Source organism: Planomonospora corallina (genome assembly GCF_042650625.1).
Lineage (GTDB): Bacteria > Actinomycetota > Actinomycetes > Streptosporangiales > Streptosporangiaceae > Planomonospora_B > Planomonospora_B corallina.
This window is the reverse complement of record NZ_JBHSBM010000034.1, coordinates 1-49,452: the sequence shown is the minus strand read 5'-3', so window position 1 is coordinate 49,452 and position 49,452 is coordinate 1. Positions and strand designations below refer to the sequence as shown.

The 49,452-nt window shown below is 72.7% G+C and carries 40 protein-coding genes; 22 read left to right on the top strand and 18 right to left on the bottom strand.

Annotated features, from left to right (window positions below; genetic code table 11):
* Positions 1–92: 92 nt before the first annotated feature.
* Complete coding sequence (locus ACFOWE_RS25640) at positions 93–428, top strand: ArsR/SmtB family transcription factor (protein WP_377292123.1); 336 nt, start codon at positions 93–95, stop codon at positions 426–428.
* Between the two features lie 34 nt (positions 429–462).
* Here ACFOWE_RS25640 and ACFOWE_RS25635 read toward each other — a convergent pair whose 3' ends face one another.
* Together ACFOWE_RS25635 and ACFOWE_RS25630 are read right to left on the bottom strand one after the other, a co-directional pair.
* Entirely contained in the window at positions 463–1,032 is a 570-nt protein-coding gene (locus ACFOWE_RS25635) for a sigma-70 family RNA polymerase sigma factor (protein ID WP_377292121.1), read from the bottom strand.
* A 60-nt stretch (positions 1,033–1,092) separates the two neighbouring features.
* Complete coding sequence (locus ACFOWE_RS25630; RefSeq protein ID WP_377292119.1) at positions 1,093–1,284, bottom strand: hypothetical protein; 192 nt, start codon at positions 1,282–1,284, stop codon at positions 1,093–1,095.
* A 169-nt stretch (positions 1,285–1,453) separates the two neighbouring features.
* Between ACFOWE_RS25630 and ACFOWE_RS25625 the strand changes: the two genes are divergently transcribed.
* The 5 genes from ACFOWE_RS25625 to ACFOWE_RS25605 all read left to right on the top strand — a co-directional run bounded on the left by ACFOWE_RS25625 (position 1,454) and on the right by ACFOWE_RS25605 (position 5,376).
* Positions 1,454–1,600, top strand: a complete 147-nt coding sequence (locus ACFOWE_RS25625) for a hypothetical protein (protein ID WP_377292117.1) — start codon at positions 1,454–1,456, stop codon at positions 1,598–1,600.
* A 32-nt stretch (positions 1,601–1,632) separates the two neighbouring features.
* Positions 1,633–3,093 (top strand): FAD-dependent oxidoreductase, encoded by a 1,461-nt coding sequence (locus tag ACFOWE_RS25620; protein ID WP_377292115.1) that lies wholly within the window; start codon positions 1,633–1,635, stop codon positions 3,091–3,093.
* Between the two features lie 36 nt (positions 3,094–3,129).
* Positions 3,130–4,404, top strand: coding sequence for an MFS transporter (locus ACFOWE_RS25615; protein WP_377292113.1), 1,275 nt, complete (start codon positions 3,130–3,132; stop codon positions 4,402–4,404).
* An 11-nt stretch (positions 4,405–4,415) separates the two neighbouring features.
* Positions 4,416–4,763, top strand: coding sequence for an ArsR/SmtB family transcription factor (locus ACFOWE_RS25610; protein ID WP_377292111.1), 348 nt, complete (start codon positions 4,416–4,418; stop codon positions 4,761–4,763).
* A gap of 286 nt (positions 4,764–5,049) precedes the next feature.
* Positions 5,050–5,376, top strand: coding sequence for a PadR family transcriptional regulator (locus ACFOWE_RS25605; protein ID WP_377292109.1), 327 nt, complete (start codon positions 5,050–5,052; stop codon positions 5,374–5,376).
* A gap of 63 nt (positions 5,377–5,439) precedes the next feature.
* On the opposite strand, the gene ACFOWE_RS25600 is transcribed toward ACFOWE_RS25605, so the two are convergent.
* From ACFOWE_RS25600 to ACFOWE_RS25590, 3 genes are all read right to left on the bottom strand, one after another.
* Entirely contained in the window at positions 5,440–6,708 is a 1,269-nt protein-coding gene (locus tag ACFOWE_RS25600) for an APC family permease (RefSeq protein ID WP_377292107.1), read from the bottom strand.
* A gap of 136 nt (positions 6,709–6,844) precedes the next feature.
* Positions 6,845–7,249: an arsenate reductase ArsC gene (locus ACFOWE_RS25595; protein ID WP_377292105.1), complete on the bottom strand. Its 405-nt coding sequence runs from the start codon at positions 7,247–7,249 to the stop codon at positions 6,845–6,847.
* 121 nt (positions 7,250–7,370) lie between these two features.
* Positions 7,371–8,933, bottom strand: a complete 1,563-nt coding sequence (locus ACFOWE_RS25590; protein ID WP_377292103.1) for a glycoside hydrolase family 10 protein — start codon at positions 8,931–8,933, stop codon at positions 7,371–7,373.
* A gap of 184 nt (positions 8,934–9,117) precedes the next feature.
* On the opposite strand from ACFOWE_RS25590, the gene ACFOWE_RS25585 reads away from it, so the two are divergent.
* A complete protein-coding gene (locus tag ACFOWE_RS25585; RefSeq protein WP_377292101.1) occupies positions 9,118–10,011 on the top strand; it encodes a MurR/RpiR family transcriptional regulator in 894 nt (297 codons plus the stop codon).
* Between the two features lie 113 nt (positions 10,012–10,124).
* On the opposite strand, the gene murQ is transcribed toward ACFOWE_RS25585, so the two are convergent.
* The gene (gene murQ, locus ACFOWE_RS25580) at positions 10,125–11,030 is read right to left on the bottom strand and encodes an N-acetylmuramic acid 6-phosphate etherase (protein ID WP_377292099.1); all 906 of its coding nucleotides are present in this window, start codon (positions 11,028–11,030) and stop codon (positions 10,125–10,127) included.
* Between the two features lie 188 nt (positions 11,031–11,218).
* On the opposite strand from murQ, the gene ACFOWE_RS25575 reads away from it, so the two are divergent.
* The 4 genes from ACFOWE_RS25575 to ACFOWE_RS25560 all read left to right on the top strand — a co-directional run bounded on the left by ACFOWE_RS25575 (position 11,219) and on the right by ACFOWE_RS25560 (position 14,840).
* Entirely contained in the window at positions 11,219–11,776 is a 558-nt protein-coding gene (locus tag ACFOWE_RS25575) for a TspO/MBR family protein (protein WP_377292097.1), read from the top strand.
* Positions 11,777–11,892: 116 nt separating this feature from the next.
* The gene (locus tag ACFOWE_RS25570; protein ID WP_377292095.1) at positions 11,893–13,017 is read left to right on the top strand and encodes a cellulose binding domain-containing protein; all 1,125 of its coding nucleotides are present in this window, start codon (positions 11,893–11,895) and stop codon (positions 13,015–13,017) included.
* A gap of 134 nt (positions 13,018–13,151) precedes the next feature.
* On the top strand, positions 13,152–13,625 hold the full coding sequence (locus ACFOWE_RS25565; protein ID WP_377292093.1) for a low molecular weight protein-tyrosine-phosphatase: 474 nt from the start codon (positions 13,152–13,154) through the stop codon (positions 13,623–13,625).
* A gap of 60 nt (positions 13,626–13,685) precedes the next feature.
* Entirely contained in the window at positions 13,686–14,840 is a 1,155-nt protein-coding gene (locus ACFOWE_RS25560; RefSeq protein WP_377292091.1) for an AI-2E family transporter, read from the top strand.
* 144 nt (positions 14,841–14,984) lie between these two features.
* Here ACFOWE_RS25560 and ACFOWE_RS25555 read toward each other — a convergent pair whose 3' ends face one another.
* Complete coding sequence (locus tag ACFOWE_RS25555; protein ID WP_377292089.1) at positions 14,985–16,292, bottom strand: PP2C family protein-serine/threonine phosphatase; 1,308 nt, start codon at positions 16,290–16,292, stop codon at positions 14,985–14,987.
* 759 nt (positions 16,293–17,051) lie between these two features.
* On the opposite strand from ACFOWE_RS25555, the gene ACFOWE_RS25550 reads away from it, so the two are divergent.
* From ACFOWE_RS25550 to ACFOWE_RS25540, 3 genes are all read left to right on the top strand, one after another.
* Positions 17,052–18,341 (top strand): erythromycin esterase family protein, encoded by a 1,290-nt coding sequence (locus ACFOWE_RS25550; RefSeq protein WP_377292087.1) that lies wholly within the window; start codon positions 17,052–17,054, stop codon positions 18,339–18,341.
* Positions 18,342–18,598: 257 nt separating this feature from the next.
* Positions 18,599–20,011 carry a dihydrolipoyl dehydrogenase family protein gene (locus tag ACFOWE_RS25545; protein ID WP_377292085.1) on the top strand — a complete coding sequence of 471 codons (1,413 nt, stop codon included), beginning with the start codon at positions 18,599–18,601 and terminating at the stop codon, positions 20,009–20,011.
* A gap of 170 nt (positions 20,012–20,181) precedes the next feature.
* A complete protein-coding gene (locus tag ACFOWE_RS25540; RefSeq protein WP_377292223.1) occupies positions 20,182–21,846 on the top strand; it encodes an MFS transporter in 1,665 nt (554 codons plus the stop codon).
* On the opposite strand, the gene ACFOWE_RS25535 is transcribed toward ACFOWE_RS25540, so the two are convergent.
* Positions 21,847–23,829 (bottom strand): nSTAND1 domain-containing NTPase, encoded by a 1,983-nt coding sequence (locus ACFOWE_RS25535; RefSeq protein ID WP_377292083.1) that lies wholly within the window; start codon positions 23,827–23,829, stop codon positions 21,847–21,849.
* Positions 23,826–24,527 (bottom strand): SIR2 family NAD-dependent protein deacylase, encoded by a 702-nt coding sequence (locus tag ACFOWE_RS25530; protein WP_377292081.1) that lies wholly within the window; start codon positions 24,525–24,527, stop codon positions 23,826–23,828. The genes ACFOWE_RS25535 and ACFOWE_RS25530 overlap by 4 nt, the downstream gene beginning before the upstream one ends.
* 722 nt (positions 24,528–25,249) lie before the next feature.
* Here ACFOWE_RS25530 and fxsT (ACFOWE_RS25525) point away from each other — a divergent pair.
* Positions 25,250–27,805, top strand: coding sequence for an FxSxx-COOH system tetratricopeptide repeat protein (gene fxsT / locus ACFOWE_RS25525; RefSeq protein WP_377292079.1), 2,556 nt, complete (start codon positions 25,250–25,252; stop codon positions 27,803–27,805).
* A 14-nt stretch (positions 27,806–27,819) separates the two neighbouring features.
* On the opposite strand, the gene ACFOWE_RS25520 is transcribed toward fxsT (ACFOWE_RS25525), so the two are convergent.
* The 3 genes from ACFOWE_RS25520 to fxsT (ACFOWE_RS25510) all read right to left on the bottom strand — a co-directional run bounded on the left by ACFOWE_RS25520 (position 27,820) and on the right by fxsT (ACFOWE_RS25510) (position 32,999).
* The gene (locus ACFOWE_RS25520) at positions 27,820–29,121 is read right to left on the bottom strand and encodes an HEXXH motif domain-containing protein (protein ID WP_377292077.1); all 1,302 of its coding nucleotides are present in this window, start codon (positions 29,119–29,121) and stop codon (positions 27,820–27,822) included.
* On the bottom strand, positions 29,118–30,299 hold the full coding sequence (locus tag ACFOWE_RS25515; protein ID WP_377292075.1) for an FxsB family cyclophane-forming radical SAM/SPASM peptide maturase: 1,182 nt from the start codon (positions 30,297–30,299) through the stop codon (positions 29,118–29,120). The genes ACFOWE_RS25520 and ACFOWE_RS25515 overlap by 4 nt, the downstream gene beginning before the upstream one ends.
* Before the next feature lie 240 nt (positions 30,300–30,539).
* Positions 30,540–32,999: an FxSxx-COOH system tetratricopeptide repeat protein gene (fxsT, locus tag ACFOWE_RS25510; protein WP_449301228.1), complete on the bottom strand. Its 2,460-nt coding sequence runs from the start codon at positions 32,997–32,999 to the stop codon at positions 30,540–30,542.
* 301 nt (positions 33,000–33,300) lie between these two features.
* Here fxsT (ACFOWE_RS25510) and fxsA point away from each other — a divergent pair, with 301 nt between their 5' ends.
* The 4 genes from fxsA (at position 33,301) to ACFOWE_RS25490 (ending at position 37,206) form a co-directional block, all read left to right on the top strand.
* Positions 33,301–33,477 (top strand): FxSxx-COOH cyclophane-containing RiPP peptide, encoded by a 177-nt coding sequence (gene fxsA / locus ACFOWE_RS25505; protein ID WP_377292073.1) that lies wholly within the window; start codon positions 33,301–33,303, stop codon positions 33,475–33,477.
* A gap of 75 nt (positions 33,478–33,552) precedes the next feature.
* Positions 33,553–34,425 (top strand): SIR2 family NAD-dependent protein deacylase, encoded by an 873-nt coding sequence (locus tag ACFOWE_RS25500; protein ID WP_377292071.1) that lies wholly within the window; start codon positions 33,553–33,555, stop codon positions 34,423–34,425.
* Between the two features lie 32 nt (positions 34,426–34,457).
* The gene (locus ACFOWE_RS25495; RefSeq protein ID WP_377292069.1) at positions 34,458–36,389 is read left to right on the top strand and encodes a tetratricopeptide repeat protein; all 1,932 of its coding nucleotides are present in this window, start codon (positions 34,458–34,460) and stop codon (positions 36,387–36,389) included.
* An 85-nt stretch (positions 36,390–36,474) separates the two neighbouring features.
* Positions 36,475–37,206 carry a hypothetical protein gene (locus ACFOWE_RS25490; protein WP_377292067.1) on the top strand — a complete coding sequence of 244 codons (732 nt, stop codon included), beginning with the start codon at positions 36,475–36,477 and terminating at the stop codon, positions 37,204–37,206.
* A gap of 34 nt (positions 37,207–37,240) precedes the next feature.
* On the opposite strand, the gene ACFOWE_RS25485 is transcribed toward ACFOWE_RS25490, so the two are convergent.
* Together ACFOWE_RS25485 and ACFOWE_RS25480 are read right to left on the bottom strand one after the other, a co-directional pair.
* Positions 37,241–38,698, bottom strand: a complete 1,458-nt coding sequence (locus ACFOWE_RS25485) for a carboxylesterase/lipase family protein (RefSeq protein ID WP_377292065.1) — start codon at positions 38,696–38,698, stop codon at positions 37,241–37,243.
* A gap of 50 nt (positions 38,699–38,748) precedes the next feature.
* On the bottom strand, positions 38,749–39,816 hold the full coding sequence (locus tag ACFOWE_RS25480) for an ATP-grasp domain-containing protein (RefSeq protein ID WP_377292063.1): 1,068 nt from the start codon (positions 39,814–39,816) through the stop codon (positions 38,749–38,751).
* Between the two features lie 267 nt (positions 39,817–40,083).
* Here ACFOWE_RS25480 and ACFOWE_RS25475 point away from each other — a divergent pair, with 267 nt between their 5' ends.
* The 3 genes from ACFOWE_RS25475 (at position 40,084) to ACFOWE_RS25465 (ending at position 45,033) form a co-directional block, all read left to right on the top strand.
* A complete protein-coding gene (locus ACFOWE_RS25475) occupies positions 40,084–41,874 on the top strand; it encodes an ABC transporter ATP-binding protein (RefSeq protein WP_377292061.1) in 1,791 nt (596 codons plus the stop codon).
* Positions 41,875–42,008: 134 nt separating this feature from the next.
* Positions 42,009–43,823, top strand: coding sequence for an ABC transporter ATP-binding protein (locus tag ACFOWE_RS25470; protein WP_377292059.1), 1,815 nt, complete (start codon positions 42,009–42,011; stop codon positions 43,821–43,823).
* A gap of 193 nt (positions 43,824–44,016) precedes the next feature.
* The gene (locus ACFOWE_RS25465; protein ID WP_377292057.1) at positions 44,017–45,033 is read left to right on the top strand and encodes a LacI family DNA-binding transcriptional regulator; all 1,017 of its coding nucleotides are present in this window, start codon (positions 44,017–44,019) and stop codon (positions 45,031–45,033) included.
* Positions 45,034–45,069: 36 nt separating this feature from the next.
* Here ACFOWE_RS25465 and ACFOWE_RS25460 read toward each other — a convergent pair whose 3' ends face one another.
* From ACFOWE_RS25460 to ACFOWE_RS25445, 4 genes are all read right to left on the bottom strand, one after another.
* Positions 45,070–45,732, bottom strand: coding sequence for a poly-gamma-glutamate hydrolase family protein (locus ACFOWE_RS25460; RefSeq protein WP_377292055.1), 663 nt, complete (start codon positions 45,730–45,732; stop codon positions 45,070–45,072).
* A 282-nt stretch (positions 45,733–46,014) separates the two neighbouring features.
* Positions 46,015–46,980 (bottom strand): TIGR03557 family F420-dependent LLM class oxidoreductase, encoded by a 966-nt coding sequence (locus tag ACFOWE_RS25455; RefSeq protein ID WP_377292053.1) that lies wholly within the window; start codon positions 46,978–46,980, stop codon positions 46,015–46,017.
* 67 nt (positions 46,981–47,047) lie between these two features.
* Complete coding sequence (araA, locus tag ACFOWE_RS25450; protein ID WP_377292051.1) at positions 47,048–48,601, bottom strand: L-arabinose isomerase; 1,554 nt, start codon at positions 48,599–48,601, stop codon at positions 47,048–47,050.
* Positions 48,602–48,624: 23 nt separating this feature from the next.
* Positions 48,625–49,320 (bottom strand): L-ribulose-5-phosphate 4-epimerase, encoded by a 696-nt coding sequence (locus ACFOWE_RS25445; RefSeq protein ID WP_377292049.1) that lies wholly within the window; start codon positions 49,318–49,320, stop codon positions 48,625–48,627.
* Positions 49,321–49,452 lie beyond the last annotated feature (132 nt).

The window sequence follows — 49,452 nt, the reverse complement described above, 5'->3', positions numbered from 1 at the left end:
CCCCCACGACGGCGACATCGAAGGAAGAGGTCATGACGCCGCATCATATTCTCAAATCCAGAAATGACAATACGATGCGGTAGAATCGGACCATGGCCATGAACGACGGGATCGAGTTGACCGAAGCGGCGCGCGGGCTGCTCAAGGCGCTGGCCAGTGACACCCGCCAGCAGATCCTGATGCTGTTCGCGGCCGGGGCCGAGCTGACCGTGGGCCAGGTCGCCGAGCGCCTGAACCTGGCCCAGTCGGCGGCTTCCACCCACCTGGCCACGCTGCGCGACGGCGGAGTGCTGGCCTCCCGGCGGGAATGGAAGACCGTTCACTACCGGGCTGATGCGCAGCGCATCGGCCAGGCACTGGTGGATCTGCAGGCATGCCTGCGCGCCTGTTGCCCGCCGGACGACCGCTCGCCGGAGACGTGCACGTGAGGCCGGGGCGCTCCACGCCCGGGGCGCCGTCCGGTCAACCGTCGCACGGGCACGCTCCCGCGGGCCGTACCTCGCTCACCTGTCCCCGGGCGTCGACGGCGACCTGGCAGCAGGCCAGCAGCAGCGTGCGCAGCCGGGCCCGGGCCCGCTGGATGCGGGACTTCATCCCCGGAACCGAGAGTCCGAGCCGCCGGGCGGCCTCGGCCTGGGTCAGCCCTTCGTAGTCGACGAGCGTGATGGCCTGGCGGTCGCGTTCCGCCAGCCGCTCCAGCATCGGTGCCAGGCATCCGGCCAGTGCGCTCAGGGCGCCGGGGCCGGCCGTCTCGCCGATCAGGCTGCGGTCGAAGGCGGTTCGGGCCTGGGCCTGCCCGGCTCGGGCGACCGCGCGGTGGTGGTCGGTGATCGCGTTGCGGGTGATCTGGTAGACCCATGCCTCCAGCCGCCCGGTCTCGCGCGGGCCGGCGGCGGTTCGGCTGATGCGCATCAGCACCTCCTGGACGATGTCCTCGGCGTCGGCGGGCCGGTCGATGCGGGCGGCGACGAAGGCGACCAGCCGGGAGCGCATCTGCGCGACCGCCGTCGCGGAGCCGGTACGTGGTGCCACGGTCCTGGTCCTCCTGTGTGCCCGGGACCGGGCCGACCGGCCCCGGGTCTGGTGCGGGTGTTACCGGCAGCCGCAACTGCCGGGCGCCTGGGCCGGGGCGTCGGTGGCGATGCCTGCCAGGGTGCCGCAGCAGGCGCCCTTGTCCTCGGGCGCGCAGCAGGTCTGCAGCGCAGAAGTCGAGCAGCATGCCTCGGCGGATGCCTGAACCTCGGTGCCCGCAGCGGTCGCGCTGGTGGTGCCGGTCGTGGTCATGGTGGATCCTCCGTCTCAAAGGGGCGACTCACTGAGGTAGACGGTGGATCCGGGAAAAGGATGCACCTGTCGCACCCGCCCGCTCAGGTCACCACCTAATTTGACATCCCTCTAATCAGAGTGGCAGGCTGAGCACTGCTTAGACAAATTTCGAAACAAGAGGTGTGAGATGCGCTTCCTGCTGCGCCGCCGTCCGGCTCCCGCGACGCCCGCGACCGTCTCCTTCGACGAGGCCACCGGCACCGTCTGCGACCGCGTCTGCCGGGCCGACGCCGTGCTGGAGCGCGCCCGCGCCGCCGCCTGGCTCGCCCGCTGAACCCCGACCACCCGAACCCAGGAGGAATCATCATGAGCAGTGGATGCTGCGGCCCGGCCGCCCCGGCCGAGCAGAGCGCGCAGGCCGTACCCCCCCAGACGACCGCGGCCTGGCAGGTCGTGCTCTCACCTCAGCTGGGCCACCTGCCGGTCGTGGTGATCGGCGCCGGGCCGGTCGGCCTGGCCGCCGCCGCGCACCTGGCCGAGCGCGGCCTGGACTTCCTCGTCCTGGAGGCCGGATCCCGGGTGGGCGCCTCGATCGCCCAGTGGGGGCACGTGCGGACCTTCAGCCCGTGGAAGTACGACATCGACACTGCCGCCCGCCGCCTGCTGGACGCCCACGGCTGGGCGGCTCCGGATCCGGACTGGCTGCCCACCGGCGCCGAGCTCGTCGAGCAGTATCTCGCTCCGCTGGCCGCCCACCCGGTGATCGCGCCGCACCTGCGGCTGAACGCGCGGGTGACCGGGATCAGCCGCGCCGGCTTCGACCGGGTCCGCACCACCGGCCGCGACGCCGCTCCGTTCCTCATCCGCCTGGCCGACGGCACCGAGATCACCGCCCGCGCGGTCATCGACGCCTCCGGCACCTGGCGGACTCCGAACGTGCTGGGCGCCTCCGGCCTGCCCGCGCACGGCGAGCACGAGGCGGCGGCGTTCGTCGACCACGCCCTGCCGGATGTGCTCGGAGCGGACCGCGACGCCTACGCCGGCAAGCACACCCTGGTGGTGGGCGCCGGCCACTCGGCCGCCACCACCCTGCTGGCCCTGGCGCAGCTGGCCGGGGAGGTCCCCGGTACCCGGATCACCTGGGCCATCCGCGCCGGATCGGCGGCCCGTACCTACGGCGGCGGCGCGGCCGACGCCCTGCCGGCCCGCGGTGCGCTCGGCACCCGCCTGCGCGCCCTGGTGGAGTCCGGTCGCATCACGCTGCTGACCGCCTTCTTCACCCACGAGGCGACCGTGGACGGCGAGGCGGTGACGGTGATCAGCCGCGACCCGTCGGGCGTCGAGCGGAGGATCGTCGCGGACCGGATCGTGGCCGCCACCGGCTACCGCCCCGACCACTCCATCGCGAGCGAGCTGCGCCTGGACCTGGACGCCATCCTCGGCTCCACCCGCGCCCTGGCGCCGCTGATCGACCCCAACCATCACTCCTGCGGCACCGTGCCCGCGCACGGCGTCGATGAGCTGGCCCATCCCGAGCCCGGTTACTACGTCGTGGGGGTCAAGAGCTACGGTCGCGCCCCGACGTTCCTGATGGCCACCGGCTACGAGCAGGTCCGCTCGGTCGTGGCCGCGCTGGCCGGGGACTGGCAGGCCGCCCGCGACGTGCAGCTGGAGCTGCCGGAGACGGGCGTGTGCTCCTCTAACCTGGCCGAAGCCCAGGAGACGCGGGTCGGTCTGGCCACCGGCATCAGCGGCGGCCTATCGGCCACCCCGCTCCCGCCGGCCTCGGTGAGCGCCACCGCTGATGGCGGCGGCTGCTGCGGCTGACGACGCCCCGCCGTACCACCGCCAGGAGAGGATCGCGTGCGCGAGGTGAGCCCGCCGGCCGGTTCCGCTGCCGCCGTCCCGGCCGATGACGCCGGCAGGGACGGCGGCAGCCGGGGCCGGTACGGCACGCGGCTGGTCCCGGCGCTGGCGATCACCCAGACCGCCGGGTACGGCGTGCTGTACTACGCCTTCGCCGTCCTGCTCACCCCCATGAGCCGCGACCTGCGTGCCGGCACCGGCCAGATCGCCGGGGCGCTGACCGTCGCGGTGCTGACCACGGCGCTGGCCGCCCCGTGGGTCGGCCGGCTGCTGGACGCCCGTGGCGGCCGGGCCCCGATGACCACCGGCGCCGTGCTCGGCGCGGCCGCGGTGCTGGCCTGGTCGCAGGTCACCACCCTGCTCCAGCTGTACGCGGCACTGGCGCTCGTCGGCCTGGCCTCGGCGCTGGTGCTGTACGAGGCGGCCTTCACCGTCGTCATCGCCGTCTCCACCCCCGCCCGCCGGGCGAGGGCGCTGCTGGCGGTCACGATCGTGGCCGGGTTCGCCTCCAGTGTGTTCTTCCCGCTGACCGGGTTCCTGGTCGCCGAATCCGGCTGGCGCACCGCCCTGGTCGTCCTCGGCATCGCCTACGGCGTCCTGGCCGTGCCGCTGCACGCGCTGGTCCTGCCCGGCCGCGACCATGCCCGCAGCCGGACCGGCCCATCGGCCGCACCCCGCCGATCCGGACCGGTACGCAGCGCCCTGCGCGGGCGGGCGTTCTGGCTGCTGGCCGCCGCGTTCCCGGCCCAGACCGGCGCGGTCGCCGTGGTGGCGGTGCTGCTGGTCTCCTACCTCGTCGCCCTCGGCCACCCACCGGTCTTCGCCGCGAGCGTGGCCGGGCTGCTGGGCGTGCTGTCGGTCACCGGCCGCCTGGCCTCCACCGCCCTGTCGGCCCGCCTGCCCGTCGCCCCGGTCACCGCCGCGATCTTCGCCCTGCAGGGCGCCGCCGCCCTCGCACTGCCGGTCGTCGGCGGCCACCCGGCCGGGGCGATCGCGGCGGTGACGCTGTTCGGGCTCGGTTTCGGGGTGGCGACCATCGCCCGGCCCGCCCTGCTGGCCGAGCGCTACGGCACCGTTGCCTACGGCGGCATCAGCGGCACACTGGCCCTGCCGGTGACGGCGGCCAAGGCCGGTGCGCCGCTGGCCGCCGCCGCGCTGGTCCCGGTCGCCGGGTACGGCGCGGTCATGGCCGCGGTGGCGGCCTGCTGCGGCCTGGCGGCGGTCGCGCTGACCGCCTACCAGCGCATACCATTTAGACCAGCGTCGAAATAAGGAGTCCCCTCATGAGCGCCCCCACCACCGCCTGCTGCGCGCCGATCGCCCGCGAGCCGCTGGGCGAGGCCGAGGCCGCCGAGCTGGCGGCGCTGCTCAAGGCGGTCGCCGACCCGGTCCGACTGCGCCTGCTGTCGATGATCGGCTCCCACGCGGGCGGCGAGGCGTGCGTGTGCGACCTGACCGACGCCTTCGACCTGACCGCCCCGACCATCTCCCACCATCTGAAAGTCCTCCGGACGGCGGGACTGATCGACTGCGAGCGGCGCGGCACCTGGGTCTACTACTGGATCATTCCCGAGACGGTGAACAAGCTGGGCGCGCTTTTCGCGCCGCTGGCCGAGCCCACCGCCGGCTGACGGCTCGTCTCCCGTGCGGACCGGTGCGCCGCCTGCGCCCGATCCGGTCCCGCGCCCTTTCAGGGCCAGGGGATGTTCGTCGCGGGGGACGACGCCGGCCTCGGCTGCTGCCCGATGGCTTCGACGACCGAGTGCGGCGACGGCCATGCGACGCCGCGTTCGCCGCCCGCGAGACGGCACCGTCTGTCGAAGGACGATCGGATGGCCGGCGGGTGAACACCCGGTGTCGCCGGTAGCATCGGAAGCCGATATCGGGCTCGTCACTTCGGGCGTCGTCGGAGGGGGCATGCGGGAGTTCCTGCGCGGGGCGGTGCGGCTGCACATCCTGCACCACGCGGCCGAGCAGGACGTCCATGGCGCGTGGATGACCGAGGAGCTCAAGCGGCACGGGTACGCGATCAGCCCGGGCACGCTGTATCCGACGCTGCACCGCCTGGAGGCCGACGGGCTGCTGGTCTCCCGCCAGGAGGTGGCCGGGGGCCGGGTGCGGCGGGTCTACACCGCGACCGAGGCCGGCCGGGCCGCGCTGGCCGAGGACCGCGCCGCATTGGCCGAGCTGGCCCGCGAGGTCCTCGGCGCCGATGCGCCGCAGACGGGGGCCGGGCCGTCCTGAACCGCGGCGGCCGCGCCACCGCGGTCCCCGGCGGAGCGGCCCCCGCGTCCCACGTGCCGGTTGTCACCGACGGCGGGTGCTCCACCGGCGGGCGGCGTACCAGGCGGCGCCCGCGGCCAGCACGGCCGAGCCGGTCAGCACCGAGGAGACCGGCAGGGCGAAGGCCAGCGCCAGGCAGCCGAGCAGGCCGAGTGTGGGAATGACGCGCGGCGGGCGCCCCTCGGTGCGGGTCAGCGTCCAGGCCGAGGCGTTGGCGACGGCGTAGTAGACCAGCACCCCGAAGGAGGAGAACCCGATAGCCCCCCTCAGGTCCGCCGTGGCCGCCAGTACCGCCACGACGGCACCGACGGCCAGCTCGGCGTGGTGCGGCACGCCGAAGCGGGGGTGGACGGCGGCCAGCGTGCGCGGCAGGTGCCGGTCGCGGGCCATGGCCAGCGTGGTGCGCGAGACGCCGAGGATCAGCGCCAGCAGCGAGCCGAGCGCGGCAGCCGCGGCGCCCGCCCGCACCACCGGCGCCAGGCCGGGCGCTCCGGCGGCCTCGGCCGCCTCCACCAGCGGCGCACCCGCCGCGGCCAGGACGTCAGCGCCCAGCACGGCCAGCGCCGCGAGGGCGACCGCCGCGTACACCACCAGCGTGATGGCCAGTGCCGTGGGGACGGCGCGCGGGATGGTGCGCCGCGGGTCGCGGACCTCCTCGCCCAGGGTGGCGATGCGGGCGTAGCCGGCGAAGGCGAAGAACAGCAGCCCGGCCGCCTGCAGCACGCCGGCGAAGGAGGTGTCGGAGCCGATGTCCAGCCGCATCGCCTCGGCCCGGCCGGACGACAGGACGACGGTGACCACCGCGGCCAGCACCGCCAGCACCGCGGCCACGATCACCCGGGTGAGGCGGGCGGACTTGTGCACCCCGGCGTAGTTGACCGCGGTCAGCGCCACCACCGCGGCCACCGCCACCGCGTGCGACTGCTCGGGCCAGGCGTAGGACCCGACGGTCAGCGCCATCGCCGCGCACGAGGCGGTCTTGCCGACCACGAAGGCCCATCCGGCCAGGTAGCCCCAGAACGGGCCCAGCCGCTCCCGGCCGTAGACGTAGGTGCCGCCCGAGGCGGGGTAGCGGGCGGCCAGCCGCGCCGAGGACGTCGCGTTGCAGTAGGCGACCGCCGCGGCCAGCGCCAGGCCGAGCAGCAGCCCGGATCCGGCCGCCCGGGCCGCCGGGCCCAGCGCGGCGAAGATCCCCGCGCCGATCATCGACCCCAGGCCGATCACCACCGCGTCGGACGTCCCCAGCCGCCGCCGCAGCTCCTGCGGCGGACCTGCGGCCGGACGGTCGGTCATGGTGCGCTCCCCCTGCCTTCGGGTCCTTATCGTGACGAATGCCGATATCGGATCACGATATCGGTAGCCATGGGGCATCCTCGGCTCTCCGCCCGACGTACGGCCAGGAGCACGGAGCGCCCGTGCCGAGGGGGTCTCAGGCGGGCGGCAGCTCGGCGATGAGCCTCTCCACTCGGGCGCGGATCTCGTCACGGATCGGGCGGACGGCCTCGATGCCCTGACCGGCCGGGTCGTCCAGCTTCCAGTCCTCATAGCGTCTGCCGGGGAAGAACGGGCAGGCGTCACCGCAGCCCATGGTGACCACGACGTCGGATTCCTGTACGGCCTCGGCGGTCAGCACCTTCGGCGTCGCACCGGTGATGTCGATGCCGACCTCGCGCATCGCCTCGACCGCGACGGGATTGACGCTCTCAGCGGGTGCCGAGCCCGCCGAGCGGACCTCGATACGGCCGCCCGCCAGGTGGGTCAGCCAGCCGGCGGCCATCTGGGAGCGGCCGGCGTTGTGCACGCACACGAACAGCACACTGGGCTTGTCGGACATGGATCGGCTCCTCGGACGGAAGGGTGTCCCCGTTCTCTCGTGGGAAATCGTTTCAGATGAGAGCCGGGACGCCCGGCGGCCCTGCCGGCCGCGTCGGCAGGACGCGCAACCGGACCGCGGTTCAGCGCACGCGGTGGCCGCGGCTCGGCTCGCTCTGCCGGGCGGCCCGGTCCACGGCCGTCACGTGGTACCAGGCGCCGGCCGCGGGATCCGGGTCCGTCCAGCGGGTGCGCCGGGCCGCGGGCACGACGGCGACCAGGTGGCGGGCGTCGGCGAGGTCGCCGGGGCGGGCCGGCCGACCGAGCCGGAAGACCGCGTACTGGAACGGCACGTCCCGGCCGGTGGCCACGATGTCCAGCTCCACTCCCCCGGCCGTCCGGCGGGCCCGGGCGATCACCGGGGCGCGCGGCGGCCGGCCTCCGGCGAGCCGGGGCAGCAGCGGTGGGAGCGCGGGCCGCGTGTAGTGCTCGGCGACGACGGCGCTGACCGAGCCGAGCCGGTCGGCGCGCACGTCGCCGGAGTTGTACCAGATGTCACCGCCGACCTCTGGATGGTCCCGGTTGAGCGTCAGGTGCCGGGTCAGCTCGTCCGGCCGGAACCACGGCTCCGGCTGCCCGGCCGTCCCGGCCTTGTAGGCCGCCTGGCCGATCCAGAGCTGCACGCCGGTGCCCGCCGCCACGTCGGACCACCAGGGGACCAGTTCGGCGTAGTCGGCGTTCGACTGGCCGATGTACCAGTACAGCTGCGGGGCGATGTAGTCCAGCCAGCCCTTCTTCACCCAGCCCCGGGTGTCGGCGTGCAGGTTGTCGTAGGACTGGCTCCCCGCCGTGTCCGAGCCGAGGGGGTCGGCCGAGCGGTTCCGCCAGATCCCGGACGGGCTGATGCCCCAGGCCACCTCCGGCTTGGCCCGCCGTACCCGCTGCTGCATCTCGCGCACGAGCAGGTCCACGTTGCCGCGCCGCCAGGAGGCGAGGTCGGGGAAGTCTCCGCCGTGCTCCGCGAAGGCCGCGGAGTCGTCGAAGGCGGGGGTGTTGACCGGGTAGAAGTAGTCGTCGAAGTGCAGGCCGTCGATGTCGTAGCGGAGGACCGCGTCCATCATCGCGTCCTGCACGAACGTGCGGACCTCCGGCATGCCGGGGTTGTAGTAGAGCCGCCCGCCGTAGGCGACGATCCAGTCGGGGTGCCTGCGGCCCGGGTGGCCGGGGTGCAGGGCCGCGGGGTCGCCCTGCATCGACACCCGGTAGGGGTTGAACCAGGCGTGGAAGGCCAGGCCGCGCCGGTGCGTCTCCTCCACCGCGAAGGCCAGCGGGTCGTAGCCGGGATCCCGCCCCTGCGTGCCGGTCAGATACTGCGACCACGGCTCGTACGGCGAGGGCCAGAAGGCGTCCGCCGTCGGCCGGATCTGCACGAACACCGCGTTGAGGCGGCGGGCGACGGCCAGCTCCAGCCAGCCGATGTACTCCGTCTGCTGCTCCTCGGGCGTCAGACCGGGCTTCGAGGGCCAGTTGATGTTGAGCACCGAGGCGATCCACATGCCGCGCATCTGGCGCAGCGGCGGCGTGGTGGCGGGGCCGCTGAGGGGGGCCGCCGATCCGGTGGAGGCGAGGGCGGGGAGGGGGACGGCGGTCGCGGCGGCGGCGAGGGCCAGACCGCGCAGGACGGCGCGCCGGTCGGGTGCTGTCATGCGGACTCCCGGGGGGACGGAGCTGACGGCACCGACGCTGACAGAAATCTACTTTCATATCAATGGCAATGAAGGAAAATATCATCAGCGGGCGTCTCCCGCCGCCGGCCCGGACCCCGCACGTCACGGCATCCGGTGACCGGCCACCGAGGAATAAGCTGACCTCCGCGGAGAGAGGATGATCATGACTGAGCACGACGGCCCCAGCCCGGCCGGCCTGGTGGCGGCGGTGAGGGCGGTCCTGCCCTCGCTCACCCCGGCGGCCCAGGCCATCGCCCGTCTCATCCTCGACGACCCCGGCACGGTGGCCCGCAGCACCATCACCGAGCTCAGCGCGGCCTCCGGGACCAGCGAGGCCACGATCGTGCGCACCGCCCGCACGCTCGGCTTCGCCGGCTACTCGCAGCTGCGCCTGGCCCTGGCCGCCGCGGTCGCCAGCCGGCCCTCCGAGCGGCTGGTCCCCGGCGACCTGGCCCCCGACGACCCGCTCACCGACGTGATCGCCAAGGTGACCCGGGCCGAGTCCGAGGCGCTGGCCGACACCGCCGCACAGCTCTCCCCCGCCGTGCTGGACGCCGTGGTGGAGGCCGTGGCCGGCGCACGGCGGGTGAACGTCCACGGCGTCGGCGCCTCCGGCCTGGTCGCGGCGGACATGGCGCAGAAGCTGCTGCGGATCGGCCTGTCCGCCCACGCCTTCACCGACGCCCACCTGGCGCTCACCGGCGCGGCGCTGGCGAGGACCGGCGACGTCGCCTTCGGGATCAGCTGCACCGGCGAGACCCCCGACGTGCTGAGCCCGATGCTCGTCGCCCGCAAGGGCGGGGCCGTCACGGTGGCGATCACCAACAACCCGCGCTCCTCACTGGCCGGGCTGGCCGACCACGTCCTGGTCTCGGCGGGCCGGGAGACGGCGTTCCGGCCCGGGGCGCTGGCCAGCCGCATCAGCCAGCTGCTCCTGGTGGACTGCGTCTTCGTCGGCGTCGCCCAGCGCACGTTCGCCACCTCGGACGCGGCGCTGCGGGCCACCCGGGAGGCGCTGGAGGAGTATCTCGGCGAGACCCACCGCCGGAACCGGTGACCGCGCCGCCTCGGCCGGACCCGCCCGGACGTGACTTCCCGCGGCGATGACCGCCCGGGGCGGTGACCGTCCAACGCGATGACCTCCCGCGGCGGTGACCGCCCGGGACCGGGTCAGGGGGCGGCGGCCAGGGCCGCCTCCAGGCTGTCCCCGCAGGCTGCCAGGAGCGCGCGGGCCCCGTCGGCGTCGAGGCCGCGCCGGACCATCAGCACCGCGACCTTCACCTGCCAGTCCGCCTCCTCCAGGGCCGCGCGGGCGGCGCCGGGATCGGCACCGGCGATGTCGCCGACCATGCGGACGGCCCGGCCGGCGAGCTTGCCGTTCATCGCCGACATCTCGATCATGTTGTTGCCGTAGGTCCGGCCCAGACCGATCATCGTGACCGTCGAGATCATGTTGAGGACCATCTTCTGCGCGGTCCCGGCCTTGAGCCGGGTCGAGCCGGTCAGCACCTCCGGGCCGACGACGACCTCGATCGCGTGCCGCGCCGCCGCCGAGACCGGGGTGCCGGCATTGCAGGACAGGCCGATCGTCAGCGCGCCCCGGCGCTCCGCCTCCACCAGCGCGCCGACCACGAACGGCGCCCGGCCGCCGGCGGAGATCCCCACCACGGAGTCGAGCTCGCCCACCTCCCGTCCGGCCACCGCCGCGGCGCCCGCCCCGGCGTCGTCCTCGGCGCCCTCGACGGAGCGGGTCAGGGCGGGCGGGCCGCCGGCGATCACTCCCTGCACCAGCCCGGGGTCGGTGCCGAAGGTCGGCGGGCACTCGGAGGCGTCCAGTACGGCCAGGCGGCCCGAGGTCCCGGCCCCCACGTAGACGAGGCGCCCGCCTCTCTTCATCCGGTCGACGATCGCGTCGATCGCGGCGGAGATCGCCGGGATCGCCTCGGCCACCGCCGCGGGCACGGTGGCGTCGGCGGCGTTCATCAGCCGCACCGCCTCCTCGGTCGGGAGCCGGTCGATCTCCCTGTAGCGCGGATCGCTCCGCTCGGTGGCCAGACCGGCGAGCGGGTCACTCATGACGCCTCATGTCGCTGATTTTCACTTGATCATTCATCGGTGCAAATTATCTTCCAGGAACGGCGCCGTGTCACCCGCGACCTGCCGGGCGCCGGGGAGACCCGCACCGGCTCCATCATTCCCCTCCCGCGCCGGGCCCACGTCCCGAGGCGAGGGCATATCTCCATGGTGCGGGGTAGGGAGCCGCCATGAAGACGACACCCACCATCTCCCCGGTCCCCGAGACCGACGTGCGCTCCTCGGCGGAGACCGGCGTGCCCGGCCGCCTGGGAACCCGCGGCAGCACCCTGGCCAGGGCCCTGCTCGCGGTGAGCGCGGCCGCCGCCGTGGGGAGCATCGCCACCAAGCCGGCGTCCCTGTGGTACCGGCGGTTGCGCAAGCCGTCCTGGCAGCCGCCGTCGGAGGCGTTCGGGCTGATCTGGACGCCGCTGTACGGACTGATCGCCATTGGGGCGGCCCGTGTCCTGGACCGCCGGCAGGGAGCGGACCGTACGGCGTTCGCCGCCCGCTTCGCCGCCAACCTCGTCCTCAACGCCGGGTGGAGCCTGGCCTTCTTCCGCGGCCGCTCGCCCCGGCTCGCCCTCGCCGAGATCTCCGCGCTCAACGCCTCGAACGTGGACCTGGTCAGGCAGGCGTGGGCGACCGACCGGACCGCCGGAGCCGTGCTGCTGCCCTACACCGCGTGGACGCTGTTCGCCACCGCGCTCAACACCTCGATCGTCCGCCTCAACCCGGGCGAGAGCTGAAAGTTACATCCCCTCTCCGCTGACGCCGCAGGTCGGCGCGGTGCCGCGCCCCGGGCGCTTCCCGCCTCCGCCGCGGCTGCCTAGCATCGGGCGCCGGACGACGGCGGGAGAGGACGATGCGGACAGGAAGGACGGCCGCGGCGCTGCTGGCGGCCCTGGTGGCGGCTGCGGGATTCGTGCTGGCGGGTACGGCCGGCACCGCGCTCTCGGCCCGGGCCGAGCCGGTCAGGATCATGGCGCTCGGCGACTCGATCACCGGGTCGCCCGGTTGCTGGCGGGCCCTGCTCTGGCAGCGGCTCCAGCAGGCCGGGCACACCGACGTGGACTTCGTCGGGACGCTGCCCGCCCAGGGCTGCAGCTTCGCCTACGACGGCGAGAACGAGGGGCACGGCGGCTTCCTGGTGACGGGCGTCGCCGACCAGGACCAGCTCCCGGCCTGGCTGGCGGCGACCAGGCCCGACGTCGTGATGATGCACTTCGGCACCAACGACGTGTGGAGCAACCGCTCCCCCTCGGCCATCCTGGCCGCCTACGGCAAGCTGGTCGACCAGATGCGGGCGAGCAACCCCGGCATGAGGATCCTGGTCGCCCAGATCATCCCGATGAACCCGGCCTCGTGCGGCGGGTGCGCCGAGCGAGTGAGGGCGCTCAACGCGGCGATCCCCGGCTGGGCCGCGGGCGTGACGACCGCGCGCTCGCCCGTCGTGGTCGTCGACCAGTGGACGGGCTTCGACACCGCTGCCGACACCGGTGACGGGGTGCACCCCAACGCGGCGGGCGACCGGAAGATCGCCGACCGGTGGTTCCCCGCGCTGACCGCCCTGCTCGAGACCGGCCCGACCGCCACCCCCACGGTCACTCCCACGGCGACCCCGACGGTGACGCCCACGGTCACCCCGACGGTGACGCCCACGGTGACGCCGACCGTCACCCCCACCACCGGCGGTGACGGCTGCACGGCCTCCCACCGGGTCGTCAACCAGTGGCCGGGCGGTTTCCAGGGCGAGGTGACCGTCAGGAACACGGGGAGCTCGCCGATCACCGGCTGGACCGCGACCTGGACCACCGGCGGCGAGCGGGTGAGCCAGGCGTGGAGTGCCACGATCGCCCAGAGCGGCTCCACCGTGACCGCGCGGAACGCCTCCTGGAACGGCTCGCTGGCGGCTGGGGCGAGCACCTCCTTCGGCTTCATCGCCTCCGGCGCCCCCGGCGCGCCCTCCGTCGCCTGCACGGCCGGTTGACCTGCTCCCCGCTCCGGGAACAGGCCCCGCCGTCGCACCGGGGCGTGCCCGGGCGTCGTCCGCGGGTCGTCGCCCGCGGGTCCCGGGGCGGCGGCGGTTCCCGGTGGAAGCAGGACAGACGGCAGAATGCAGACATGACCTATCGCGTCTGCGTGGTGTGCCTGGGAAACATCTGCCGCTCCCCCATGGCCGAGGTCGTGCTGAGGAGAACCCTCGCCGACCACGGCCTGGACGGGCTCGTCACGGTCGAGAGCGCCGGCACCGGGGGCTGGCACCAGGGCCGTGCGATGGACGAGCGCGCCGCCGCCGCACTGGCGGGGCGCGGCTACGACGGCTCCGCGCACCGCGCCCGGCAGTTCCTGCGGGAGTGGTTCGACCGGGCCGACCTCGTGCTGGCCATGGACCGGGAGAACCTCCGCGCGCTGCGCCGCCTGGCCCCGGAGGGCGCCGACGTGCGGCTGTTCCGCTCCTTCGATCCGGCCGCGCCCCAGGGTTCGGAGGTGCCCGACCCCTACTACGGCGGTCAGGAGGGGTTCACCGAGGTGCTGGAGATGGTCGAGGCCGCCGCCAAGGGGCTGGCCGAGGAGCTGGCCGGCCGCCTCCGGTGATTCCGCGGTCGGCAGTTCGTTTGAGGGTGATTCATCCCTGGGTAGCTTCGGATGACCATGATGAGCGAACACAGTCGGCCGCCCGACCCGAGCGGCTGGCGCGCGACGCCCGGCGCGCTGCGCACCGCCGCCGTGGCGGGCGCCTGCCTGCTCGTCCTGACCGCCGTGGTGGCGCTCGTCGCGTGGCTGCTCATCCTGCTCGCGCCGCTGACGCTCGCGGTCGTGGCCGCGCTGCTGCTCACCGCCCTGCTGGGCCCGGTGGCCGCCCTGCTGCGCCGGCTGCGCGCGCCGGCGTGGCTGAGCGCGCTCGGCACGGTGCTGTTCCTGCTGTTCGTCGTGGCCGGGCCGCTGACACTGGTGGCGAACCAGGCCATCGCGCAGCTCGGTGACCTGGAGAACCAGCTCCTGACGGGCCTGGAACGGCTGCGCGGCCTCCTCACCTCGGGGCCGCTGAGCCAGAAGCAGCTGGACGCCGCGATCGCGGAGATCACACAGAGCCTGCAGCGGGCCGCCCCCAGCCCGCTGGCGGGGGCCATGACCGCCCTGCAGACGCTGGCGTCCATCGTCGTCGCCCTGGTCCTGCTGTTCTTCCTGCTCCGCGACGGGGCCGGCATGTGGCGGTGGATCGTGGGCCAGGTCCCCGGCCACCGCCGGCGCCAGGTGGACGTCTCGGCCCGCGCCGGCTGGGAGACCCTGGTCTCCTACATCCGGGGGATCGTGGTGGTCGCCGCGATCGACGCCGTCGGGATCGGCGTCGCGCTGCTCGTCCTGGACGTGCCGCTCGCCCTCACCCTCGCCTTCCTGACCTTCCTGTTCGCGTTCATCCCCATCGCCGGGGCCTTCATGGCCGGGGCCGTCGCGGTGCTCGTGGCGCTGGTCAGCAACGGCCTGACCAACGCGCTGCTGGTCCTGGCGGCGGTGGTCATCGTGCAGCAGGTGGAGGGCAACTTCCTGGAGCCGTTCATCATCGGCAGGGCGCTCCGCCTCCACCCGGCGGTGGTCCTGGTGGCCGTCACCGGCGGCACGCTCGTGGGCGGGATCGCGGGCGCGGTCGTGGCCGTGCCGCTCGTCGCGGTCACCTACCGGATCGCCGACCGCGCCCGCGCCTACTCCGAGGAGGAGCGGGCACGGCCGGTTCCGGCGGGCGGGCGGCCCGGGCCCGCCCCAGGCGGCGGCGGGCCGGGACCCGCCCCGCCCGCGGCGGCGGAGGGCTGAGGGCCCGCACCGGGACACCCACGGCCGGATGCCCCGGCGGAGCGGCGGACGCCCCCGGCGTGCGCGGTCCCGGCACGGCGGGCCGTGCGCGGTGGTCGCGCCGGAGCCGTCACAACCGCCCCAGGAGCCGCCGAGGCAGGCTGGTCACAGCAGGCCCTGCGCGGCGGGCACGCGCAACGCGATCAACGCGATGTCGTCGTCGGACTCGCCCAGCCCGGCGAGGACGCCGTCGCAGAAGTCCTCCACGGACTCCCGGGCCAGCGCCGCCGCGTGCTGGCGGAGCCGGATCATGCCGTGGGTCAGGTGCTCGTCGGGCCGCTCGACCAGTCCGTCGGTGTAGAGCAGCAGCGTGGATCCGGTCGGCAGCTCCTCGTAGGCGCCCGTCCGCGACACCCCCGGGTCCACGCCGAGCAGCAGCCCCGCGCCGCCCTCCAGGTAGCGGGTCTCCCCGCCGGCGGTGACCAGCAGCGGCGGCGGGTGCCCGGCGCTGGAGTGGTGGAAGCCCCACGGCCCGCTCTCCCCTCCGGTGATCAGGCCGTACAGGCAGGTGGCCGTGCGCGTGCCGTACAGGATCTCGTTGACGGTGTCCAGCCGGCGCAGGATCTCCCCCGGCGGCTCCTGCCGGTCGCAGGCCAGGGTGCGCAGCATGTTGCGCAGCTGGCTCATGACCACCGCGGCGGGCAGGTCGTGGCCGGTCACGTCGCCGATGATCAGTGCGATGTCCCCCTTGGGCATGACGAAGGCGTCGTACCAGTCGCCGCCCACCTCCGCGGTCTCGTGGGCCGGGCTGTAGCGGGCGGCGAGCCGGAGCGCGCCGACCTCGGGCAGCCGGTCCGGCAGGAGCGAGCGCTGCAGCCGCTCGGCGATGTGCTGCGCCGCCCGGTACAGGCGCCCGTTGTCGACGGCCAGGGCGACCCGGTGCGCGAGGTCCTCGACGACGGCCTGGTCCTCGACCGTCAGCGGCCGGGCGGGGTCGGTGCGGACGACCGTCAGCGCGCCCAGGACCTGCCGGCGGACCCGCAGCGGCGCGATGATCGCGCTGTCTGCCGCCAGCCGGCGCAGCAGCCCCTCCTGCGCGGCGTGCGACGGATCATCCGGCTCCTCCCCCGACGGCGCCGGGCTCAGCAGCAGCGGACCGCCCCCGCGCAGGATCTGGCCCAGCGGGCCGGGCGCGTCCTGGCAGACCAGCGGCGGTCCCGCGAAGCAGCCGCCGGACCGTTCGGGGTCCCGGTGCGCCGCCGCCACCCGGTGCGGCTGCCCGTGGTCGTCGAGCAGGTCCACCACGCACCAGTCGGCCAGTTGCGGCACCAGGATCCGGCAGAGCCGGCGCACCGCCTCCTCGGTCGCCAGGGTGCTGGACAGGGCCGATGTCACGTCGCTGAGCAGCGTCAACCGCGCCAGTGCCTGCTGGAGCACCTCGTCGGTCTCGTGCCTGTCCGGCCTGCCGCCCATCACGACCTCTTCCCCGCCGTTCCGTGAGCACGGCGACGACGACCCGCTTCCTGGACTGTGCTGCTCATCAACGGTCTCTCTCCCCACACGCGTACGGCCCCGGCAGGCGCCTTCCGCTGCCACCGGCCCGCCGCACCGTTCCGACCGGTGAGGCCACCCTGCCCACAAGAGCGCAAACAGGTCGATAGTGTGCGGCGGACACGGCCGGACCGGCGAAGCTTTTCTCTTCCGGCTGCCCTCTCATTGCCCTGGTCGGGGCGGCGTCAGCGACCGCCCTCGGAAGGCCGTGCCGCGCGACGCCGTCAGAAGGGCCGCCGGAGAGAGCCCGTGAGAGTGCCGCGGTACGGGGACCGCACCGGCGGGCGCGGGGCGCGTCACGTCACCCCTCCACGGCCGGTAGAGCCGCGGACGGGCATGGGGCGTCCCCCGGACGGGGATCCGCCCGCCGGGTCGAGGGTCGGGGGGAGACATCCGGCGCGCGGGCGTTCGGTCCGGTGTGAACGGCCATGGACGGTACCTCCGCCCGAGTCGGTACCCGGGGGGCTCCGGCGGCAAACGCCCTGCGCAGAGGGGGTGCGCCCACCGGCGGCATGACCCCCGGCAGGCCGGGTAGCGGGCGGGGGACCCGCTCGGCGCGGCGCCTCCCCCGCACAAGGGGCACGGACCGCGTGGCGAGGAGGCCCCCGCACAAGGGGCACGGACGGCGAAACCGGGAGGCCCCCGCATGAGAGGCACGGACCGCGTGGTGAGGAGGCGGAGATGGGCCCTGACGAGATCCGGCGGTCGGCGCTGCCACTGGACGGTCCCACCGGCCTCGGCCCGCTGCTGGAGCGGATCGGCGACGCGCGCCACGTCCTGATCGGCGAGGCCAGCCACGGCACGCACGACTTCTACGCCTGGCGTGCCGCGCTGACCCGCCGGCTGATCGAGGAGAAGGACTTCCGGTTCGTCGGCGTCGAGGGCGACTGGCCCGACTGCGACCGGGTCCACCGCGCGGTCACCGCCACCGGCGACGTCTCCCCCGACGAGGCCCTGTACGCCTTCGACCGCTGGCCGACGTTCATGTGGGCCAACGAGGAGGTCCTGGAGTTCTGCCGGTGGCTGCGCGCCTGGAACGACACCCGGCCGCCGGGACGGCGCTGCGGCTTCCACGGCCTGGACGTCTACAGCCTGTGGGACTCGCTGCGGGCCGTGCGCGGCTACGCGCTGCGGCACCTGCCCGAGCAGGCCGAGGCCGTACTGCACGCGCTGCGCTGCTTCGAGGCCTACGGGCACGACCCCCAGCGGTACGGCCTGGCCACCCGGCTGCTCCCCGGCTCCTGCGAGGAGGAGGTCGTCGGCATGCTCGCGGCGGTCGAGCAGGCGGCTCCGGCCGGCGAGGCGGGCTTCGCCGTACGGCAGAACGCCGAGGTGGTGGCCGGGGCCGAGGAGTACTACCGCGCCATGGTGCGCGGCGGACCCGACTCGTGGAACCTGCGCGACACCCACATGGCCGACACCCTCGACCGGCTGACCGGTTTCTACGGCGACGGCGCGAAGGCGGTCGTGTGGGCCCACAACACCCATGTCGGCGACGCCCGTGCCACCGGCATGGCCGCCGCCGGGATGACCAGCCTCGGGCAGTTGGTCCGGGAGCGGCACGGCGAGGACGGCGGGAACGGCGCGGTGGTCCTGGTCGGTTTCGGCACCCACCGGGGCACGGTGGTCGCGGGCGAGGCGTGGGACGCCCCGGCCGAGGTCATGCCGGTGCCGCCCGCCCGGGAGGGGTCGCTGGAGGCGCTGATGCACTCCTCCGCTCCGGAGCGCGCGCTGTTCGTCGTGCCGCCCGAGGGCGCGGACCGTCCCGGATGGTACGACCGGCCGATCGGTCACCGGGCCGTCGGCGTGGTCTACGACCCCGATCTCGACCACCTGCGCAACTACGTGCGGACCGTGCCCGGCCGCCGCTACGACGCGTTCGTCTGGCTGGACGAGACCTGCGCGCTGCGTCCGCTGCACGACGAGCCACCGGGCGAGGAGGAGCCGGAGGCCTTCCCCAGCGGGCTGTGAGCGGACGCCCGGGACGCGCCGCCCGGTGGACTCCCGGGGACCCGCGCCTGGCGGGCTCCGGGGAAGGGCCCGCGCCTGGCGCCGGACGGCGCGGCACGTCCGGACACCCCCGAGCTCCGGACGGCACGACCGAACACCCCTCGAACATCCGTTGAACACCGTTGTGCCGCCCTCGCTCCGTGGGGAACATACGGGCGGCGGGCACGGCGCGGCGGCACGAGGCCTCCGGTGCGTGATCCCGCGAGGAGGAGGCTGCGGTGGCGGACGAGTTCGACGTGATCGTGATCGGGGCCGGTCCGGCCGGGGAGAACGCGGCGGACCGCGCCGTGCGGGGCGGGCTGAGCGCCGCGGTCGTGGAGGCCGAGCTGGCGGGCGGCGAGTGCTCCTACTGGGCGTGCGTGCCCAGCAAGGCCCTGCTCCGCCCGGTCGAGCTGGCCGCCGAGGTCCGCCGGGCGCCCGGCCTGACCGCCGGCCCGGTCGACGCCGCCGCGGTGCTGGCCCGCCGCGACGAGGCCGTCTCCCACTTCGACGACTCCGGTCAGGTGGAGTGGATCGGGAGCGTGCCCGCGGAGTTCGTCCGGGGCCGGGGCCGGCTGGACGGCCCGAAGCGGGTCCTGGTGGACCTGCCCGGCGGCGGAACCCGGACGCTGACCGCCCGGCACGCGGTCGTGCTGGCCACCGGGAGCCGGGCGGTCCTGCCACCGGTCCCGGGCCTGGCCGAGGCCGTACCGTGGACCAGCCGCGAGGTCACCGCGGCCAAGTCGGTGCCCGGGCGGCTGGCCGTGCTCGGGGGCGGCGTGGTGGCCTGCGAGATGGCCCAGGCCATGCACGGGCTCGGTGCGCGCGAGACCACCGTGCTGGTCCGCGGTGACCGGCTGCTGGGCCGGATGGAACCGTTCGCCTCCGCCCTGGTGGCCGAGTCGTTCGCCGCCGCCGGCATCGAGGTGCGCACCGGTGTGGAGGCGGTCCGGGTGGAGCGGCCCGAGCCCGGCGGCCCGGTAACCGTCCACCTCTCCTCGGGCCCGCCGGTCGAGGCCGACGAGCTGCTGGTGGCCACCGGCCGCCGCGCGGCCACGGACGGCCTGGGCCTGGAGACCGTCGGGCTGCCCGGTGACCGGCCGGTGGCGGTGGACGACAGCATGCGCGCCACCGGCGTCGGCGGCGGCTGGCTGTACGCCGTGGGCGACGTCAACGGCCGCGACCTGCTCACCCACATGGGCAAGTACCAGGCGCGCGTCTGCGGCGACGTCATCGCCGCCCGGGCCGGGGGCGGCCCCGACGACCTGCCCGCGCTGCGCGCCACCGCCGGCGGGTACGGCGCGCCGCAGGTGGTCTTCACCGACCCGCAGGTCTGCTCGGTCGGCCGGACGGAGGAGCGGGCCCGGGCGGAGGGCTTCCCGGTGCGCGCGGTCGAGTACGACCTGGGTTCGGTGACCGGCGCCTACCTGCTCGGCGACGGCTACCGGGGCCGGGCCAAGGCCGTGGTGGACGACGAGCGCCGGGTGCTGCTGGGCGTGACCTTCGCCGGTCCGGGCGCGGCCGAGCTGCTGCACGCCGCCACGATCGCGGTGACGGCGGAGGTGCCGCTGGAGCGGCTCTGGCACGCGGTGCCGTCCTTCCCGACGGTGAGCGAGGTGTGGCTGCGGCTGCTGGAGGCGTACGGGTTGTGATTCGTCCGGCACGGATATCCGAATCGGCGAACCTCCTGGAGCTTGGTCGATCGTTACGCGAACCATCCCGGTAAGGCGCCACAAGCAACTACATAAAAGTCGCAAAACGAAGATCCCTCACTTGATCAGGCGTGCGCCACTATGCTGCTGCCGCACGACGACCCGGACAGATGCCGGCCCTCCGGCGCCAGGAGGGGCGAATCCTGGGCGTTTCCCCCCAAAACAGTAAGAACACTCTCTTGCTTTCCTACAAGGGACAGAGTCGCTCTGGCCATCAGCGTCTCTTCCACCGTTTGCTGTCTCCAGGCACTTTCGGAGAGGACAACGGACGAGCGGACCGGGAAAGCAGGTTCCCAGCAGTGGGGACGCCCCCATCCGGGTCGCAGGGCGAGGGGCGGGGCGTGGTGGAGCATGATGCCGCCCAGGCGGACCGGCCCGAGCACTTCGCCCCGAGGAGGTGCGAAGCCACCGCGTCTGCAGACCGGCGCGGGATCCGTCTCCGGGTGAGGACGGAATGGACGCTCCTCCGCATCTGGGCAGGGCTCGCCTCTTCCGCGGTGGGCTCGCGGACCCTCAGCATCGTCTATCCGCTGCTGGCCCTGTCGGTGACCGGTTCACCGGTGCATGCGGGGTGGGCCGGGTTCGCGCTGACCCTGCCCACCCTGCTCTTCTACATCCCGGCAGGTGTCGTGGTGGACCGACTGAATCCGCGCTCGCTCATCCTGGTCACCGAGACCGTGCGTGGGCTGGCCGCGGTCAGCGTGGCCATTGCGGCCCTTCTCGGCCTGGTGACGCTCCCCCACATCATGACGGCCGCCTTCGTCGAGGGCTCGCTGTGGGTACTCCACTCGCTCGGGGAGACGGCACTGATCCGCTCCCTCGTCCCCCGGGGCAATCTGAGCGGCATGCTGGCCACAAGTGAGACGAGCACTCACCTCGCAGTGCTGACCGCCAGGCCGCTGGGGGGTTTCTTGATCGGAGTGGGGACGGCCACGCCGTTCCTGGTGACCACAGCGCTGTTCCTCATATCGCTCCTCTCCGTGCCGTTCCTGAGAGTCTCCGTGCTGAGCCTGAGGCTCTCCGTGCTGAGCCTGAGGCTCTCCGTGCTGAGCCGGAGACTCGCCGCACTGGAGCGGGAAGGCAGCCGGTCCTCCCCGGGTGCGACCGGTCGCGCGGAGCGCCGTACGCGGCGTCCCTTCCTCCACGAGGTGATCGACGGCGTCAGGGAGTTGGGCGGGCATCCCTTCCTCCGCCACGCCATGGCGCTCACCACGGTCACGAACCTGATGGCCAACGCGCTCATCATGATCTTCATAGCGGGCTCGGCGGCCCTTCCGCCGTTCCAGGTCGGGCTGGTACTGGCCGCCAGCGGCCTGGGGGGAGCGCTGGCGGCGGCTCTGCTCCCCGCCATCCGGCGTCTGCGGCCGGTGGTCCTCCTGTCCTCGGGGAACACCGTGTTGTTCGCTCAGATGTGGATCTGGGCGGTGGCGCTCGGCATCGCCTTCTTCGGCGGGCATACCCTGTTCTTCGGCCTCGCGACCCTGCTGATCGGATGCACGGGGGCGCTCAGCAATGTGGCCATCCGGACGTACGAGCTCAGAACCGTCGACAGGTTCAAGCTCGCACGGGTGGTGAGCCTGCACCGCCTCACGGCGCACGGTGCCGTGTGCCTCGCGGCGCCACTCGGTGCACTGCTGGTGTCCACACTCGGGAGAGCGGGCTCGGTGATGGGACTGTTCGGCGTGATGCTCGCCCTCGCCCTCACGGTGACGGTGGCGTACGTCCTGCGGATCTGCTTGCCGCGCAGGAACATCCAGGAGACCGCCGGGACCTGATCAGGCCTGCGACGCCAGCCTGTCGGCCTCCGCCTTCAGGTGCTCCGGCAGTCCGGGGGCACGGGCGGCTCCCGCCCGCCGGGCCAGTTCCGCCGCCCGTCCGGCGTCTCCGGCCGCCTCACTGATCCTGGCCGCGTACAGCAGCGCGGGACCGTGGTCCCCCGCTTCGACGAGGACCGCCGTCATCTCCCGATCCGCCTCTGACAAGTGCCCTTCAGACGCAAGCGCGAGGGCGTACGCCGCCCGGGTGGAGGGCCACTGCAGCGGCCGGACCCGGTCGAGATCCCGCAGGGCCTCTGCCCCCCTGCCTCGCTCCGCCAAGATCTCCCCTCGCGCCCGCAGGGCTTCGACGGTGTCCCCCTCCCGGGCGAGGACACCGTCGAGGACGTCCACGGCCGCGTCGGAATGCCCGCCGTACCACAGCGCCCAGGCCAGTTCGGTCTGGACGGCCATGTCGTCGGGGACGCGGTCGACCGCGGAGTTCAGTTCCCGAACCGCTGCCGAGGGCCGCCCCTGGGCCAGCCGCAGCTTGCCGATGCCTGCGAGCAGCCGGCCGACCTCGGCGGTAGCGCCCAGTGTCTCGAAGAGGCGCGCCGCCGCGCGGTAGTGCGCCACTGCCTTCTCGGTGTCCTCACGCCGGTGCGCGACGTTGCCGAGGAAGGATTCGACCGCGGCGCGGAGCCAGTCGTCGTCGCCGCACCGGTTCAGCGCCTCCTCCGCCTGCTTCGCCGCCAGCGTCAGCTCACCGTCGCGAAAGGCGATCTCCGCGGCGCGTAGATAGTCCTCCGGCCGCCCCTCGTTCCTGACCGGCCCGGCGGAGCGGTCACTCCGCAGGATCGGCGGGACGAGCCGGTCGTGCGCGAGCTTGCACAGACGCGCACCCGCCCTGACCTCCTCGCGGAGGATGTGCCGTCCCACAAGGGCTTTGACCATGTGGTTCGGCTCTCCTGCCGTGGACGTCTCCCCCTGGTACACGTCCCTGCGTTGCCCCTGCTCGGTGATGAAGGTGCGCCGCAGCCACCTCCGCAGCCGGTCCGCGTCACCGTCGAGGAAGTCACGGGCCACCTCGGTGATCATCTGCTCGGCGAAGTCGGCGAGCGCCCGGTCGACGTCGGCGAACCGGCTCACGTGCTCGACGGTGATGATCCGCACGTCGGCGGAGAGGGCGCGCCACATGGCGGAGCAGACCACCTGGAGCTGGACCGGCTGAACCTCCTTCGCCTCTCCCGCCCCGGTCCTGCACAGGTCCGTCACCAGTGCCCTGGCCGCTCCGGGGGCGAACGAGCGGCCGGTCCCCGTCAGCGGACCCTCGGCCGCCTGAACCGCGGCATCCGTGCCGAGGGCCGCCAGAGGAAAGCGCCCTCTGGTCATGCCGGCCAGTTTGGGCTCGTGGGGCAGGAGCGCCGGCAGGTGGTCTTCCCGGATCGAGACGAGCAGACGCAGGTTCGGGTCTCCGTCCAGAGCCTCGACGAGCTGTTCCATGAACCACTCGCGGTACGGCCAGCGCTGGTCGAGGGCGCTGAACAGCTCCTCCGCCTGGTCGATCGCGGCCAGCGTCAGAGCCGGGTCACCGTACAGGTCATAACGCCTCGGTCGGCTCCGCAGGAACCCGCGGAGCGTCTGACCGGCCAGCCGGGTGGGTGTCTCCTCCGGACACCAGGAGGACAGCAGGGCGAAGACGTGCGGATTGTGCCGCGAGAGCGTGGCCAGTGGGAAACGGACGCTGTGCGAGACACGGCCGATCGGCAGGACGTCGGTCATGGTCCGGTCCAGCAGCGGCAGCACACCGGCCCGGATCAGCGACGTCTTGCCCACCCCGGACGGACCGTGCAGAATGGTCAGGCGGTTGGCCTGCCACAGGTCCGCGACCTCGTGTGACTCCCTGGCCCGGCCGAAGAACCGGTGACCGTCATCTTCACGGAACGCCCGCGGCCCGACGTACGGCTCCGCCGTCGGCGCCGGACGAGCGTCACGCGGGCTCACGAGACCGCCCCCATCCTCCGCCGGAGTTCCTTGCAGAACTCCTCGGCGCTCCCCCAGAAGATGGAGATCCGCCAGTCCTCGTAGTAGCGGGCCAGCTGCCGCTGCACCTCCCGCACGTCCGCCCTGGTGGTATCGAACGACGGAGCGAGCTGCACGCTGACATGCCTGCGCCGGTGGATTCCCGGAACCGCTCTCAGCAGTCCCCGGAACAGGACGCGGAATGTCCAGTCTTGCAGGCTGTAGCCGATGAACAGCAGAGGGCGCCTGGTCAGTGCCGCGAGGATGGACGGCGGGAGCATCCGCTGGCCGGTCCCGACGCCCTCGGTGGCGAGGCTGGTCACGAACTCCAGGTAGTCGTCCTCGGCCAGCACGATGGATCTCGGGTCCGCCAGGTTTCCGTGCAGGTGGTAGACGAGCGGCCTGTCCGGCTGGGGATTCCAGCCTTCCTCGCTGCCGAACAACTCCTCGGCGTAGGGGATGTCCCTGTTCCAGGGGCAGACGGCCACGTTGGGCTGCTTCCCCGCAGCCTTCAGCGATCGGGCGATGAAGTCGTCGTAATTGGTGGTGAGGTAGACCGGGAGCGGGAATTCCGCGAGCAGCCCGTGCGGTTCAAGCGGATCGCGGAAATCCGGAGGGCCCGCCGCGCCCAGCTCGTCGCAGATGATCCTCTTGACGTGCAGGGCATCGCCGTATTTCATTGACGCGAATTGCGTCACCCGTGGAAGGTCGTGGTCGTCACCGTAGGGGTAGCCCCATTTACGGCCCATATCCCGGCTGAGCGCCCGCCCCGTGGGAAGGGTTCCCACGCAGGCTCCCGACCCCAGGAACGGCGTGCAGTCCCCGCTTCTCAGTTGATAGAGAAGACGCTCCCACTCCGCGTCGTCCATGTCGTTCACGTACGGCATCACCTCGCCGATCACAGACTCCGAGGGCTCGCGGGTCCGGTGCCGTACGACTCCGCCGCGGTCGATCCCTGTGCGGAATCCCGGCATCGCCCACCTCGCCGGCGACAGGGCGGATGGACGTCCTCTCATGTCCTCCCACCCGTCGCCCCGCCCGATCCAGCGTGACGACGAGAGACGGAAAGAACACTCAGAGCGAACTCTGGAATCCTGCCAATGGTTCTCTTTCGTCCCGCAGGATCCACTCCAGAAATGCCCGCCGTTTCGACTCGGAGATGGTCTGCGTAGACCCCAGCGTGAGACCAGCCTCACGTTCCGGTTCACCGAAACTCATACCGCCCCTCCCACCTTCCCCCGGGCTCCTCATTACGGTCAGCCCACAAAGCCTCGCGACGCATCCTTTTCACCACAACGACCCGGAATACTTCCCGGCCTTTCAATCATGAGATATACCGTCCGGTGAATCAACATCTAAAATAATCGCAGGATCGTTCTCGGTTCACGCGCGGAGGTCCCAGATGACGGAGCTTGCACGTGCGGCGCACGTGACACCGGGACGGCAGCCCGACGTCTGGGAGAAGGTGCCACCCCGCAACAGGAACTTCACCGGTCGCGACGAGCTCCTCGCCAGGCTCCGCAAGGGCATGAGCACCGTGACCGCGGTCGTCCCGCAGCCTCAGGCGTTGCAGGGGCTGGGCGGCGTCGGGAAGACCCACCTGGCCATCGAGTACGCCTGGCGTTACCGGTCCCACTACGACCTGGTCTGGTGGATCCCCGCCGACCAGCGGGTCCTGGTCCCCTCGGCGCTGGCCATGATGGCTCCCCGCCTCGGCCTGCCCAGTGCCACCACCGCCGGCGCGGAGGAGACCGCCGAGGCGGTGCGCCGGGCGCTGCAGAGTGGCGACCCCTACCACAACTGGCTGCTGATCTTCGACAACGCCGAGGACCCGGCCAGGATCGAGGAGTTCATCCCGCGCGGCCCCGGGCACGTACTGATCACCTCGCGTAACCCGGACTGGGAGAACCACTTCGAGACCCTGCAGGTCGACGTGTTCGAGCGCGCGGAGAGCGTGGAGTTCCTCCGCAAACGCCTGCGCAGGGACATCTCAGACGAGGAGGCCTCCCTGCTCGCGGAGAAACTCGGCGACCTCCCGCTCGCGCTGGAGCAGGCCGGAGCGCTCCAGCACGAGACCGGAATGTCCGTCGAGGAGTACATCGAGCAGTTGGACGAGCAGGCCGCCCGGCTGCTCGGCGTGAACAGAGCCCGGGGATACCCGCTCTCGATGACGGCCGCGTGGCGGGTCTCCGTGTCCATGCTGGAGGACCGCCTTCCCGAGGCGCTCCGGATCCTGCGGTGCTGCGCGTTCTTCGCCCCCGAGCCCATCCCCCGCGACGTCTTCCGCCGCGGAAGCAGAACCCTCGCGCGCCACGGCAAGGACACCGACCCGCGGTTGAACGCGATCCTGTCCGACCCCATTCTGCTGACCACGACCCTGAGCGAGCTGCGGCGCTTCGCCCTGGCCAGGATCGAACCGGAGACCCGCACGATCCAGGTCCACCGCCTCGTCCAGATGCTCCTGCGGGACGGCCTGTCTCCGGAGCAGCAGGCCCGGTCACGCCACGAGGTCCACCTGCTGCTGGCCGGATCGGCCCCCGACGACCCGGACGACAGCACGCAGTGGCAGCGGTTCGAGGAACTGGTGGGTCATGTCGCGCCCTCGGAGCTGGCCGAGAGCACCGAGCCCGTGGTGCGCAGGTTCGCCCTCAACGTCGTCCGCTACCTGTACCAGGTCGGCAACTACCAGTCGGCCCGCTCCTTCGCGGAGGACTTCATCGTGAGGTGGAGCAAGGCGGACGGGTCGCGGCATCCGGACGTGCTGATCGCCCGCAGGCATCTGAGCAACATCCTGCGCGGGCTGGGCCGGTACGCCGACGACTACGAACTCATCCGCAGGACACTGGACGAGATGCGCGAGGTCCTCGGAGAGGAGCACTCCGAGACGCTCTCCGCCACCAACAACTTCGCCGCTGCGCTGCGTGCCCGGGGAGAATTCCTGAAGGCCCGCGATCTGGACGCGGAGTCCCTGGAGGCGCACCGGAGGGTCTTCGGGGAGACCCACCCCTCCACCCTGCGCGTCATGAACAACCTGGCCGTCGACCACGGCCTAACCAGCGATTACATGCGGGCGCGGGCCCTGCATCTGGAGGCCTACCAGGAGCAGAGCGACGCGGCACGCGGGGTCGGCAAGGCGTCCGTGCTCAGCTCGTGGCACAACCTGTCGCGTGCCATTCGGCTCTGCGGGGACTACGCCGAGGCCCGTGACCTCGGCGAGGACGCCCACACCTACGGTGTGCGGGAACTGGGCCCCGACCACCCCGTCACCCTGCTCGCGGCCAAGGACCTGTCCATCGCCCTGCGCCGCTCCGGCGACCTCGTCCAGGCACTGGAGCTGGCCCGCGACACGCACACCCGCTTCCGGCGGCTCTTCGCGGACGAGCACCCCGACACGATGGCCGCCGCGATCAACCTGGCCAACGCCCTGCGGGCGGCCGGCGCGCTCGACGAGGCGTTCGCCCTGACCGATCAGGCCGTGAGCCGCTATCCCCTGGTGTACGGCGAGGCACACCCCTACACCCACGCGTGCCGGAGCAATCTCGCGATTCTGCACCGGCTGCTCGGGGACGCCGGGAAGGCCAGGGCCATCAGCGAGGCGGCCCTGCGAGCGCTGACCGCCAAGGTCGGCCGGACGCACGACTACTCACTCGCCTGCGCGGTCAACCTCGCCTCAGACCTGGCGGCGCTGGGCGAGCACACCCAGGCACGTGACCTGGGCGAGGACGCCCTCGAGCGACTCCACCGGCTCTTCGACGACAAGCACTATCTCTCGCTGCTGTGCGCCGCCAACCTCTCACTCGATCTGCGGGCAACGGGCGCGGAGGAGGAGGCCGAGCGGCTCCGGGCCGACACGCTGGAGCGTTACGCGCGCAGCCCGCTGGTCTCGGTCCAGCCCGACGCCCTCGCCGCGGCCGAAGGCCTGCGCATCGACTCCGACTTCGACCCACCGCCGATCTGACCGGCCGGGCGCGGTCAGACGTTCCGTCCGATCCACTCCTCGCGGTGCCGGTCGGCCTCGCGGCGCGCCTGCGCGTGCGCCGCGGCGTCCACCGGTTCGGTCAGCCCTCGCTCCAGCGTGGCCCTCATCTTCGTGACGAACTCCTGCCCGCGTCCGGTCAGCCCGCCGCTCTCCAGAAGTGTCCCCGTGACCAGATAGGCGCCCTCCCGCCAGCGGGCGAACTCCACCTGCGCACGGAAGCCCGTCTCTCCCGTCTCGAACCACCGCCGGCGCCGCCAGAACTCGGTCACGCCCAGATAGGCGTACGCGCCCTGGAGCAATCCGTAGAGCGGACGTGGATCGGGTCGCCACGGCGCGTAGAAACGCCGTCCGCCGTCCGGCAGGGTCAGGTCCACCAGATCGGTGAGCGCCGTCAGCTTCATGTGCTGGACCTCGTGGGCGAAGGTCTCCGCGAACCCAAGGCCGTGCCGGGGCTCCGAGAGCGCCAGGGTTCCGAACGTCTCCCGGGAACTCGCGCTGTTCTGGCCGACCTCGGGCGGCCGGGTCGGCGTGAGAACGGAGATCCCCTCCGCAACCTCCTCCGCGACGACCGGATGGCATTCCGTCAGGATGCGCCATGCATCCCGCAGGCACGACTCCCACCAGTGGCGTCGTCCCGGGCTCAGCCGCCCCTCGACGGCGTCCTCCGCCGCCCACCGGTACGGGTCGAGGTCGTCGACGATCAGGCTGAGCTCCGGTGTCACCGCCAGCCGGTGCAGCGCCTGCCAACCGGGACCGTCCAGAAAGGGGCCGACCCGGACCGTGAAGGAGCCGACACCGAGCTCGGCTCCGTGTTCGTCCGGCCGCACGACGACGTCGGCCACCGGCTCCACCCCGGCGGGCAGGGTGAGCAGCCCCAGGGACGGCAGTATGACGCTCCGCCCGGTGACGGGCAGCCGGACCGCGCACGCGGTCCGCGAGCCGACCGCGGCGGCCACGGCCAGCGCGCCCAGCCTCCCGGGATCCTCCTGCCCGTCTTTCCAACGCAGGGATCGGTAAGTCCGCCACGCCCAGGCGCCCACCGACGGGTACGTCAGCACGCGGGCGACCTCGTCCGCCGCCCGGCCCTCCATCTCCACCAGCAGGCCGTACGCGGCGGTCGACAGGTCGGCATGGGGATGACCGGTCGTCTCCGCCTCCTCCACGACCCCGCGGAGCAGCAGCATGTGCTTCACCCGCTGCGTCGCGCGCAGTGCCCTCACGGCGGCGGCCCCTCCCCCGCCCTCGGCCAGCTCGGTGAAGATCTCGTCGGGGATGGCGCGTTCGAGGAGCTTCATCGGCGTCCTTTCAGCAAGGCGGCGTCCCGCTCGAGTGCTGCGCGGATGTGGGCGATGAGCCGGTAGAGGTCGGGGCAGTAGACCGAGGGGGCACGGAAGCCGGTGACGGCGTTGTAGCGGTGGGCGTAGAGACCGCCGCCGCAGACGTTGACCAGATCGCACTCGCGGCAGGCCTCCGCCAGTGCCGCCTCCCCGATCTGCCGTGCCGCGATGGCCGGGTGCGTGAGCACCGCGTCGAAGGAGTCCCGTAGCACGTGCATGCGGGTCGCGGCGGCTCCGTGGTAGCTCGACTTGAGGATGTCCGACTGCTCGATACTGCCGTCCGTCTCGATGACGGCCATGCGCACGGGGGACAGCCCGACGGCCTCCGTTCGCGACGCCCGGCCGGTCAGCAGGCGCATGATCTCGGTGAACAGCCGCACCTCCGTGGCGGCAGCCGTGCCGTACCAGCGGTCGAAGACGGGGATCAGCCAGTCGGCGTACGGCGTGGCGGGCGAGCCCGGCTCCCGGAAGGGCGGGGGCGTGGACCAGTTGCCGTGCGGCAGGAGGAAGTCGACGGCGGGCGGGTCGAAGGCCAGGAGCGCCTCGTAGGTCGCCACCGGGTCGTTGCGGACGTCGATCGTGCAGAGCAGTCCGCTGAAGAGGTGGTGGAAGCGGCCGGAGGCCAGCTTGCGCAGCGCGGCGGTGACGGCCGCGTGGCTGCCCTTCCCGTTGGCGAAGCGCCGGTGCCGGTCCTGCCCCTCCTCGTCCCCGTCGAGACTGACTCCCACCCGGATCTCCAGGTTCTCGAAGAGCCGTAGGAAGGTCTCGTCGAGGCGCACACCGTTCGTCTGCACCGCGACGCGCACGCGTGTGCCGACGTCGGCAGCGGCGGCTCTGACCGTGCGCACGGCATGGGAGACGAAGTCAGGACCGGCCAGCAGCGGCTCGCCCCCGTGAAGTATCGCCTCCACCTCGGCCAGGCTGTGGGTGAGCGCGTGTTCGGCGATCCGCATCGCCGTACGATCGATGATCACCTCGGACATGCGGCGCGGCTGCGACCTCCAGGATTGGTCGGCCATCTCGTACATGTAGCAGTACGCGCAGGAGAGGTCGCAGCGGCTGTGGATCTTCAGGATGAACTGCTGGAATGCCGATGGCTGCCATCCCGATGCCAGCAATCCGTCCACATCGAGCATTGCCGGAAACATATTTTCGGGTGGCAGGTTTTCGGTTTTAGGGTTTTTTATCAACCGCGGCACACCTCTCTTGCGCCATTTTCCATTTCGCCCGACTTCGCATGGATAGTCAAGATTTCAGGCGCGAATGGCGGAAGCGTCGCGGGAGGTGTCCAGTCGTGCCGCACGCACCGTCCTCACCGGAGACCGCGGCGCCCTTCGAGACGGGCCCGACGGCCGGTTCTCTGGCGCTGCACCCGGTCAGATGGCGGGCGGGTCGAAATCGAAGTCGAGCCGCCCGCCCGCCCTCGCGACCTGTGCGTCGGGATGCGCCTTGCCCAGCACGGTCCGGTACCGGTCGAACGTGGCCGCCGCCAGGGTGTCGGCTTCTTCTCCGGCACCCGTGGCGCGCAGGTCCACCACCAGGTTGGCCGCCGCGGCCAGCGTCAGCGGATGGTTCTCACCCAGCTCTCTCCGCAGGCTCTCCAGGGTCTCCTCGCCCCTCCGCCTCGCCTGCGCGCTGTCCCCCAAGGTGGCCAGGTTGATGGCACAGGTCAGCGAGTAGTGGTGGTCCCTGCCGAGCCGGCCTTCGAGCCCTTCGAGGGACGCACGGTCGAGCCGGCGGGCTCCTTCGGCGTCGCCGTTGACCCGGAGTAGAAGAGCGACGTTCATGTCACAGCCGTACCGGAAGGGATGATCCTCACCGAAGATCCGCTGATAGCGCCCGGCGGTGTCCTGCAACAGGTCCAGCGCGGCCGCGGTCTCCCCCGCCGTGCGCAGGGCGTTGGCCAGGCAGAGGGCGGCCGCGAGCGTGTCGGGGTGGTCACGGCCGAAGATCCGCTCCACCCGCTCGGACGTCCGCTCGGCGATCTCCAGCGCCTCCTGGATCATCCCGGCCCGGCGCTTGGCGATCGACAGGTCCTTGGCGGTGCGCAGGGTCCACGGATGGTCGGCGCCCAACGCCTGGACGCCGAACTCGTAGGCGTCGTCCCCGAGGTCGCAGGCCCTGCGGTATTCACCGCGGAGCCGTACGATCCGGGCCAGGCCGTTCCTCGAGCTGAGTTTCTCCACTTCGTTCGACTTCGGGTTGCGCTGCTGCTCGGTGTAGGCCTCGCGTTGCAGTTCGAGGGCGCGGTCGTAGTCGCCGGCCAGCAGGTGGTCGATCGCGAGGTTGTTCACGGTCCGCAGCGTCTCGGGCGTCGCCGGGCCGAGCACGTTCCGATGGAACCGGAGCGACTCCTCGTCGTGTTCGAGCGCGGCGGTGAAGTCACCCCGTGTGCGGAAGTCGGCGCCATGGCTGTTGGTGAGCAGAACGGTCTCCCGGTGTTCCGGGCCGAGGACCGCCCGCATCCGTTCGAGGGTCGTCCGGTTGAGCTCGAAGGCCGCCTCGTACTCACCGAGCTCGCGCAGGACGATGCCGAGATGGCGCTGTATGGGGAAGAGAGACGGGTCGTCCTCGCCGTCGGCCCGCCACTCGGCGAGGAACTCCTCCGCGAGGGCACGGGCGGACGGGTAGTCGCCCGAGGAGTAGAGATAGCGCACGGTGTTGACGGCGAAGCGCCGCACCTCGGGCTCCTTGGACGTCTTCACCCGTGCGGGGGCCATGTGGCCGAGCAGATCCGCGTAGAGGGACCAGTTCTCGGCGTCGCCGGGCCGGCCGGGTGCCGCCGCGGCGAGCAGGAGGTGCACCTCGTCCCGGTAACCCTGGCGGTCCTTCTCGTTCACGTCTTCGCGCAGGAGCGCCTGGACCAGCCGGTGCACCTGGATGGTCCGGCTCTCGGAGTCGATGCGCGCCAGGGCGTAGCGCCCCGGCTCTCGTATGGCCTCGCTCAGAAGGATCGGGTCGGTCAGGAGCCCGCCGAGACGCGACCGGCTCGCCTGCTCCTCCGTGAGCTTCTCGAAGACGTCCCGTGGGATGGGCTCGGGCCCGAAGAAGGCACAGCACCTCAGCAGCTCCACCGCCTCGTGCAGTTTCTCCTCCAGCTGCGAGACCGACAGCGCCCAGGCCGCGGTCATGGAGTGCGGATAGTCGGTCGGTTTGCCGGCGCCCAGCAACCGGGTCGTCCGCTCCCGCAGCAGCCGGAGGTACTCGTCCACCACCATGCCCGTCTCCGCGTGCAGGGCGCCGGCCTGCTCCAGTGCCAGGGGCAGGTCACCGAGCTCGTCCGCCAGCCGGTCCGCGTCCCGGGCGCTGATCCCCCTGACCCTCTTGCACAGGAAGTCGATGCTCTCCTGCCTGCTGAAGACGTCGACGGGAACGGTGTCGACGATCCCCTGCCAGGCGTGGTTGCGTGAGGTGATCAGAACGTGTCCCGGTCCGCGCGGGACCACGTCGTTGATCTCCCCAGGCTGCTCGGCGTTGTCGAAGACGAGCAGCCACCCGGAGTAGGGCTCGCCGCAGCGCAGCGCGTCCAGCACCGCCGTCGCCGTGTCGTCGATGCCCGCGGCGCTGGAGGGCGGCAGTCCGAGATACGGCGCCAGGCCTGCCAGCGAGGAGCGCACCAGCATCGGCTGATCTGCCGGAATCCACCAGATCAGCTCGTACTCATGCCGGTAGCGCCAGGCGTACTCGATCGCGACGTGGGTCTTCCCGACTCCGCCGAATCCGTGCAGGGCGTGTGGGACCACCGCCGTGACCTGGGAGGTCATCCCCTCGTGCAGTTTCTCCAGGAGGTCATCGCGCCCGGTGAAGTTCTTGTTGCGCTGAGGGACCTTCCCCAGACCTCAGGCTGGCGTCCCGGCTCCCGGATCGCTCCTGAAGATTGCGAAATCGCCACGCGATCGCCTCCCCTTACCGGATTCCGCCTCAGCCTAGATTCCGAAGTCTTCTTGAAGGGTGGACACGGAAGCACGATTCAAACAACTTTTACAAGTTCACACAACAGACAATCCATCCGATTGACCATATAGCACGATATATGGGAAAACGGGTAGAAGCCTGGTGTCATCCGGAGCCTCATCACTCCATGACCTTCAAAGGAAGGTGGATGTGCGGCCAGTCCCGACACGCAAGGAGATCTTCGTGGGCGAGGAAGTCATCGAAGCGGCCATCGAGCACAGCGGTGCGCTGATCGATGTAGGCGACGTCCCCCTGAGCACCCTCGCCCAATTGAGCGGATCTGTTCTGGATCTCGCCCTGCGACGCGTTCTCGGCGAGGAAAACACCGGCCCAGTGGCAGGGTTTCAGTCGTCCATATAGGATATCTTGACTTCAATGCCACATTGTGCGACATAAGTGTCGCAGGGAGATTTTCCCAACATTCAAGGTGGCGCGGTGGACGACGCGGACTGGGAACGACTGATCAACCAGCTCCGCAGAGGCGACTGCACGCCTTTCCTCGGCGCGGGTGCCTGCCGGCCCCTTCCCAAGGGGGCAGAACTGAGCCTTCGTTACGCCCACCGGTACGGCTATCCCTTCGCCGACGTGCACAACCTCGCCCGGGTGATGCAGTACGCCGAGGCGGTGGTGCGGGACCCGGTGGATCTCAAGGACGGTGTCTGCCGGCTCCTCCGGACGTATCCACCGCCCGCGCCCGACGATCCCACAGATCCGCACGCGCTGCTGGCCTCGTTCCCTCTCCGGGTCTTCCTCACCACGAACTACGACGACTTCCTCGCCCGCGCCCTGCGAGCCGCGGGCAAGGACGTCGTCACCGACTTCTCCAGATGGTGGGACACCGACCCCACGGCGCCCGTCCTGCCCGAACCCACCACCGGCAGGCCCCTCGTCTACCACCTGCACGGGACGTGGGCGCACCCCCGGTCGATGGTGCTGACCGAAGGCGACTACCTGTCCTACCTCGTCAACATCGTCGAGTCCTCGGCGATCGACTGGAGGCACCCGCTCCCCTCCCCGGTCCTCGACGCGATGGCCAACCGGCCACTGTTGTTCATCGGCTACAGCCTGCAGGACTGGACGTTCCGCGTGCTCTTCCACGGCCTGGCCCGCAGCACCCCGCGCAGCAACCGGCGTCGGCACGTGAGCGTGCAGCTGATGCCGGAGGTGAACGACTCGGCGAGCGACGCGGTCGACAAGGCCAAGCGCTATCTCGTCCACTACCTCAACGGCTGGAACATCTCGATCTTCCTGGGGAGCGCGGCGGAGTTCTGCGCGGAGCTCCGCCGCAGAATGAATGCGATGCCATGACCACCGCGGAGCAGGGAATCTCAGAGCCGTATGTGGGACTGCGTCCCTACAACGAGGCCGAGCACGCGCTGTTCTTCGGGCGGGAGCGGGAGGCCCGCGAGGTCACCGCCGTCTGGCAGGCCACCGGGCTCACCGTGCTGTACGGGGCGTCCGGCGCGGGCAAGACCTCCCTGCTCCACGCGGGCGTGCTGCCCCGTCTCGACCCCGCCCGCACCGACGTGCTGCCCGTCGCGCGCGTGTCCCCGCGCGGGGCGATCACCGGCATCCCGGGCAACCCCTATGTCCTGGCGCTGCTGTCGGCCTGGGCGCCGCAGGAACCGCCGCAGGCGCTCGCCGGGCTGACGGTCTCGCAGTTCCTGTCGCGGCGGCCGGAGCGCCAGGACCGGTACGGTGACCCGGTCCCGGTGCTGGTCGCCATCGACCAGGCCGAGGAGCTGTTCGGAGGCCCCGCCCACCGGCACGAGGAGCAGGCTGTGCTGCTGGAGCAGCTGGCCGAGGCCGTGGAGGAGCACGGCGGACTCCACCTGCTACTGGTGCTGCGCGAGGAGTACGTGGCCGCCGTCCTGCCGTACGAGCGCCCGCTCGGCCAGGGCTCGCGGACCCGTTTCGAACTGCGGGCGCTCACCCGCGAGGCCGCGCTCGAGGCGGCGGCCGAGCCCCTGCGGGGCACCGGACGATCCTTCGCTCCCGGTGCCGCCGAGCTGCTCGTCGACGACCTGCGCACGGTCACCTTCGCCGACGACGAGGGCCGGATGACGACCAGAGAGCTGGACGAGGTCGAACCGGTCCAGCTCCAGGTCGTCTGCTCCGCGCTCTGGGAGTCGCTCCCGCCGGACGCCACCGCGATCACCGTGGAGCACGTGGACCTGCACGCCGACGTCGACCGCTTCCTGACGGGCTTCTGCAGACGTGCCCTCTCCCGGGTCGCGGCGGAGCACGGCGTACCGGCCACGGAGATCCAGCTCTGGCTGCGCAGCGTCTTCGTCACCGAGCACGGCACGCGCAACACGGTCTACGAGGGGCTGCGCGAGACGGCCGGCATGCCGAACGCGGTGCCCCGGGCGCTGGAGGACTGCCACCTGCTCAAGGCCGAGCAGCGGCTGGGCATCCGCTGGTACGAGCTGGCGCACGACCGGCTGATCGCCGCCGTGCGCCGGTCGGAGTCCCCCTCCACCTACCTCGCGGACGCGCGGACCGCACTGGGCAGGCAGGACTGGGAGGCCGCGTGCAGGCTCGCGGACGAGGCCGTCCGCGCCTCGGAGTTCGGCGAGACCTGGGTGCGGGCCGAGGCGCAGGAGATCCTGGGCACGGTGGACGCCGCGCGGGGCGATACCGAGAGCGCCCGGCGCCGTTTCAAGGAGGCGGCGGAGACCTTCGCCAGCCTCCAGCAGTTCGAGGGGGTGGCCCGGGTGCTGACCGCCGACGGGCGGCTCCGGCTGGCGCAGGGTGACCACGCCGCGGCGGTGGAGCTGCTCAAGGGGGCCCTCACCTGGGTGCCCAACGACCTTCCCGCCCAGCTGGCCCTGGGACAGGCCCTCTGGCAGGCGGGACAGCCGCGCGCCGCGCTGGCCTGTCTCAACGGGGCGGTGGCGCTCGCGCCGCAGCCCCCGGCCGAGGCGCTCGCTCTGCGCGGGGCGATCCACGCCGACCGGGGCAGGCCGGCGGAGGCCCTGCGCGACCTGGACCGGGTGCGGCGGAACCAGCATCCGGACACGGTGGCCGCGCGCGCGCTGGCGCTGGCACTGGCCGGGCGGCTCGACGCCGCCGAGCAGGAGATGCTGGACGCGGTCGCCGCCGAGTCCGGCAGCGGGCCGGCCCTGCTGCGGGCCGCGCGGGTGCACGCCCTGCTCGGCAGAGGTACGGACGCGACCGAGTTCGCCGGGCGTGCGCTGGCCGCGACAGGCCCTGGTCTCCCCGCGCATCTGCGCAGGGAGGCCGAGGAACTGCTGCGGGAACCGGCGTGACCTCCGCTCCCGGGCCTCACCCGGGCTCCGCGCATTCCCGGTATCGGGATCCGCTGTGATCCCGATACCGGGGTAGAGGAGGTGCATGGCATCTTCCTCACCTGCTCGGAGTGGAGCCGTCCCTTCCCTGTTCCGGCGTCTGGCGGCGCTGCGCGGCGGCCGCGCGTTCCATCCCCGGGGGCGGTTCTTCCACGCGACCTTCCGTGTCCTCGACCACGCCGACCCCTACCTGGGCATCCCCGTCCTCGACGAGCCCGGCGAGCGGGAGGTCCTGGTCCGGCTCTCGAAGGGGGCGTCCCTGCCCGGCGCCCTGCCCGACGTGCTGGGCCTGGCCGTACGGCTGCCGTGCGAGTCGGCGCCCGGAGGCGACCTGGACCTGCTGCTGTCCACGAGGGGCTGGCCGAGGTGGCTGCCCTTCCCCAGCGCCGGGTTCGGCTCCGGCGTCTTCTCCACGCTGATCCCCTACCAGCACGCGGCCGGGCGGATCCGCTTCCTGGCCGTGACGGCCGGGCGGGACCGGGCGCGCTCCGCCGACCCGGACGAGGTCGGGCGGGCCGTCGCGCTCGCGCCGCTGGACTTCGTCCTCGGCATCGAGGGCTACCGGCGGCCGCTGGCGCGCCTGCGCCTGCACACCCCGCTCCCGGACGGGGAGTTCGCCGCGTTCGACCCGATGCTCAACCACCATCCGGCGCTGCGGCTCCCCGGGCGGCTGGCGCGGATCCGCGAGGCCGCCTACGCCGGGTCCCGGCAGGGGCGTCGTTCCCCCGCCGTTCAGGAGGAGTCCACCGGGACCGTGCGCACCGCCCCGGTCGGGTGAGCCGCCGGCGGGGTGAGCCCGGCCGGGGGGCGGGTCAGAGGTCCCGCCAGAGGCGGCCCTCGGCGGCGAGCGGGTCACGGGCGAGGCGGCCGGGGACGTCGAAGATCCGGACGGGCCGGCCGGGCCCGCCGTACGGGGGCCAGCCGGGGTCCCCGGTGGCGGCGAAGCGCGTCCAGGCCGTGTGCATGTCCTCGGCCAGGCTCCGCGGAGGGTTCGGGCCGCAGAGGCGGTCCACTCCCTCGGCGTCCAGGTCGTCGAAGACGAACGGCAGGTCCACGCAGTGGCCGGCCCCCACCGCGCCGCCACCTGCGGGTGAGCGCCAGCGGAACTCGTAGGCGTGCACGGGCCGTCCGGCGGCCGCGCAGGCCTCGGCCAGGCGGAGAGCCGGCACCCGGAAGAGGCGGTCGGTCAGGATCTGCGCCAGGACCTCGCGGCCGGCGGGCAGCCGCTCCTCGTAGAACCGGCGGGCCTCCGGGCCGGCGCCGAGCGCGCGCAGGGCCTGGTCGTACTCCTGCTCGCCGAGCGGGCCGGGCCGGGAGCGGACGAGCTCGTTGAACTCCTCCCGGGTGGTGCCGACGAGCAGCGCGGCCGGGTGGGCCGTGCCGTCTCTGATCGCCTCGTACGGGCTGCGGGCCACGACCTCGCCGTCGTTGACGGGGTTGAACCCCTTGGGGCCGGGCCGGAAGACCGCGCCGAGGGGCCCGGGGCCCGGCTCGCGGGAGCCGAGCGCGCCGTACGCCGCGACGAGCTCCTGCGGGGGGAACGCCGCGAACGCCTCCCGGGTGGGCGGCACGCCGAGCCGGCGGGCGAGGGCGCGGGCGGCCTCGCGGGCGGGCTCGACCGGCTCCCACGTCACCGCTCCGCCGCTCATGCCGATCACGCGGTGCAGGAGTCCGGCGGCGGCGGGTACGGCGAGCAGGGTCACGGCCGCCTGGCCTCCCGCGGACTGCCCGGCGACGGTCACCCGGCCCGTGTCCCCGCCGAAGGCGGCGATGTTCTCCTGGACCCAGGCCAGGGCCCGGACCCAGTCGAGGACGCCGAGGTTGGCCGGGGCCCCGTCCAGGGGCAGGAAGCCCTCGACGCCCAGCCGGTAGTTGACCGCGACGAAGACCACACCGTCGCGGGCGAAGGCCCTGCCCCGGTACCAGGGGCAGGCGTTGCAGCCCGCGCTGAAGGCGCCGCCGTGGATCCAGACCAGCACCGGCAGCCCGGCGGCGCCGGGATCGGGCGTGGCGACGTTGAGGTTGAGGTGGTCGTCACCCGGGGCGAGCGGTTCGGGAAGGCCCCGGGCGGGGTCCTTCGGCGGCTGGGGCGCGGTCGGCCCGCAGGTGTCGCAGCGCCGTACCCCGTCCCAGCCGGGCGGCGGGGCGGGGGCGGCGAAGCGCAGGTCGCCGACCGGGGGCGCGGCGTAGGGGATGCCGAGGAACTCGGCCGCTCCGCCGGACCAGCGCCCGCTCACCCGCCCGCTCGTGGTCACCGCCGTCGGGTCCATGCCGGGGTGTCTACCCGCTCACGGGGCGGTGCGAGCGGGCCCGGAGCGGATCAGGTGGACGTGGTGAGCGGGTTGTCCCCCGTAAGGGAGGCTCCCCGCGCGGGCGCCTCCCCCGCGGTGAGGGGCTCCGGGAGATCCGGAATCTCCGGGAGGTCCGGGATGTTCGAGGGCTCCGCGAGGTCCGGGGGCTCCGCGGCGGGCACGAGGGGCCGGCGCGGGGAGGTCCGGCGGCGCGGCACCACGAGCGGGACGGCCGGCCGGCTCCGGTGCTCGGCGACCTTGCGCTCGATCAGGTCGAGTACGGGGCCCCGCAGGTCCACGTGGCCGAACCCGCCGAAGGCGGGGAAGGAGTTGGTCTCCAGGATGACCGGGCCGTCCTGCCCGCGCAGCAGGTCGACGCTCATCAGGTCGAGTTCCGCCGCGCGGGCCGCGCGCTCGGCGGCGGCCACCTCCTCGCCGGTGAGGGTCACGGGGCGGCAGACGTCCCCCGGCCCGTTGGAGCGGAAGTCCCCGGGACGGCCGGTCTGCTCGACGGCGGCGACGAATCTGCCGCCGATGACGACCACCCGGTGGTTGCGGCCGGCGGCCTCCGCGACGAACCGCTGGACGAGGAGTGGCCTGCCGCGGCCCCGGATCGAGTCGGCCTTGGCGAGCAGCTCGTCCTCGCAGCGGGCGAGGGCGACCTCGGCTCCGCGTGCCCCGTCCGGTTGCTTGAGCACGACGGGGTAGCCGTAGGCCCCGGCGAAGAGCCGCAGCTCGTGGTCGTCGGGGCAGAAGGCGGTGGCGGGCGTCGGCACGCCGCAGGCGGCCAGCCGGACGTGCGTGGCGAACTTGTCGGCCGAACGGAGCACGGCGGCGGCGGAGTTGAGGTGCGGGGTCTCCCCCTCCACCGCGCCGAGGATGGTGAGGCCCGGCAGCGCGTCGGTGGACATCTGGTGGATGATCCCGTCCACCGCGAGCGGGAGGCCGTCGGCGCACAGCCTGGGCCTTCCGTCGTCGAGCGCCACGCTGAGTTCGTTCCAGGAGACGACGAGCGGCAGGTGCCCCCGTTGCCGCGCCCCCTCCTCCAGGTATCTGATGTCCTCGTTCGCGGGACCTTCGCCAATTATGATCAACAAGCGGAGTCCCGAACTGTTCACCCCGTTTTTCATACCGTGGGTAATTCCCTGATTACAGAAAGTAATCATGCGGCCGGTGTGGAACGCTCCCCGGGCACGGAAAAACCGGTTGACGAGGTCCTTACCCTTGACGGGCCCTTCACCGCCCCGGTGAACGGCGCCGGCCCCAGACCGTGAGGAGTGTGCTGCCTGCCCATGCCCCCTGATACCGCTGACTCCGGTTCGAAACCCGCCTCCCGACGGCCACGGCGCCCGCGCCTTTCGGGGATGCGCTCGCTGTGGCGGATGAGGTCCTACCTGCGCCCCCACTCCAGGCGGCTGGCCCTCGCCTGGCCCGCCGCCCTCGCCGCGACCGGGATCGCCATCGCCGTCCCGCTGATCACCGAGAAGGTCGTGGACGGCCCCGTCACCCGGGGCGACACCGCCGGACTGGTCGCCCTCTCCCTGCTCGTCCTGGCGCTCGGCGTGCTCGAGGCGCTGCTCACCTTCGTGCGCCGGTGGCTGATGGCCGACATCGTCCTCGGCCTGGAGACGGACATCCGCGACGACCTCTACCGGCACCTGCTCCGGCTCCCGATGGGCTTCCACGGCTCCTGGCAGTCCGGTCAGCTGCTCTCCCGCGCGACGGCCGACCTGTCGGCGATCCGGCGCTTCCTCGGCTTCGGCCTGCTCTTCCTCGTCCTGACCACCCTGCAGATCACCACGGTGACCGTACTGCTGCTGAACAAGCACTGGCCGCTGGGCCTGCTGGTCGCCGCGGCGGCGATCCCGGTCGTGGTCCTCTCGCTCCGCTTCGAGCGCCGCTACATCGAGGTGTCCCGCCGCGTCCAGGACGAGCAGGGCGACCTGGCCACCGTGGTCGAGGAGTCCGCGGCCGGCATCCGCACGATCAAGGCGTTCGGCCGCGGCGGGCACGTCTTCGGCACCTTCGACTCCGGGGCCCGCCAGGTCTACCGGACCTCGATGGAGAAGGTCCGGCTCTCGGCCCGGTTCTTCACCTTCCTGGAGGTGGTCCCGAACGTCACCCTCGCCGCCGTGCTGCTGCTCGGCGCGCTGGCGGTCGGCTCGGGTTCGCTGAAACTGGGCGCGCTGGTGGCCTTCACCATGCTCATGCTCATGCTGGTGTGGCCGATCTCGGCGCTCGGCTTCCTGCTGGCGATGGCGCAGGAGGCGATGACCGCGGCGGACCGGGTGATGGAGGTGCTGGACGTCGCGCCGGCCATCACGGGGGGCGCCCTGACGGTCGAACGGCCCCGCGGCCACCTGCGTTTCGAGGGCGTGGAGTTCCGCTTCCCCGGCGCCGCCGAGCCGGTGCTGCGCGACGTCTGGCTGGAGGTGCGACCGGGCGAGACGGTCGCGGTGGTGGGCGCCACTGGGTCGGGCAAGACCACGCTCACCTCCCTGGTCCCCCGGCTGCACGACGCCACCGCGGGCCGGGTCACGATCGACGGCCACGACGTGCGCGACCTTTCGCTGCCGGCGCTCCGCTCGATGGTCGCCACCGCCTTCGAGGAGCCGACCCTGTTCTCCATGAGCGTGCGGGAGAACCTCACGCTCGGGCGGCCCGACGCCACCGACGAGGAGATCGAGGCGGCGCTGCGCGTGGCGCAGGCGGAGTTCGCGCACCGGCTGCCCTGGGGCCTGGAGACCCGGATCGGCGAGCAGGGCATGTCCCTGTCCGGCGGCCAGCGCCAGCGGCTCGCCCTGGCCCGCGCGGTCCTGTCCCGGCCCCGGATCCTCGTGCTGGACGACACGCTCTCGGCGCTCGACGTGGAGACCGAGGCCCTGGTGGAGGAGGCGCTCCGGCACGTGCTCCGGGACGCCACCGGGATCGTGGTCGCGCACCGCGCCTCCACCGTGCTGCTCGCCGACCGGGTCGCCCTGCTGTCCGGCGGCACGGTCGCGCACGTCGGCCGCCACCAGGAGCTGATGGCCTCGGTGCCGGAGTACCGGGCGCTGCTCTCCGCCGATCTGGACGAGGATGCCGCCGTCTCCGGCGGTCCCGGTGGTTTCGACGACTTCGACGGTGACGTGGACGCGGAGGGGGCGCTGCGGTGAGCGGTCAGGACACAGAGGAGACGGCCACGGAGACGGCCGGCAGAACGACCGGGGGAACGGACGGCAGAACGGCCGGAGGAACGGCCGGAGGAACGGCCGGAGGAACGGACGAGGGGACGCGCGACTGGCGCGGCGTGGCCGCCGAGGACTCCGACGAGCTGCCCGAGCGGATCTCCTTCCTGCTCCGAGCCCGCTCCCGGCGGCTGCTCGGCGAACTGCTGGGACCGTACCGCCTGCGGATCGCGGTGCTCGTCGCGCTCATCGTGACGTGCAACGCGGCCTCGCTCGCCATCCCCTACCTGGTGAAGGTGGGCATCGACGCCGGCATCCCGCCCATGCTGGCGGGCGAGGGCCCGGGCACGCTGACGGCGGTCGTCACGGCGGTGCTGGCGGCGGCGGCCGTGCAGGCGGTGACCCGGCAGGCGTTCCTGGCGATGGCCGGCCGGATCGGCCAGCGCATCATCCTGGAGCTGCGGCGGCGGGTCTTCCGCCACTTCCAGCGCCTGTCGCTCTCCTTCCACGACGACTACACCTCGGGACGGGTGATCTCCCGGCTCACCTCCGACATCGACGCCATCGCCGAGATGCTCCAGTCGGGCTTCGACAGTCTCGTCACGGCCGTGCTGACGCTCGCCGGCACCGCCGTCGTCCTGCTCATCCTGGACGTGCGGCTGGCTCTGGTGGCCCTGCTCCCGCTCCCGGTCCTGCTGCTGTTCACCCGCTGGTTCCGGCGGCAGTCGAGCATCGCCTACCGCCGGACCCGCCAGACCGTGGCGCTGCTGATCGTGCACTTCGTGGAGTCGATGGCCGGCATCCGGGCGGTCCAGGCGTTCCGCGGGGAACCGCGCAACCAGGAGATCTTCGCCCGGCTCAACGCCGACTACCGGGACGCCAACGTGCGGAGCATGCGCCTGGTCGCGCTCTTCTCACCGGGGATCAAGCTGATCGGGAACGTCACCGTCGCGGCGGTGCTCTGCTACGGCGGCCTGCTGGTCTCCGAGGGCTCCGCGAGCGTGGGCACGCTCACCGCGTTCCTGCTCTACCTGCGCCAGTTCTACGAGCCGATGCAGGAGATCAGCCAGTTCTACAACACCTTCCAGTCGGCCGGGGCGGCGCTGGAGAAGCTCTCCGGCGTGCTGGAGGAGCGGCCGTCGGTGGCCGAGCCGCACACGCCGGTCCCGCTGGAGCGCCCGGCGGGCGAGATCCGGTTCGAGGGGGTGGAGTTCGGCTACCGCCAGGGCACGCCGGTGCTGTCCCGGATGGACCTGACGATCCCGGCCGGGCAGATCGTGGCGCTGGTCGGCCCCACCGGGGCGGGCAAGACCACGCTGGCCAAGCTGGTCGCCCGGTTCTACGACCCGGTCGCGGGCCGGGTGCTGCTGGACGGGACCGACCTGCGCGACCTCGGCGAGGACACGCTGCGCGCCGCGGTGGTCGTGGTGACGCAGGAGAACTTCCTGTTCAACGGCTCGGTCGCGGACAACGTCAGGTTCGGCCGGCCCGGGGCCACCATGGACGAGGTGGTCGAGGCCGCCCGGGCCGTCGGCGCCCACGACTTCATCTCGGCCCTCCCTGAGGGGTACGACACCCCGGTCGGCAAGCAGGGCGGGAGGCTGTCGGCGGGGCAGCGGCAGCTGGTGGCCTTCGCCCGCGCCTTCCTGGCCGACCCCGCCGTGCTGGTCCTCGACGAGGCGACCTCGAGCCTGGACGTGCCGGGCGAGCGGCTGGTGCAGCGGGCCATGCGGACGATCCTGGCGGGCAGGACCGCCCTGATCATCGCCCACCGGCTCTCCACCGTCGAGATCGCCGACCGCGTGCTGGTCCTGGACGGCGGCGGCGTCGTGGAGGACGGCCCGCCGGAGGTCCTCATCGCCCGGTCGGGCCGGTTCGCGGACCTGCACCGCGCCTGGCTGGACAGCATTTCGGACGTGCCCCGCGCGTCCGGGTGAGCGTGCCGTCCCCGCGGCGGCGGCGTGGCCTCCGCCGCGGGGACGGCCGGACCGGCCCCCTCTTGAATTAATCGGTTAATGGAAGATGCCGGGTGAACGAGAGGGGATGGAGCGCGTACACCCCCCAACCCACGAGTAGTAAGCTGCGCGATGGCCGTGAAACAGTTAAGCGACGACATGGGGTGGGAGACGGATGAAACGACCGACCATTGCGGACATCGCCCGCCGGGCGGGGGTCTCCAAGGTCGCGGTCTCCTACGCGCTGAACGGCCGGGCGGGGGTGTCGGAGGCGACGCGGGCCAACATCATGGCCATCGCCGCCGAGATCGGCTGGCGCCCCAACAGCGCCGCCCGGGCGCTGAACGGGGCGCGGGCGCACACGGTCGGGCTCGCGCTCTGCCGGCCGGCCCGCATCCTGGGCATGGAGCCGTTCTTCATGGAGCTGATCAGCGGCATCGAGGCCGAGCTCTCCGTGCGGTCCTACGCGCTGATGCTCCAGATCGTCTCCGACCACGACCAGGAGATCTCCGTCTACCGCCGCTGGTGGGGCGAGGGCCGGGTCGACGGCGCGTTCGTGGTGGACCTGCACTTCGACGACCTCCGGGTGGCCGAGCTGGAGTCGCTGGGCATGCCCGCCGTCGTCATCGGCCACCCCTCGCAGGCGGGCTCGCTGGCCTCCGTCTGGTCCGACGACAGCGCGGCCGTGCGCGAGACCATCGAGTATCTCGCCGCGCTGGGCCACCGCCGCATCGCCCGGATCGCGGGGCTGCCGCGGCTGGTGCACACCGCCCTGCGCGACCGGGCCTTCACCGACTCCTGCGAGCGGCTCGGGCTGACCGGCCACGCCGTCGTGCACACCGACTACACCGGCGACGAGGGCGCCCGTGCCACCCGCCGGCTGCTGAGCTCCCCCGACCGGCCGACCGCGATCGTCTACGACAACGACATCAGCGCCGTGGCCGGTCTCTCGGTCGCCCAGGAGATGCGCCTCGACGTCCCGCGCGACCTGTCGATCGTCGCGTGGGACGACTCGCCCCTCTCCCAGGTCGTGCACCCTCCGCTCACCGCGCTCAGCCGGGACATCCCCGCCTACGGCGCGCACGCCGCGCGGCGCCTGCTCGACCTGGTCTCCGGGGAGCGGATCGCCTCCTTCGAGGACCAGGCCGCCCGGCTCACCCCGCGCGGGAGCACCGCTCCTTCCCCGGCCTGAGCCGGGCCCGGGTCCGCCCGGCCAGGCCCGGCCCGGTCAGGAGCGGGAGAGGGCGCGGTTGACCGCGGCGGTGTAGGCGTAGAAGTCCCGGGTGCGATTGGCCGGATCCTGGATCCAGGCCCGGTCCAGTCGGCCCGAGGCGAAGAACCGCCTGCGCTGGCCGCTGCTGATCTCCAGCTGCACCCCCTTGCCCCGCCGGTTCCTGTTGGCGATGTTGCGGGGGTTCCGGCCCGCCAGCCCGGCGGGGACCGACCTGGCGACGGTGAAACCGGCGGCGCGCAGCTCGGCGGTGATCCTCGCGATCAGCGCCGTGTCCCGGCCTCCGACGTAGGTGGTGGGCCGGGCGCCGGACATGCCGTGCCAGGAGACGGTGCGGCCGGTCCGCGCCACCAGGCGGAGCGCCCTCGGCTCGTCGAACCGGTGGGCCGTGATGTGCAGGTCGCGGTTCCCGGACGGCTTGATCGCCGTGAACGAGTAGTAGGCGTGCCGGCCCGTTCGGGCCGCACGGTCGGCCAGCTGGGTGGTCGGCGGTTCGATGCCGCCGCCGTGGATGGCGATGTGCGCCGCCGTGGCGCCGCGGGGGAAGCGCTGCTCACGCCGGTAGTCCCTGCCCTCGACCTCGCGGGCGGCGAGTTCGGCGTAGCCGGCGTACTTGCCGGCGGCCCGGAGCCGCCCGGATCCGCCCGGGGCCCTCCGCACGGACGCGGCGGCCGCGGCCCCCTGGCGGCATGGCGGCACGGACCCGTGCAGTGCTCCCCGGCCTTTCCGACATCTGTCGCCTCCCACGGTCCGGTACGGCGGAGCGGCGGGTGCGCCGCTCCGCTCATGTTCCTGTTTCCGCAGGTTAAAACGGGCCGTACCGAGGGGAGCTGGTATCAGCCTGGCGTGTCGTCCCCGGTTCCACCCCCGGCGCGGTTCCGGTGTGCCGTTCTCCGCTCCCGTCCTCGGCGCGGTCCCGGTAGGTCGCGCCCGGGCTCGCGCTCAGCCGTTCCGCAGTGCGGGCAGCAGCTCCTTCTCCGCCCAGCCGATGAACTCCCGCTGATGCTCGGCGCCGATCTGCACCAGGGCGACGTGGGTGAAACCGGCGTCGGTGTAGGCGCGCACGGCCTCGACCACCGTGTCCACGTCGGCGCCGCACGGGATCTTCTCCGCGACGTCCTCCGGGCGCACGGTCTCGGCGGCCGCGGCGAAGTTGACCGGCGCGGGCAGCTCCGCCATGACCTTCCAACCGGGGAGCGCCCAGCGCCACATCCGGTGCGCCCGCTCCACCGCCGCCGCCGGGTCGGGGTCGTAGCAGAGCGCCAGCTGCCCGTAGACCGGGCGGCCCTGCCCGCGTGAGTCGTTGAACCAGCGCACCAGGTCGGTGTCGGGGTCCACCGCGACGAGCGCGTCGCCGTACCGGGCGGCGATGTCGCCGGACTGCGTGCCCGAGGCGGCGACGGCCAGCGGCACCGGCTGCTCGGGCAGGTCGAACAACTTGGCGGAGTCGACGTCGAAGTACTCCCCCCGGTAGGTGAAGTAGCCGCCCTCGAAGAGCCCCTTGATGATCTCGATGGCCTCGCGGAACATCTCGTGCCTGGTGTTGACTGGCGGCCAGCCCTGGCCGATCACGTGCTCGTTGAGGTTCTCCCCCGCGCCCAGCCCGAGAGTGAAGCGCCCGCCGCTCAGCACCCCCACGGTCGCGGCCTTCTGCGCCACCACCGCCGGGTGGTAGCGCATGATCGGGCAGGTCACGTAGGTCATCAGCGGCAGGCTCTCGGTGGCGTAGGCCGCCGCGCCGAGCACCGACCACGCGTACGGCGAGTGCCCCATCTCCTCCAGCCACGGGAAGTAGTGGTCGGAGATGACCGCGTAGTCGAAGCCGGCCCGCTCGGCCGCGACCACGTCGTCCACCAGCTGCCGGGCGGGCGTCTGCTCGCACATCATCGTGTATCCGATTCGCGTCATGCCCGGGTCCCTACCCGGCCGCGCCGTGATCCTTCCGGCGGCCGGGCGGGGAGTGCGGGCACGGCGGTCAGAGCCCCTGGGCCAGGCGGTAGTAGGCCTGGTTCCAGCGCAGCTCCTTGGCGAACTGCCTCGGGGTGGTGTCCGCGTCGATGATGAGCAGCTCGACGCCGAGCATGTCGGCGAAGTCGGCGAGCTCCTCGGTCCCGACCGCCGTCGAGAGCACGGTGTGGTGCGGGGCGCCGGCGGTCAGCCAGGCCTCGGCGGAGGTCCGCAGGTCCGGGCGGGGCCGCCAGACGGCGCGGGCCACCGGCAGCCGCGGCAGCGGCTCGGCCGGGGCGACCACGTCGATCTCGTTGGCGACCAGGCGGAACCGCTCCCCCATGTCCGCCAGCCCCACCACCACCGCCGGTCCGGGCTCGGCGTCGAAGACGAGCCGGACGGGATCCTCCCGGCCGCCGATGCTCAGCGGGTGGATCTCGCACGACGGCGTGCCGGAGGCGATCGTCGGGCAGACCTCCAGCATGTGCGCGCCGAGGATGAGCTCCTGGCCCGGCACCAGGTGGTAGGTGTAGTCCTCCATGAACGAGGTCCCGCCGGGCAGGCCCGCGGACATGGCCTTGAGCGTGCGCAGCAGCACCGAGGTCTTCCAGTCGCCCTCGCCGCCGAAGCCGTAGCCGTCGGCCATCAGCCGCTGCACGGCCAGGCCGGGGAGCTGCCGCAGACCGCCGAGGTCCTCGAAGTTCGTGGTGAACGCGCCGAACCGGCCCGCCTCCAGAAAGCCCCGCAGGCCCAGCTCGACGCGGGCGGCGTAGCGCAGCGAGTCGTGGCGCTCGCCCTCGGAGCGCAGCTCGGGCGCGACCTTGTAGAGGTCCTCGTACTCGGTGACGAGCACGTCCACCTCGGCGTCGGAGGCGGCCTCGACCGCGGCGACCAGGTCGTTGACCCCGTAGGTGTTGACCGAGACGCCGAAGCGGCGCTGCGCCTCCACTTTGTCGCCCTCGGTGACGGCCACGTCCCGCATGTTGTCGCCGAACCGGGCCAGCCGGAGCGAGCCCACCTCGGCCCGGCCGGCCGCCGCCCTGACCCACGCCCCGATCCGGGCGGCGACCGACGGGTCGCTGACGTGCCCGGCGACGGTCTTGCGGGGCACCCCGAGCCGCGACTGGATGTAGCCGAACTCCCGGTCGCCGTGGGCGGCCTGGTTCAGGTTCATGAAGTCCATGTCGATCGAGGCCCATGGCAGCTCCAGGTTCGCCTGGGTGTGCAGGTGCAGCAGCGGGGTGCGCAGCGCGTCCAGGCCGGCGATCCACATCTTGGCCGGGGAGAAGGTGTGCATCCAGGCGATCACGCCGACGCACGCGTCCGCGGCGTTGGCCTCCAGGCAGACGCGGCGGATGGCGTCGGCGTCGGTGAGCACCGGCTTCCACACCACCCGGGCCGCCGGGGCGGGGGCGCCGCTCCCCGCCCCGCCCGGAGCGGCGGCCGGCGCCCCGTTCAGGGCCTCCTCGATGGCCTCGGCGATCTGCCGGGACTGCTCGGCCACCTGGCGCAGCGTGTCCTCGCCGTACAGGCCCTGGCTCCCGGTGAGGAACCAGATCTCGCGGCCGTGAGGGGACTTCATCGTGCGGACTCCTTGTCCATGGGTCAGTGCTGTCCGTAGACGTTCTGGTAACGGTCGTACAGGCGGTCGATGTCGGCCGGCGCGATCGGCAGCGGCTCGCCCAGCTGCCGCGCCACATGCACCGTGCGCGCGACGTCCTCGCACATCACCGCGGCCTTGACCGCGGCGCGGGGGTCGGCGCCGATCGTGAACACCCCGTGGTTGCGCATCAGCACCGCCGGGGAACGGTGCCCGTCCAAGGTCGCGACGATGCCCCGCCCGATGTCGTCGTTGCCGATCAACGCGAACGGCCCCACCGGGATCGGCCCTCCGAACTCGTCGGCCATCGCGGTCAGCACGCACGGGATCGCCTCCCCCCGCGCCGCCCACGCCGACGCGTAGGTCGAATGCGTGTGCACCACCCCGCCCACCTGCGGCAGGTGCCGGTAGACGTAGGCGTGCGCGGCCGTGTCACTGGACGGCGCCAGCTCCCCGTCGACCAGGGCGCCGTCCAGGTCGCACACCACGATCGACTCCGGGCTCAGGTCGTCGTAGGAGACACCACTCGGCTTGATCACGAACAGGTCCGCGCCGGGCACCCGGCCCGAGACGTTGCCCGCGGTCCAGGCCACCAGGCCGTAGCGCACCAGCTCGGCGTGCAGACGGCAGACGCTCTCGCGCAGCGCCGCGACGGCACCGGCGACGGAGGAGGTGACAGAAGAAGAGACGGAGGAGGTCATGACATGCTCCCAGGCCGGCCACCGGAGCCGGCGTCATCGGTCGGTTCGGGGAAGGGGACTGCCACCGGCAGCAAGAGCCGGACCGGCGCCGATGACCGCACCGCGGCGGCACCGGCACCACCGGCGGCGCTC

Coding starts and splice junctions, on each gene's coding strand:
- ACFOWE_RS25610 (WP_377292111.1), top strand. CDS start 4,416: ATGAGCGCCCCCACCACCGCCTGCTGCGCGCCGATCGCCCGCGAGCCG.
- ACFOWE_RS25455 (WP_377292053.1), bottom strand. CDS start 46,980: ATGACGCGAATCGGATACACGATGATGTGCGAGCAGACGCCCGCCCGG.
- ACFOWE_RS25515 (WP_377292075.1), bottom strand. CDS start 30,299: ATGCTCGATGTGGACGGATTGCTGGCATCGGGATGGCAGCCATCGGCA.
- ACFOWE_RS25605 (WP_377292109.1), top strand. CDS start 5,050: ATGCGGGAGTTCCTGCGCGGGGCGGTGCGGCTGCACATCCTGCACCAC.
- ACFOWE_RS25520 (WP_377292077.1), bottom strand. CDS start 29,121: ATGAAGCTCCTCGAACGCGCCATCCCCGACGAGATCTTCACCGAGCTG.
- ACFOWE_RS25590 (WP_377292103.1), bottom strand. CDS start 8,933: ATGACAGCACCCGACCGGCGCGCCGTCCTGCGCGGTCTGGCCCTCGCC.
- murQ (WP_377292099.1), bottom strand. CDS start 11,030: ATGAGTGACCCGCTCGCCGGTCTGGCCACCGAGCGGAGCGATCCGCGC.
- ACFOWE_RS25560 (WP_377292091.1), top strand. CDS start 13,686: ATGAGCGAACACAGTCGGCCGCCCGACCCGAGCGGCTGGCGCGCGACG.
- fxsT (WP_377292079.1), top strand. CDS start 25,250: ATGACGGAGCTTGCACGTGCGGCGCACGTGACACCGGGACGGCAGCCC.
- ACFOWE_RS25530 (WP_377292081.1), bottom strand. CDS start 24,527: ATGAAATACGGCGATGCCCTGCACGTCAAGAGGATCATCTGCGACGAG.
- ACFOWE_RS25620 (WP_377292115.1), top strand. CDS start 1,633: ATGAGCAGTGGATGCTGCGGCCCGGCCGCCCCGGCCGAGCAGAGCGCG.
- ACFOWE_RS25540 (WP_377292223.1), top strand. CDS start 20,182: ATGCCGGCCCTCCGGCGCCAGGAGGGGCGAATCCTGGGCGTTTCCCCC.
- ACFOWE_RS25575 (WP_377292097.1), top strand. CDS start 11,219: ATGAAGACGACACCCACCATCTCCCCGGTCCCCGAGACCGACGTGCGC.
- ACFOWE_RS25445 (WP_377292049.1), bottom strand. CDS start 49,320: ATGACCTCCTCCGTCTCTTCTTCTGTCACCTCCTCCGTCGCCGGTGCC.
- ACFOWE_RS25490 (WP_377292067.1), top strand. CDS start 36,475: ATGGCATCTTCCTCACCTGCTCGGAGTGGAGCCGTCCCTTCCCTGTTC.
- ACFOWE_RS25640 (WP_377292123.1), top strand. CDS start 93: ATGGCCATGAACGACGGGATCGAGTTGACCGAAGCGGCGCGCGGGCTG.
- ACFOWE_RS25550 (WP_377292087.1), top strand. CDS start 17,052: ATGGGCCCTGACGAGATCCGGCGGTCGGCGCTGCCACTGGACGGTCCC.
- ACFOWE_RS25485 (WP_377292065.1), bottom strand. CDS start 38,698: ATGGACCCGACGGCGGTGACCACGAGCGGGCGGGTGAGCGGGCGCTGG.
- ACFOWE_RS25570 (WP_377292095.1), top strand. CDS start 11,893: ATGCGGACAGGAAGGACGGCCGCGGCGCTGCTGGCGGCCCTGGTGGCG.
- ACFOWE_RS25465 (WP_377292057.1), top strand. CDS start 44,017: ATGAAACGACCGACCATTGCGGACATCGCCCGCCGGGCGGGGGTCTCC.
- ACFOWE_RS25600 (WP_377292107.1), bottom strand. CDS start 6,708: ATGACCGACCGTCCGGCCGCAGGTCCGCCGCAGGAGCTGCGGCGGCGG.
- ACFOWE_RS25565 (WP_377292093.1), top strand. CDS start 13,152: ATGACCTATCGCGTCTGCGTGGTGTGCCTGGGAAACATCTGCCGCTCC.
- ACFOWE_RS25630 (WP_377292119.1), bottom strand. CDS start 1,284: ATGACCACGACCGGCACCACCAGCGCGACCGCTGCGGGCACCGAGGTT.
- ACFOWE_RS25625 (WP_377292117.1), top strand. CDS start 1,454: ATGCGCTTCCTGCTGCGCCGCCGTCCGGCTCCCGCGACGCCCGCGACC.
- ACFOWE_RS25475 (WP_377292061.1), top strand. CDS start 40,084: ATGCGCTCGCTGTGGCGGATGAGGTCCTACCTGCGCCCCCACTCCAGG.
- ACFOWE_RS25585 (WP_377292101.1), top strand. CDS start 9,118: ATGACTGAGCACGACGGCCCCAGCCCGGCCGGCCTGGTGGCGGCGGTG.
- araA (WP_377292051.1), bottom strand. CDS start 48,601: ATGAAGTCCCCTCACGGCCGCGAGATCTGGTTCCTCACCGGGAGCCAG.
- ACFOWE_RS25555 (WP_377292089.1), bottom strand. CDS start 16,292: ATGGGCGGCAGGCCGGACAGGCACGAGACCGACGAGGTGCTCCAGCAG.
- ACFOWE_RS25595 (WP_377292105.1), bottom strand. CDS start 7,249: ATGTCCGACAAGCCCAGTGTGCTGTTCGTGTGCGTGCACAACGCCGGC.